This window comes from Pseudomonas sp. GW821-FHT11D10 (genome assembly GCF_058808435.1).
The window spans coordinates 1-55,677 of record NZ_JBXARR010000001.1; the positions used below are offsets into that span (position 1 = coordinate 1).

The following is a 55,677-nucleotide window of genomic DNA, read 5'->3' on the forward strand; positions in this document are numbered from 1 at the left end:
ACGGTTACCGGGATAGCGAATTCTTTTTCATGAAGATCAAGAGCGTCTTTCCCGGTAATCCGTGAAGAACCTTTTTTATGCCTGTTCTCAGGCCACGACGACCCGGTTTCGCCCACCTTCCTTGGCCTGGTACAACGCCCTGTCCGCCGCGAACAACAGCTGCTCCAGGCTGATCTCGCTCGTTGCCGTCCAGGTGCTGATGCCGATACTTACGGTCATCGGTGACTGGTCTTCATTGAAGCTTGGCAGTTGTTCCACCGCTGCGCGAATGTGCTCGGCGATCTGCTGCGCCCCGACGCTGTCGGTTTCCGCGAGGATCACCGAAAACTCCTCACCACCATAACGCGCCACCAGATCCGCCGGACGCCGCACGTTGGCGGTAATCACCCTCGCCAGCTCACGCAACGCCTGATCCCCGCCCTGATGCCCGTGCCGGTCGTTGAAGGCCTTGAAGTGGTCGGCGTCGATCATCAGCAATGACAGCGGCTTGCCCGAGCGCTGGGCGCGGAACCACTCGTGGCGTAGCGACTGATCGAGCATCCGCCGGTTGGCGACCCCGGTCAGTGCATCGGTCGCCGCCAGTTGCGCCAGTTCGCGCTCGGCCCGCTGGCGCAGGCGCAGCTCCCGGGCCAGCAGCCAGGTCAGCCACAGCAGCCCGGCACACAGCACGCCGGTGGCGCCGCTGATCAGGATCGCCGTGCGTCGCCACGCGCCGAACACTTCCTCGCTGGACAGGGCAACGATCACCGTCAGCGGCAGATTGCCGACCCGCGAATAGGTGTACAGCCGTTGCTGATAATCCATGCTCGAAATGCTGTTGAAACTGCCATTGCCGTTGTTGTCGCGCAGGATCCGCACCACATTGGGCCGGGCGGCAAAGCTCTTGCCGATCGAATCGCTCTGCAGATAAGGCTTCTGTGCCAGCAGGATGCCGTCGTTGTTGATGATGTTGAGGGTGCTGTCGATGCCGATGTCGAGACTGTTGAACAGCTGATCGAAGTAATCGAGTTTCATCGACGCCACGGCCACGCCCAGGAATTCGCCGGTTTCCGAAGAGATGCGCCGGCTGAAACTGATCCGCCACTGGTTCGCGTCATCGCAGTCGCAGCGGGGTTTGAACGGACGGCTGATGAACATGCCGGTGTCGCGCTTGAAGGCGTGGGCGAGGAAGTAGTCGCGGTCGGCGAAGTTGCCCGGCAGCGGATCGACCCGCGAGGAGTCGGCAATCACGTCGCCATACTTGTCGAGCAACAGGATGTCGCCCTTGAAACGCGCGGTGGTGGAACGATCGAACAGCGCCAGATGGCGGATCTGCGGCGACACGTCTTTCAGGTCGTCACGCTGCGCGGCGGCGATCAGCCCTTGCAGTGTCAGGTCATACAGCTCGACGGTACGCAGCACGTCGGCGTCGATCAACTGGGCGATGGTGGTGGCGCCGCGGGTGGCCGATTCCTGAGCGTTGGCGTGTTCGCGGATCAGCAGGAACGTGACGATGCACACAATCGCGATCACGCTCAGCAGGCTGCCGAGGATCAGCAGCAGCTCGGAGCGTCCGGTCGTGCCGGGAACGGTAGGGGTGCGGCTCGCGATCATGGTTCGGTTTCGGTAAGGGATTCTTGTAAGCGTAGTTGTACCCGCTTCGCTGCCACAGGCAAGAAAAAGGCCAGCGCATCAGGCTGGCCTTTTACTGTAGCGCCGATCTTAGAAGACGTTGATCGGGTAGTCGATGATCACACGGTATTCATCTGTGTCCGTATCCAGCGCGCCGTAACCGTTGCCGCCACGGTTGGTCGCCCATTGCAGGCGTACCGCCAGGTCTTTGGCCTGGCCGCTTTGCACCACGTACTTGAGGTCGATGTCGCGCTCCCAGTGCTTGGCGTTGCGGCCTTCGGCGCTGTACCACGAGGCGTAGCCCTTGCTGTCCGGATCGACCTTGGTCAGGTCCAGCGTGCCGCGCGAGTAGGACAGCGACGAGGTCAGGCCCGGCAGGCCGACGCCGGCGAAGTCGTAGGCGTACTTGAGTTTCCACGAGCGCTCGTTCGGGCCGTTGAAGTCCGAGTACTGCTGCGAGTTGTCGAGGTAAACGCTGTCACCCTGGCTGATGTAATCGAACGGCGTGTTGCCGTTGACCCGCTGATACGCGGCGGTAACGCTGTGGCTGCCGATCCCCACGGTGAAATGCAGGCTGTAGGTGTTGTTGTCGATGTTGCCCAGCAGCGCGTCGCCGGTGTCCTGCGTGTGATAGAAGTGCAGGCCCGGGTTGAGGGTCACCTGATCGTTCAGCGCCCAGGTGTAGTCGAGGTCGTAGTAGTACTGGTTCCAGATGTCTTTCAGTTCGGAGGCATAGAGACTGCTGGTCAGGCCTTCGACGCCGCTAAAGGCCACGCCGGCCCAGTTCAGGTGCTGGCTCTTGTCGCCGTCGGCGAGGGTGCCGTAAGAGGTGCCGATGCGTTTGTGGCCGCTCTGGTTGTAGGGCTTGGTGAAACTGGCCTGGCCGCCTTCGATCATCCAGCCGTCGAAGCTGTGATTGGTCAGGCTGAGGCCGCGAAAGGTCTGCGGCAGCATGCGCGTCTCGCCACCGGCGATCACCGGGTTGGCGAGGAACAGGTCGCCGGCCTTCAGCTCGGTATCGAACGCTCGCATTTTCAAGGTGCCGCCCGCCGTGGAGAACGAGCCCGGCGCTTTGCCGTTGCCGTCGCTGACCGGCAGGATGCTGGAGTTGTCGGTGCCGCCACCGCCGTCGAGTTTCAGACCGAGCATGGCGTGGGCATCAATGCCGAAACCGACCGTGCCTTCGGTGTAGCCCGACTCGAATTTGCCGAGGAAACCCTGGCCCCACTCGATGTTGTCATCCGTCTGCTGCAGACGGTTGCGGTTCATGTAGTAGTTGCGGGCGTTGAGGTTGAGGCTCGAGCCTTCGACGAATCCTTGTTGCCCGGCTTCGGCAGCGTGGGCGGCGGGGGCAATCGTTGCGGCAATTGCAATGAACAGCGGGGTGAAGCGAACTGGGTAACGCACGTGCGGTAAAGCTCCTTGGGGTCAACTGACACTTCAATGTCTTGAGGTGCGGGATGTTTCTAATTGTTAAAGACGAACCGGACAGCTTACAGACCACAACGAAAAAAGGCCGCTGAAAATCAGCGGCCTGCAAGGACGACGGTTGAACGGGAAGAGCCAAACAACCGCGTCGAGGGAAACGTTGTGCGGTGCGCGACTCAGCTGTCTTTCTCTGAAGCCTGAGTCCGGGAAGTTGCGGCCTGAGGGGCTTGCGTGGCGTCTTGAGCCTTGGCCATCACTTCTGCCTGATGCTGTTCGAATGCGTGAGCGCGAGCGGCGTTTTGCGCTACGAACGTCTGGGATTCTTCAGCCATCGCCATCGGCGACAGGATCAATGAGGACAAAACGAAAGCGCTGGCAATACCCATACTGTTGGACATCTTGAAAACCTTCTTGCTTGGCAAGTGCTGTTTGGTGCGGGCAAAGATAAGGTTGCCGGGCGTTGGGAAACAGCGTGATTTTCATAAATGACTGTTGCGGGAATGGCAATAATCCCGGTCCTCAGACCGGCAAATGAATCCCGAAGGTGTTCATTCCGCGATCACTGCGCACGAACACGTCGCCGCCGTGCATCAGCGCAATCGCCTTGACGATCGCCAGCCCCAACCCGTGATTGTTGCCGCTGTTGCTGCGCGACGCATCGACTCGGTAAAAACGCTCGAACAACCGAGGCAAATGCTCGCTGGCAATCGGCGAGCCGGGGTTGGCCACACCGATACTCACCTGATGCTCCTCAACCGCGATCTGCACTTCGATCACCTGACCGGGCGCAGTGTGTTGTACCGCGTTGCTCAGCAGATTGATCAAGGCCCGGCGCAGATGAGCGATCTCTATCTGCACCTGCGCATCGCCGCTTACCCGAACCTGGACTTGCGCATCTTCGAGGATGAAGTCGAGGTATTCGAGGGTAGTCGCCACTTCATCGGCCAACGAAGTCGAGGTCAGTTTGGTGGCCTTGCTGCCCTGATCGGCGCTGGCCAGGAACAGCATGTCGTTGATGATCGAACGCAGGCGTTCCAGTTCTTCGAGGTTGGATTGCAGCACTTCGAAATAATGCTCGGCAGAGCGCCCGCGAGTCAGTGCGACCTGGGTCTGGCCGATCAGGTTGGTCAACGGCGAGCGCAGTTCATGGGCGACGTCGGCGTTGAAGGATTCCAGCCGTGAATAGGCTTGTTCGACCCGCTCCAGTGTCGAGTTGAACGAGTCGACAAACTGCTCGAGCTCCGGCGGCAGTGGCGACAGACGCAAGCGTCCGGCCCGTAACGGCGGCGCCAGACGCTGGGCTTCGTGGGACAGTTTGATCAGCGGCTTGAGGCCGATCCGCGCCACCCAGTAACCCAAGGCCGATGCCAGCAGCACGCCGATCACCGCCAGACTCACCAGCGCGATCAGCAACTGATGCTGGGTCTGGTGAAAGGTCTCGGTATCGATGCCGATCATGAAGCGCAGCGGCGGGCGCTGATCCTTGGCCGGCAGTTCAGTCAGCAGTACTTTCAGCGGGTAAGGGTGGTTGGGCAATTGCAGGTCGCGCATGCCCAGCGGGCCTTGGGCAAACGCGCGGATCAAGGCATCCGGCTCGCCGAACTCGTAGCCCGGATTGCCGCTGACCACCCAGAAGCGGATGCGCTTGTCTTCTTCGCCGAGCAGCTTGAGCTTGGCGTTGATCTTCACCCAATGCTCCGGTGTGCCATATCGGTTGAGCGCGGATTCGAGCACGCTATAACGCGCATCCAGTTCCGCTTCCGGCAGCAGGCCGAGGCCTTTGTCCACTTGTTGATACAGCGCGCCGCCGATCAACAGGAACACCAGCAGCGCCACCAGCGTGAACATCCCGCTCAGGCGCAGGGCGATGGAATTACTGGACACCACGGCTCTCCAGCACATAACCCATGCCGCGGATGGTGTGCAGCAGTTTCTCGTCGAACGGCCCGTCGAGCTTGGCCCGCAGGCGCTTGATGGCGACCTCGACCACGTTGGCGTCGCTGTCGAAATTGATGTCCCAGACCATCTCGGCAATCGCGGTTTTCGAGAGGATTTCGCCCTGACGCCGGGCCAGCACGCTGAGCAGTGAAAACTCCTTCGCCGTCAGATCCAGCCGGGTGCCGGCGCGGGTGGCCTTGCGGCTGATCAGGTCGATCCACAGGTCGGCGATGCTCACTTGTACCGGTTCATGGCCCCCGCTGCGCCGGGTCAGCGCCTGCAGGCGCGCCACCAGTTCGAGAAAGGAAAACGGTTTGCCGAGGTAATCGTCGGCGCCATCGCGCAGGCCTCGGATCCGGTCTTCGACCCGCTCGCGGGCGGTGAGCATGATCACCGGCGTCTGCTTGCGCGCACGCAATGCGCGCAATACGCCGAAGCCGTCGAGGCCTGGCAGCATCACGTCGAGGACGATCACCGCGTAGTCGCTTTCCAGCGCCAGATGCAGGCCCTCGACGCCGTCGCGGGCCAGATCCACGGTGTAACCCTGTTCCGTCAGGCCGCGGTGCAGGTAGTCCGCGGTTTTCTCTTCGTCTTCGATAATCAGAACGCGCATGACCCGCCTCAGTCTGTCGTTGCCAGCGCCGCGATGGGCGCAGGTTTGGGCTTGTGGAATAGCCGCTCAAGCCACAAGTATATGACCGGCGTGGTGAACAGCGTCAGCATCTGGCTGACCAGCAGGCCGCCCACAACCGCTATCCCCAATGGTTGGCGCAGTTCGGCGCCGGTGCCGTAACCGAGCATCAGCGGCAGGGCGCCGAGCAGGGCGGCGAGGGTGGTCATGATGATCGGCCGGAACCGCGTGATACACGCTTCGAAAATCGCATCCTGCGGCGACAGCCCGCGATGACGCTGCGCTTCAAGGGCGAAGTCGATCATCAGGATGCCGTTCTTCTTCACGATACCGATCAGCAGTACCAGCCCGATCAGCGCCATGATCGAAAAGTCCTGGCCGCAGATCCACAGCATGATCACCGCGCCGAGACCCGCCGCCGGCAAGGTCGAAATGATCGTCAGCGGATGGACGAAGCTCTCGTAGAGCACGCCAAGGATGATGTACACCGCCACCAGCGCCGCGAGAATCAGCCACGGCTGACTTTTCAGCGAACTCTGGAACGCCTGGGCCGCGCCCTGGAAGTTTCCGCTGATCGCGGTCGGCATGCCGATCTCGGCCTTGGCCTGATTGAGCAGAATCACCGCGTCGCCCAGAGCCACACCGGGCGCCAGGTTGAACGACAGGTTGGCAGCCGGGAACATGCCGTCGTGGGCGATGGACAGCGGGCCGATGGTCGGCGCGTCGAATCGGGCCAGCGCCGACAGCGGCACCATTTCTCCGCTCAGCGGTGAGCGCAGGTAGAAATAGTTGAGGCTTTCGGCCTTGCCGCGCTGTTTGGTGTCCAGCTCCAGAATCACGTTGTACTGGTTGACCTGGGTCTGGAACTCATTGATCTGCCGCTGGCCGAAGGCGTCGTACAGCGCCTCGTCGACATCGCTCGCCGTCAGACCGAATCGCGCGGCGGCGCTGCGGTCGATGCTGATGTGGGTGATGCTGCCGCCCAGTTGCAGGTCGTTGGAAATGTCACGGAACGCCGGGATGCTGCGCAGTTTTTCGGTGAGTTTCTGGGTCCAGGTGGCGAGGGTCGGCCCGTCGTTGCTCTTGAGCACGTATTGATACTGTGCACGGCTCGGGCCGGAGCTGAGGTTGATGTCCTGGCCGGCGCGCAGGTAAAGCACGATGCCTGGGACTTTCATCAGTTGCGGACGGATGCGGTCGATGAACTGGCTGGCCGAGACATCGCGGTCACCGCGCTTTTTCAGGGCGATCCAGAAGCGGCCGTTGGCGATGGTCTGGTTGCTGCCGGACACGCCCACCGAATGGGAAAACGCCTGCACTGCCGGGTCGGCGGCAACGATTTCGGCCATTGCCAGGTGTTTTTTCACCATGTCGCTGTAGGAGATGTCCGCAGCGGCTTCGGTGGTGCCGAGGACGAAACCGGTGTCCTGCACCGGAAAGAAACCCTTGGGGATAAACACGTAGCCGCCAATCGCCAGCGCGACGGAAATGCCGAACACGCCGATCATCAGTTTCTGGTGGGCGAGAGCGCGGCGCAGGCCTTTTTCGTACCAGCCGAGCAGGCGTTCGCTGAAGCCCGGTTTGTCATGGGCGTGATGCACCGGTTTGCGCATGAACAGCGCTGCCAGCGTCGGCGCCAACGTCAGGGATACCACCACGGAAATCATGATGGTCGAGGTGGCCGTCAGGGCGAATTCCTTGAACAAACGCCCGACCACGCCGCCCATGAACAGCAGCGGAATGAACGCTGCCACCAGCGAGAAACTGATCGAGACCACGGTGAAGCCGATCTCGCCGGCACCCTTGATCGCGGCGTCGCGCATGCTGTCGCCGGCCTCCAGATGGCGGTGGATGTTTTCCACCACCACGATCGCATCGTCGACCACGAATCCCACCGCCACCACGATGGCCACCAGCGTCAGGTTGTTCAGACTGAAGCCGAGTAAATACATCAACGCGAAACTGGCGGTCAGCGATACGCCGAGCACCGCCGAGACAATCATCGTTGCCGACAGCTGGCGCAGGAACAGCGCCATCACTGCCACCACCAGCAGGATCGCGATCAGCAGGGTGATTTCCACTTCATGCAGCGAGGCGCGGATGGTCTGGGTGCGGTCGATCAGGGTTTTGACCTGTACCGAGGCCGGCAGCATGGCTTCGAGACCGGGCAGGGCGGCCTGAATCCGGTCCACGGTTTCGACGATGTTGGCGCCGGGCTGGCGGGAGATCACCAGGTTCACGCCCGGCCGATCACCGGCCCAGGCTTGCACGTAGGCATCTTCCGAACCGTTGACGACTTTGGCGACATCCTTGAGGTGAACCGGGGCGCCGTCCTTGTAGGAAACGATGAGCTGGCTGTATTCCTCGGGGTGGAACAACTGGTCGTTGGTCGACAGCGTGGAAATGCTCGAATCGCCGTACAAAGCACCCTTGGCGAGGTTGAGGCTGGTCTGCTGGATCGCCACACGAATGTCGGCGAGGGTCAGGCCGATAGCCGCCAGTTTGTCCGCCGAAGCCTGCACGCGGATTGCCGGACGTTGCTGACCGGTGATGTTGATCTGGCCTACGCCGTCGATCTGACTGATCTGACGCGCGAGCAGGGTTTCCACAAGGTCGCTGAGCTCGGTGCCGGGCATCTGCGTGGAGCTGACGCTGAGGATCAGCACCGGGCTGTCGGCCGGGTTGACCTTCTTCCAGGTCGGCAGGGTCGGCATGTCTTTCGGCAGTTTGCCGGCGGCGGTGTTGATCGCGGCCTGCACTTCCTGGGCGGCGGTGTCGATGCTCTTGTCGAGGGTGAATTGCAGGGTCAGCAGACTGGAGCCCAGCGCACTGCTGGAGGTCATCTGGGTCATGCCGGGGATGGCGCTGAATTGCACCTCCAGCGGCGTGGCCACGGACGAAGCCATGGTGTCCGGGCTGGCGCCGGGCAACTGTGCGGAAACTTGAATCGTAGGAAATTCCGCTTCCGGCAGCGGGGCAATCGGCAGGCGCGGGAAGGCAATCACCCCGACCAGCACCAGCGCGATGGTCAGCAGAATCGTCGCCACCGGGTGATCGATGCACCAGGTCGAAACGCCTTTGTGCTGCTTCATGGCTTGGGCTCCGCTTGCACCACCTGCGGCGGTTCGCTCATGACCTGCACGGTCGAACCGGGCTTGAGCCGCGACTGGCCGTCACTGACCAGTACGTCGCCGGGTTTCACGCCCTTGATGATGTCCTGACCGCTGCCCTGATAAACCATCTGCACCTGCACCGCTTCAACCTTGTCGCCGTTGACCCGGTACACGAAGTGTTGATCGAGGCCGCGTTGTACGACGGTAGGCGGGACCACCAGCGCATCTTTATCCAGTGCCGTCTGAATCTTTACCGTCACCAGCAGGCCCGGCCAGAGCTTCTGGTTGGGGTTGTCGAACTCGGCCTTGGCGCGGATGGTGCCGGTGTTGGCGTTGATCTGGTTGTCGATCAGGGTCAGGTGACCTTCGCCGAGCAGGTTGCCGGTTTCGCCGTCGGTGTCGGCGCCGATGTAGGCCTTGACCTGCGCGCGCTGCGGGTCGCTGATCAGGCCTTGCAGGGTCGGCAGCATTTGTTGGGGCAGGGAGAACTCGACGGCGATCGGGTCGATCTGGGTCACGGTGAACAGACCCTGGGTGTCGGTCATGCGCAGGAAGTTGCCTTCGTCGACCGTGCGAATCCCGACGCGGCCGGTGACCGGGGAGCGAATCTGGGTGTAGGAAAGCTGTACCTGTGCCGCGTCAATCGAAGCCTGATTGCCCTGGGCGGTGGCCTTGAGCTGGTTGACCAGTGCCTGTTGCTGGTCGTAGGTCTGCTTAGACACGCCGTCGTCGACGCTGAGCAGTTTGTAGCGTTTGAGGTTGACCAGGGCGACTTGCAGTTGTGCCTGGCTTTCGCCCAGTTGTGCCCGGGCCTGGTCGAGGCTGGCGCGGATCGAGCGGTCGTCGATGGTGGCGAGCAGGTCGCCTTGCTTCACCAGTTGGCCCTCTTTGACCAAAAGCTTGGTGAGGATGCCGTCGATTTGTGGGCGTACCACGACGCTGTGCAGTGAGAGGACCGAGCCGATGCCGCTGGTGTAGCGGGGGACGTCTTTTTCGCTGACGGCGACGACCCTGACTGGGATTGCAGTCGGGGCAGCGAGTTTGGCCGGTGCGGGTTTTATCGCATACCACAGGCCGGCGGCTGCGAGGGCGATCAGCAGGGTGGCGAGCAGGGCCTTTTTCTTCTGGGTTTGCATGCTTGTGGGGCGCCAGGGGGACGGGGTTTGGGCAGGTTGGTTCTTTATAAACTTGTTTGGGGGTCAGGAGGGTGACGGCTAGCTGACGGCGCTGTCAGTTTCGGCTTTTGACTTGGCGGCCTTTGGGCCGGCCATGCTTTGGGTGTTCTTTGTGAATATCCGTTTCTTCGGGTGTTGCCACTGGCGGTTCCGCTCTTACAGCGGCTCACTTTTCCAAACGCCGAAAAGTAAGCAAAAGGCTTGGCCCCTGCGTTCGGCGCCTCGCTGTGGCTCGGCGTTCCTTCGTTCCGGGATTCATCCGGGGGCATCGCCTACGGTTTGCTTCGCTGCACCTCCTCTCGATGCATGCGGCTGCGCCGCACGGTCGCTGCGCTCCCACCCCCGGATAAATCCCTCCACTCAGCCTTCCGATGGGGCCGGCACGTCAAAAGCGGTACTCGAGCTAACGCTCATTGTGTTGAGTGGTGAAGAGCGTGCGGTTGGCTTTTGATTTTTGTTGATCGTTCCCACGCTCCGCGTGGGAATGCCGCCCGGGACGCTCCGCGTTCCATTTTCGGATGTTTGAAAATGTGTGGGGTGTACTGTTTGTTGCTGTAGTGCTTTTGGGGTGATCGGGAGAGGTGATCCGTTAGTCGACCTGTCCCAAAAAGGCACTGGTCGTATCCTTTTTGGGACTCTTTAAACTCCGCTCACGCAGGTATACTGCGCGCCTTCGCGGCTCATCCACCGGGCCGGACTTTTTGCTTCCCGGAGCTTTCATGACTTCCCCAATCGACAACGCTGTGAGCGATGTCCCGGCAGAGCTGGCCGAGGCCGGTGAATCCAAGCCGACCATTCCTGCGTTCAAGTTTCCGTTCAAGCCAGGTGAGCTGGCGGCTGCCAAAGCGGCCAAGCAGCCGCAGTTCAAGGGCAAGGACGGTGATCGTCACGCCAAGATTCCGGGTGTGGCGCCTTCGGGTACTCGCCGTTCGATGGGCAAGCGCTGATTCATTCCCGCCTCGGCCGTCGCTGTGATTTTCGGTCACAGTGATGGCTAATTGCTCAGTTCCTGAGCCAGATCAACGTTTAACCAGTTAGTGCGCTTAGAGTCAGCAGCCCTGCCGACTCTTTCCAATAAAACGAGCGCGCTTTCCATGAAGATCAATCTCCCGGTGACCGGGCGCAATGTCGATGTTGCGCCGGATGCAAACATTCTCTCGACCACCGATCTGACCAGCGCGATCACCTACGCCAACGACGATTTCATCAAGATCAGCGGTTACAGCCGCGACGAGCTGCTGGGTGCGCCGCACAATTTGCTGCGCCATCCGGACATGCCGGCGCAGGCGTTTGCCCATATGTGGCGGACGCTCAAGCGCGGGCGGTCGTGGATGGGGCTGGTGAAGAATCGTTGCAAGAACGGTGATCACTACTGGGTCAGTGCCTATGTCACGCCGGTCACGCAGAACGGTGCGGCGGTGGAGTATCAGTCGGTGCGTACGCGGCCGGATGCGCGGCAGATTGCGGCGGCGGAGCGGGCCTATGCGCAGTTGCGCGAGGGGCGGGTGGCGCGGTGGCAGTGGCTGCCGGTGTTGGGTTTGCGGGCGCGGATCGTGGCGTTGACCAGTTCGGTGCTGGCGGTGGTGCTGGGGATTGAAGCCTGGCTGCGGCCGGAGTCCATGGGCATCGAAGCCGCTGCGCTGGTGGCCGGCAGTGGCGCCTGTGCGCTGGGCGTGAGTTGGTTACTGCGGCCGCTGGAGCGTCTGACCGAGCGTGCGCGGGCGATTGCCGACAACCCGTTGAGTCAGGGCATTTATACCGGGCGGCGGGATCAGTTCGGGCAGATCGAGTTTGCGTTGCAGATGCTCGAAGCGCAGGTCGGCGCGGTGGTGGGGCGGATCGGTGATGCCTCGCAGCGATTGGCCGGACATGCGGCGCAGCTTGTGGATCATTTGCACAGCAGTCACACCAGCACGCTGGCGCAGCAGGCGGAAACCGATCAGGTGGCGGCGGCGATTCATCAGATGGCGGCCAGTGTGGCCGAGGTCGCCAGCCATGCGCAGCAGGCGTCGGTGGCGGCCGATATGGCGGGGACGGAAACCCGTGAGGGACATCTGCTGGTCGGCGAGAGTCGCAGTGCGGTGTTGCGGCTGGCCGAGGAGTTGGGCCGGGCGACCGAGGTGATTCATCAGCTCGAAGGCCACAGCAGCGAGATTTCCGGGGTGCTCGAGGTGATTCGCAGCATTGCCGAGCAGACCAATCTGCTGGCGCTCAATGCGGCGATCGAAGCGGCGCGGGCCGGGGATGCCGGGCGCGGGTTTGCGGTGGTGGCCGATGAGGTGCGGGGGCTGGCCCAGCGCACCCAGCAGTCGACCAATGAGATTCAGCGGATGATCAGCACCCTGCAAAACGGCGCGCGGGATGCGGTGCTGGTGATGCAGCAGAGCAGCGAGCATGTGGATAACAGCGTCGAACAGGCCCAGCGTGCGGCCCGAGCGTTGGACGGGATCAGCGGGCGGGTCGAGCAGATTACCGAGATGAGTCTGCAGATTGCGGCAGCGGTTGAAGAACAGAGCGCGGTGAGCGAGGACATCAACCGCAACATCGTCAGTATTCGCACGGCGTGTGAGTTGACGGTGGATGAGGGGCGCCAGAGCCAGCTCAACTCACAGGATGTGGCGGGGCTGGCGGGGGATTTGCGTTCGCTGGCGCGGGAATTCTGGGGCCGGCGGCAGGGTGCTTAGGCCGCTCGCAACGAAATGAACGCGTAAGTCTGCGGCGGTTCGGACACCACTTGTGCCCCGGCCGCCCGTACTTGCCCGGCGATGTCGTCGCCGGAGACATGGAACAACCATTCGCTGGAAACTTCGCTCAATGGTTGCGCCGTGACCTGATCGATCACCGAGGCAAACGCACCCATGTCCGGCAGGTACGCGGTAAAGCCGTCGCCCTTGAGCGCGGTGGTGCGGATGCCGAGCAAGCCGCAAATCGCATCCTTGATCCGGATGTCATCGCGATCCGCCTGGCGCGAGCGCTGGATCAGCGTCACCAGTTCCTGATCCACCAGTTCATTACCGACGATCAGTTGCGCCCCTTGCTCCCAGGACTCCGGCGGGCAGTCCTTGGCCGCAGGGTTCAGCGGGATGTGCGGATTGATTTCGGCGGGATAGATGCGGCACACCAGCGGTCGGCGTTCGTAGATGCGGCACAGCTTGTCTTCGTCAAGATTCCGGCAGGGGCCAACATTGTAGGCGGCGAAGGTGATTGCCACATGGGCGTCGGACATTCCGCTGCGCACCACCGCCGAACGCCGCTGTGCGTGTTCACGCTGCTGTTCCGGCAGGCCCAGGCCGTTGGCGAGAAACGCCTCCACCAGCACGATCACCTGACCGCCGTCGGCCGCCCACATGCGAGCTTCGGCCAGGGTCAGGGGCACGTGGTGATCGGTGCAGCATTTGCCGCAGCCTACGCAGGAAAAGGTCGTGTTCATTGAGCAGGCAATCTTCAATCAGGGTGTGAATCGGCGACATAAAGCCGCCGTACAGGCCCGGAGTGAAGCAAGTTGTGCGCCATTCGCTCAGGGTTTGGCGGTCGGGCGGATCGAGTCCCATTCGGTGACGAACGCGGTTTTCGACTTTTTGCTGTACAGGCACAGCTCGGTGCCTTGCTGGCCCTTCATGTGTTTTTGCGGGTACTGGCCTTGCAGCAACAGCGCGGTGTAGCCGACGCGGTCATCGAATTGCGCGGCGTTGCCGACCGGTTTGGCGTTTTTCAGGCCGCTGGCCTTGGTGCAATTGGCGAGCACGGTTTTGTCGTAGGCCGCCCAGGCGTCGGGGCTGGAGGCGTGGGCCAACGGGGCGATGAGGCAAAGCACGGAGAGGGCGAGGCGTTTCATGGTTCGGGCATCCTTGGAGGGTTGATCGCCAAGGTTGGAGTATGCCGCAGGATTTTAGTTTTTCAGTCCGGCACCCATTCCCGGCGAACCACATACATTCCAGACATTTCGTACAAGCGCTGCGCTCGCCGGTTGTCTTCCAGCACCTTCAGGTCGACAAATCCTTCGCGTCGATCCTGAAACACCTTGAACGCATGAAGCAGCAACGCCCGACCCAATCCACGGCCCTGGGCGCGAGGATGCACCACCAGGTTCTTGATGTAGGAACTGGTCCAGCACTGCACCACACCAATGACGCCGTCGGCATCGCTGGCGATGAAGCACAGTGCCGGATCGTATTCCGGATCGTTCTCGAACTGCTGTTGCCAGGCGTCCAGCGCCGGCACCCGACCACCGCCTTCGCGGTAGCCGATTTGCATCAGTTCATGCACGGCGGATGCGCGTTCGGCGCTGTAGGTCGTGAGTTCGATGCCGTTCGGCCATTCGATGGCCGGCACGTCCTGGCTCAGGTCGCGCCGCATCAGGAAGCAGAACGTCTCGCTCAAGACTCAGTAACCCTGGGAGGCGACGTGTTTGGCCGCTTCGATCAGGCAGTGGGTCAGCTCCGGCGAGGAGAATTTGGTCAGCACACCGTTGGCGCCGGCGAGGCGGGCCTTTTCGCTGTTCATCGCACTGTCGAGCGAAGTGTGCAGCAGCACGTAGAGGTGGGCGAAGTCCGGGGTCTCGCGCAGGGTGCGGGTGAAGGCGTAGCCGTCCATCTCGGACATTTCGATGTCGGAGACGATCAGGTTGATCTGCTGCGCCGTGCCTTGCAGGTCCAGCAGGCAGTCGATGGCTTCCTTGGCGCTGCGGGCGGTGTGGCATTGCAGGCCGAGGTTGCGCAGGGTGTGCACCGATTGCTGCAACGCCACCTGGCTGTCGTCGACCACCAGAATCCGCGCGTTGCCCAAGACTTCGGCGTCTTCCATGCTCAGCTCGGTCGGGGCCATTTCGATCTGCGCCGGGGCGATGCCGTGGATGACTTTTTCTATATCCAGCACTTGCACTAACGTGCCGTCGACCGAGGTCACGCCGGTGATGTAGGCGCGCGAACCGCCGGAACCGAACGGCGGCGGTTTGATGTCGGTGGTCAGGCAATGCACGATCTTGCTCACCGCCTGCACATGCAGGCCCTGTTTCGAACGGCTGACGTCGGTGACGATCAGGCAGCCGCCGTTCGGGTCTTCCAGCGGCCGCTCGCCGATGGCGCGGCTCAGGTCGATCACCGACAACGAAGCACCGCGCAAAGTGGCGATGCCTTTGACGTGCGGGTGCGACTCCGGCAGCTTGGTCAGCGGCGGGCAGGGGATGATTTCACTGACCTTCAGCAGGTTGATCGCCATCAGCTTGCCGCTGCGCAAGGTAAACAGCAGAAGCGAAAGTGAATCTGCGCGGGCTTTGTTGGAAGACATAAAAACCTTCTGTGGAAAAAGGTGAGCGGCGATCACACGGATCGCCAGCAGGTATCGATGCCGGGTTATCGACTTGTAACCGGCAGGCTTTAGAGATTCTGGCGCCAATCCGACGGCGGGACTTTTATTTCATTCCCAAGCGCTTGGCCATCCGCGCCAGATTCGCCCGATCCAGTCCCAATTCACGCGCGGCACTGGCCCAGTTGTCCTGATTGCGCTCAAGCGCGGCACTGATCAACTGCCGCTGATACTGCTCGGTGGCTGTACGCAGGTCGCCGCTGATCAATGGCATCGCGGCAGTCGCTTCTGCCGGCGCCGGCGAGTTATCCACAATTTCGCGCGGCAGATCGAGGTCCATCGCGCTCAGGCTGAGAATCTTCGGCCGCACCTTGCAGTTGCCCAGCGCCTTCAGCGCACTGCGTCCGATCAAGTGTTCCAGTTCCCGCACATTGCCCGGCCAGGTGTAGGCCAGAAGCGCCTCTTGGGCGTCGCTGTTCAGGCGCAGGCTGTTGAGGCCCATGCGCGAACGGTTCTGTTCCAGGAAATACCCGCTGAGCAGCAGCACATCGCGACCCCGGTCACGCAGCGCCGGCACCCGCAACGGGTAGACGCTGAGGCGATGGTAGAAGTCGGCACGGTAACGGCCGCTGCGCACTTCTTCGGCCAGGTCGCGGTTGGTCGCGGCGATCAGGCGCACGTCGACCTGATGCTCCTTGTCCGAACCCAGACGCTGTAACTGGCCACTTTGCAAAACCCGTAACAGCTTGGCCTGGACGGTGAGCGACAACTCGCCGACTTCATCGAGAAACAGCGTGCCGCCATTGGCCAGTTCGAACTTGCCGCGCCGGTCGCTGGTGGCGCCAGTGAAGGCGCCGCGCACGTGGCCGAACAGTTCGCTTTCCACCAGCGTGTCCGGCAGGGCCGCGCAGTTGAGGCTGATGATCGGTTTGTCGGCGCGCTTGGAAGCGGCGTGAATGGCTTGGGCCACCAGTTCCTTGCCGACCCCGGTTTCGCCGGTGATCAGCACGGTGAGGTCGCTGCCGCCGACCAGATTGATCTCTTCCACCAACCGTTTATGCGCCTTGCTCTGGCCGATCATTTCGCGGTTCTGCTGGCCGCTGGCCTGACGATAGACCTCGGCGCGCTGGTGTTCGTCCTCGGCGCGGATGGCCAGGCGTTCGATGCGTTCGGCGGCATTCACAGTGGCCGATGCGAGACTGGCGAAGGCTTGCAGGGCGTCGAGCTCGATCGGTTCGAAACGCTCGGGATCGAGGGCGTCGAGGGTGATCAGGCCCCAGAGTTTTTCATCGACGAACAACGGGCAACCGAGGCAATCGTGAACTTCGAGGTGATCGTCGAGGCCGTCGACCAGCCCGTCATACGGATCGGGCAGATCGCTGTCGGCGGCGAAACGGGTTGGTCCTTCGCCGGCCAGCAGCACTTCAAATCGCGGGTGCTCGCTGACCTTGAAGCGTCGACCAAGAGTGTCGGTGCTCAAGCCATCCACCGCCAGCGGCACCAGCCACTCATCGTCTAGGCGCAGCAGTGCGGCGGCATCGCAGGGCAGCAGGGCGCGCATGGCTTCGAGCAGGCGCCGGTAGCGCTCGCCTTCAGGCAGTTCGCGGGACAGGTCGGAGACCAGTGGGAGCAGGGCGGTGAGCAATGATTTGGCGGACATAGGCTTGTAGTCAAAGAGACACGTTGTAGTCGAAGCGACTATAGAGGTGCTTGTGTCGATCTGACTACATAATTTTCAAGCTATTGATTTATATGGAAAAAATTGTTGGCATGATTACTGGAGTGGATAAGGCACTTTTAGAGAAAGCTCAGGAGTCACCCTTATGCTTAGCGTCCAGGATCGTGCCATCGTCAAATCCACTGTGCCTCTGCTGGAAAGCGGCGGTGAAGCGCTGATCACCCATTTCTACCGCATGATGCTCTCCGAGTACCCGGAGGTCCGCCCGCTGTTCAACCAGGCCCACCAGGCCAGCGGTGACCAGCCCCGCGCCCTGGCCAACGGCGTGTTGATGTACGCCCGTCACATCGATCAACTCGACCAGTTGGGCGATCTGGTGGCGAAGATCATTAACAAGCACGTGGCCCTGCAGATCCTGCCGGAACACTACCCGATCGTTGGAACCTGCCTGTTGCGCGCGATCTCCGAAGTGCTCGGCGAAGAGATCGCCACGCCGGAAGTGATGAGCGCCTGGGGCGCAGCCTACGGTCAGTTGGCCGAAATCCTGATCGGCGCCGAAACCGCCATTTATGACCAGAAAGAGCAAGCCGTCGGCGGCTGGCGCGGGGCGCGGGAGTTCATCGTCGCGGCCAAGGTCGAGGAGAGCGCGGAAATCATTTCGTTCTACTTCGAGCCGGCGGACAAGGGCCCGATCCTCGCAGCCGAGCCAGGCCAGTACATCGGCATGAAGCTGATCCTCGACGGCGAAGAAATCCGCCGCAACTACTCACTGTCAGCGCTGGCCAACAAAGGCCAGTACCGCATCAGCGTCAAACGCGAACCGGGCGGCCGCGCCTCCAATTACCTGCACGATCAACTGCACGTCGGCGCCAGCATTCAGCTGTTCCCGCCATCGGGCGAATTCACCCTGACTGCCAGCGACAAACCGCTGGTGCTGATCAGCGGCGGCGTCGGCATCACTCCGACGCTGGCGATGCTGGAAGCGGCGCTGGAAACCGAGCGTCCGGTGTACTTCATCCACAGTGCGCGCAATGGCAGCGTGCATGCGTTTCGTGACTGGATCGATGGTCTGGCCGCACGTCATCCGCAGCTCAAGCGCTTTTATTGCTACGCCGAAGATGACGGCGTGAGCCCGGCGGCGGATAAGGTCGGGTTGTTGAGTGAAGAGCAACTGGGCGAGTGGCTGCCGGCGGAGCGTGATGTGGACGCTTACTTCCTCGGGCCGAAAGGTTTCATGGGGGCGATCAAGCGTCATCTGAAGGCGTTGGGTGTGCCGGAGAAGCAGAGCCGTTATGAGTTCTTCGGGCCGGCTGCTGCTTTGGAATAAGCCTCATGAGCGACCCGATTCAATCGGGTCGCTTCTTTTTGAGCTGTTCTGATTCTTAAAAAGTGTTTAAAGGTTAATCGTTTCTTAACCGGTTTATCGTTTATTCCCCGATGCTGATGATAGGCGCTCGTTCGTTTACATGATCAGGATCGCCCCCATGTCGCACTTCGCCTCTTCCCGTCGTTTCAGTCTGGCCTCGTTGGGCCTGTCGGTTGCCTTGCTGTCCAGTCCGTTTGCCTTCGCCGAATCCGCCTTGATCGAACCCCAGACCCTGATCGTCGATCAGAGCCTGCCCAAGGCCCAGCGTGATGCGATGGAGTTGGCGGCGCGGCGTTACGGCAGTTTTTGGAACACGGGTGAAGAGGCGTTGGCCACCGCCGCCCTGTCGCCGCAGTTCGTCGACAAAACCCCGCCGGAAGGTCGGGTGCAGGGGCCGACCGGGCCGTTGCTGGCGTCGAAGTTCTTTCGCACGGCGGTGCCGGACTTGAGTTGCGAGATCGAACAAATGATCGTCGCCGGGGATCGCGTGGTGGTGCATCTGCACTTTCGCGGGCATTTCACCGGCACGTTCAAGGCTCTCAAAGGGCAGGGCCAGCGTGTAGACTTCCGGGCAACCGATATCTATCAGATCGACAACGGTCGCATCGCGGCCAATTGGCATATCGAAGACAACATCAGCCTGATGGCGCAACTGCAAGCGCAGCCGCCGGCCAGCTGAACCATGGACATGAAAGGGAAACGCGATGAGCGAGGAAACGATTCGATTGGGACGTGAGCGGCGCTATCTGGTGTTGCTGGGCATCATCTGCCTGGCGCTGATCGGCGGCGCGCTGTACATGCAGATCGTGCTGGGCGAGGCACCGTGCCCGCTGTGCATCCTGCAGCGTTATGCGTTGCTGCTGATCGCGCTGTTCGCGTTCATCGGCGCGGCCATGCGCACCCGGCGCAGCATCACGGTGTTCGAGGTGCTGGTGGTGATTTGTGCCATCGCCGGGGCCGGTGTCGCCGGGCATCACGTGTACACCCAGTTCTATCCGGCGGTGAGCTGCGGCATCGATGTGTTGCAGCCGATCGTCGATGACCTGCCGCTGGCGAAGATCTTCCCGCTGGGCTTCCAGGTCGACGGTTTCTGCTCGACGCCGTACCCGCCGATCCTCGGCCTGTCGCTGGCGCAATGGGCACTGGTGGCCTTCGTGCTGGTGGTGATCCTGGTGCCGCTGCTCACCTCGCGTAACCGAAAAGCGTTGCGCTGAATCAACTTTTCGGCGCCTGCGCCGATAAAACAAACGCCTCGATTTGCGGTGACGCAGATCGAGGCGTTTTGCATTTCAGGGTCTGTGTGAAAACACCGTGACGAACGGCAAGGAAGGGTGCGACAGGTGTGCGACATGTTGTCACACAGGCCGTGTCGCAGCGCGTTTCACCGGCCCGGATTGGAGTGCTGTTACAAAAAAGGATTGGTCTGTTTCAGCGTTTGTCGGTTTTTGCACGGGTGTACCGGATCAGGCAGTTTTAACAGACTCCGGCAGATGGCCAAAAGCCTTGGCATATCGGGCTTTGCGCGGATCGCGCCGTGGGAAAAAGCCCTCGGAGCTGTCTGAACTGAGGCCGATAGACCTACATTTTTTGGTGTTTTTGTTGAGAATCGATTTCGATAACATGCGGAACTTTTGCAAAAACGGTGATGGATTGTTGCTCAGAGCGATAAAAATTATTTCGGGATAAGACATGGTGTATAGGGCGCTACCTATCTACAATCGCCCGCACTGAATTCCCGGCACTGTTCAGCCTTTATTAAGGAGGCGAGCAGGAAGTCGGGTGTCGAGCAGTCGAGAGGCTTGCGAGACACCCAGGTGTCGGTGCCTTCCAACTTTCCGCACCAAATGGAATTGGTCTGTAACAAGGCCTTTGACCACGAATTCGAATAAGAACTGACCGCTGTCCCAGGTTTTGTCGAGCGTCTGACGCGCGACGGGCGGCCCTTATTCAATCCAAAGAAAATGCCAACCCTTGGCAGGGTGAAGTGTTGGCGATCAAAACCCAACTGCATTGCGCAAGCTGCTTTAGAGGTCGTGAGATGAGTAAAAACAGGTACCCCAGATTACTAGGCCTAGTGCCGCTGCTCGGCACGTTGTTGCTGGGAGGCTGCAACATGACCTTGCTCAATCCAACGGGCCAGGTCGGCCTGGAACAGCGCAACCTGATCATCACCGCCACGCTGCTGATGCTGTTGGTCGTTGTGCCGGTCATCGTCATGACCTTCCTGTTCGCCTGGAAGTACCGCGCCTCGAACAAGAACGCCGTCTACACCCCGAAATGGTCGCACTCGACCAAGATCGAAGTGGCAGTCTGGACCATCCCGGTCCTGATCATCATTGCCCTGGGTTACATCACCTACAAGTCGACCCACTCGCTGGATCCGTATCGTCCGATCGAATCCGACGTCAAGCCTGTGACCATCGAAGTGGTCGCGCTGGACTGGAAGTGGCTGTTCATCTACCCGGAACAAGGCATCGCTACGGTCAACAAGATCGTGTTCCCGGCGCACACGCCAGTTAACTTCCGGATCACTTCGGACGCGGTGATGAACTCGTTCTTCATCCCGGGCCTGGGCGGCCAGATCTACGCGATGGCGGGCATGACCACCAAGCTGCACCTGATCGCTGACCGCAACGCTGAAATGGACGGTATCTCCGCCAACTACAGCGGCGCTGGTTTCACCGGTATGAAATTCAAAGCGATCGCAACTTCTCAGGAAGATTTCGACGCCTGGGTAAGTGAAGTCAAAAAGGCACCTAAACAGCTTGAACCAGCTGAATACGCAGCCCTTGCCAAGCCAAGCCAGAACAATCCAGTCGAGCTCTACTCCTCGGTCACGCCGAACCTGTTCCAGACCATCGTCGACAAGTACGAAGGCATGAAACCGGGCAAGCCGCTGAAGCACGAGAAGAAAGAGAAAGAAGTGGCGGCAACGGATATGGACTCGAATTCGCATTCAGCTGCCGGGGCAGAGGAGTAAACGATGTTTGGTAAATTAAGTTGGGAAGCGATCCCTTTCCACGAGCCGATCGTGATGGTCACCATCTCGATGATCGCGCTCGGTGGTCTGGCGTTGTTCGCTGCAATCACCTACTTCAAGAAGTGGACTTACCTGTGGACCGAGTGGCTGACGTCGGTCGACCACAAGAAAATCGGCGTGATGTACATCATCGTCGCCATGGTCATGCTGCTGCGCGGTTTTGCCGACGCCATCATGATGCGTACCCAGCTGGCCATGGCCACCGAGGGTTCGCCTGGCTACCTGCCACCTGAACACTATGACCAGATCTTCACCGCTCACGGTGTGATCATGATCATCTTCATGGCGATGCCATTCTTCACCGGCCTGATGAACCTTGCAGTGCCGCTGCAGATCGGCGCGCGTGACGTTGCGTTCCCGTTCCTGAACTCCCTGAGCTTCTGGCTGCTGGTGTCCGGCGTCGTGCTGATCAACCTGTCCCTGGGCGTCGGCGAATTCGCCAAGACCGGCTGGGTTGCCTATCCACCGCTGTCGGGTCTGCAATACAGCCCTGGCGTGGGGATGGACTACTACATCTGGGCGCTACAGCTATCCGGTCTGGGTACAACGTTAACCGGGGTTAACTTCCTCGCGACCGTGCTGAAAATGCGTACCCCTGGCATGAAACTGATGGACATGCCGATCTTCACCTGGACCTGCACCTGGGCAAACGTTCTGATCGTGGCTTCGTTCCCGATCCTGACCGCTACCCTGGCACTGCTGACCCTTGACCGTTACATGGATTTCCACATTTTCACCAATGAACTTGGTGGCAATCCAATGATGTACGTCAACCTGTTCTGGGCATGGGGCCACCCTGAGGTTTACATCCTGATCCTGCCGGCATTCGGCATTTTCTCGGAAGTCATCTCGGCCTTCACCGGCAAGAAACTGTTCGGCCACCACTCGATGATCTACGCCTCGGGCGCGATCTCGGTACTGGGCTTCATGGTTTGGCTGCACCACTTCTTCACCATGGGTTCGGGTGCCAGCGTCAACGCCTTCTTCGGTCTGGCGACGATGCTGATTTCCATCCCGACGGGTGTGAAACTGTTCAACTGGCTGTTCACCATCTACCAGGGCCGTCTGCGCTTCACCAGCCAGGTTCTGTGGACCCTGGGCTTCATGGTGACCTTCGCCATCGGCGGCATGACCGGCGTACTGCTGGCCATCCCGGGTGCTGACTTCGTTCTGCACAACAGCCTGTTCGTGATCGCTCACTTCCACAACGTGATCATCGGCGGCGCGGTATTCGGCTACATCGCAGGCTTCGGCTTCTACTTCCCGAAAGCGTTCGGCTTCAAGCTGCACGAAGGCTGGGGTAAAGCAGCGTTCTGGTTCTGGATCTCGGGCTTCTTCGTTGCGTTCATGCCGCTCTACGCTCTGGGCTTCATGGGCATGACCCGTCGTCTGAACGCCACCACCAACCCTGAGTGGGTACCGTACCTGTACGTTGCCATGTTCGGTGCGGTGATGATCGCTGTGGGTATCGCCTGCCAGCTGATCCAGCTGTACGTGTCGGTGCGTGACCGCAACAAGCCGGAAAACATGTGCGAACACGGTGACCCGTGGAATGCCCATACCCTGGAATGGTCGACCTCGTCGCCACCTCCGTTCTACAACTTCGCTGTACTGCCAAAAGCAGACTGCATCGATCCGTTCACCGAGGCCAAGGAAAACGGTACCGCGTACAAGGCACCAGCCAAGTACGAACCGATCCACATGCCGAACAACACCGCCACTGGCGTGGTGATGGGCGCACTGCTGACCGTGTTCGGTTTCGCGATGATCTGGCACATCTGGTGGTTGGCGATCGCCAGCCTGGCCGGCACTGTCATCTACTTCGTGATCCACGCAGCACGTGACGATCAGGGCTACATGGTGCCGGTCGACGTGATCGAGCGCATCGAAGCCGAGCAGCACAAGCGTCTGGTAGCGGCCGGGAAGATCCCTGCTTCCGCAACCCGTGTTGAAACCAAGTTGGAACAGGCTTAAACAATGTCGAACTTAGTGACCAATGCTGGACACGCCCATGGTCATGACCATGGGCACGATGACCATCACCACGACTCGGGCGAGATGACCGTATACGGTTTCTGGCTCTACCTGATGACCGACTGCATTCTGTTTGCGTCGATCTTCGCGGTGTACGCGGTACTGGTAAACAACGTCGCCGGTGGCCCATCGGGCCACGACATCTTCGAACTGCCATACGTGCTGGGCGAAACCGCTCTGCTGTTGTTCAGTTCGATCACCTACGGCTTCGCCATGCTGGCGTTGTACAAAGGTAAAAAGCAGCAGGTTCTGGGCTGGTTGTTCATGACCTTCCTGCTCGGCGCAGGCTTCATCGCCATGGAGATCAACGAGTTCCACCTGCTGATCTCCGAGGGCTTCGGTCCTAGCCGTTCGGGCTTCCTGTCGGCGTTCTTCACGCTGGTCGGTACCCACGGTCTGCACGTGTCCGCCGGTCTGATCTGGATGGGCATCATGATGTACCAGGTCAACAAGCACGGCCTGACGGCGACCAACAAGACCCGTCTGAGCTGCCTGAGCCTGTTCTGGCACTTCCTGGACGTGGTGTGGATCTGCGTATTCACCGTTGTTTACCTGATGGGGACCCTGTAATGGCTAATGCACACTCCCATGACAGCCATGATGCTGGCCACGGCAGCGTAAAGTCGTACGCCATCGGCTTCATCCTGTCGGTAATCCTGACCGTCATCCCGTTCGGCCTGGTGATGTTCCCGACCCTGCCGAAGTCGACGACGCTGGCAATCGTCCTGCTGTTCGCCGTGATCCAGGTGATCGTTCACCTGTATTACTTCCTGCACCTGGACCGTTCCATCGCTCAACGTAACAACGTGATTGCGTTCGTCTTTACGGCCATCGTGATCGTGCTGCTGGTCGGTCTGTCGCTGTGGATCATGTTCAGCATCCACACCTACATGATGGCGAAGTGAGGTAAACCCGATGTCGCTCAAGCACTTTATCCAAATCACCAAACCGGGGATCATTTTCGGTAACGTGCTTTCTGTGGCAGGCGGGTTCTTCCTGGCCTCGAAAGGGCATGTCGATCTGGCCGTGTTTCTGGCAGCCATGATCGGCACTTCCCTGGTTGTGGCCTCCGGTTGCGTGTTCAACAACTGCATCGACCGCGACATCGACCTGAAGATGGAACGCACCAAGAACCGGGTGCTGGTCCAGGGCTTGATCTCCCTGAAACTGGCCCTGGTCTATGCGACCGTCCTGGGTGTCGCCGGCGTTGCGTTGCTGTACAAGGTGGCCAACCCGTTGGCTGCCCTGTTCGCCGTGATCGGCTTCATCATCTACGTCGGCTTCTACAGCCTGTACCTCAAGCGCAAGTCGGTTCACGGCACGCTGGTGGGCAGTCTGTCGGGCGCCATGCCGCCGGTGATCGGTTACGTGGCCGTGACCAACAGCTTCGACATGGCCGCGCTGACCCTGCTGGTGATGTTCAGCCTGTGGCAGATGCCGCATTCCTACGCCATCGCGATCTTCCGCTTCAACGATTACCTGGCCGCATCGATTCCGGTGCTGCCAGTGAAGCGCGGGATCCAGGTGGCCAAGAAGCACATCCTGATCTACATCCTGGCGTTCCTCGTGGCGACCTTGATGCTGACCTTCAGCGGTTACGCCGGCATGAGCTACCTCGCCGTCGCCGCGGCCATGGGCATGTACTGGCTGTACATGGCCTGGACCGGCTACAAGGCGGTGGATGACACGGTCTGGGCACGCAAGCTGTTCGTGTTCTCGATCTTCACCATCACCGCGTTGAGCGTCATGATGTCCCTGGACTTCAAGGTGCCGACCGAGCTGCTGCTGACGTACGCACCGTAAGGTTCGAACGTTGTACGAGAAACCCCGTTCATCGAGAGATGAGCGGGGTTTTTTGTTGCTTGTCGCCGTCAATCAGTTGTCGATGACGGCTGCATAACCGCAAATAATTAGCTAGAAATCGACAGGTTGCGGTCGATGGGCAAAAGCCCTAGATTTGGATCCAGCCATGTCGATGACCCGCCGAAATCCCGATGTCCGGCGCTCATCCTTCATGAACCTGCTGCACTTAATGCATCGATCAAGAGGCTGGGCGAAATGACTGAGAGGATGACCTGCGACGAGCGCTTCATTGCCCTGGCAAAAGAGCTGAATTACGACATCAACGGTGAGAACACGGTGGGTGGCAATTACGCGCCGTTGATCCGTCATCACGATGAGATTTACATCAGCGGCATGGTGCCGCGCACCGAGGGCAAGATTCAGTATCCGGGGCGGGTGGGGCAGGAGTTGACGCTCAAGGATGCGCAGGCCGCGGCGAGCATCAGCGCGATGCGGTGTCTGGCCTTTATCGTCGATGCGGTCGGTTCGCTGGACAAGGTCCGGTCGTTGTTGCGGGTCACGGTGTACGTGAAGTCCACGCCGGATTTCGTCGACCTCAGCGAAGTCGCCAACGGCGCGTCCGATGTATTCAGTTATGTGTTGGGGGATGTCGGGCGACACACTCGCACCACCGTCGGCGTCTATCAGTTGCCGAAGAACGCAGCCATCGAAGTCGACATGATTGCCGCCGTGCACCCATCGGCATAACTGCCGATCACCGAACAACAAAAAGCCCCGCCTGAATGTCAGAGCGGGGCTTTTTCGTCGGCGCCGGTATTACTGGGCGGCGATGCTGTAGCCATCAAACGCGGTCTGCTGTTGCAGCGCGGTGATGATGTTCTTGCGGTTGATCGCGTGCTCGGTGCCGGCGTTGTCGACGAAGGTTTCGCCTTCGATTTCTGCCTCGTCGCCTTCACCGACGAAGGTGAAACCGAGGAATTCCAGCGCCTCGCGATCCACGCTCAGGCGCGAGCGCGGTGTGCGCAGTGGCAGGGTGACGCTGATGCCGTCCTTGCTGATGCTGAACACTTCGACATCTTTCTTGGCGCGTGCGGCCTTGCTCTTGCCGCCGCTCGGGCTGCTGATCGCCTGATGGGTCTGGTTCAGAACCTTGAGGGCCAGGCCGTAGACGATTTCCTGGAACGCCGGATCGTCCTTGAAGCTCGACAGGATGCGGCTGATCGGGAATTTGCTGCTGAGGTCTTCGAGGGCGGCGATGTCGGCGGCCTCGGCGTCCTTCAGACGCTTGAGTTCGCCCATCAGCTCGTAAGCCTGGTCGTCATCGAAGCGGTCGTGGGCCTGACGGATCGCGGCGCGCAGTTCGCGGATCTGATCGCTCTCGCGGCTCGACTGGAACGCGTCCAGCACCATCTCGCTGATGATCTTCGCCTGTGGAATGTGTTGTGAAAGATTGATGGAGTTTTCGTATTCCGCTTTGGACGACAGAGTGACTACGGATTCAGCGGTGTTGAAATCGGACATTGAAATTTCACTACTTTTTTAACTTGAGATGAGACGAGAAAGCGCTGGGGGCTTTTTCAGGCCGACTAATTTAGGGGAGCGCGACGGCGTTGTCACGGAGCAAGGGGCCGGCGGTGCCGATTATTTATCCGGATGATTTGTGAAGGGCAACCAGGCACCGCGCGTGCCTTGGCTCATTCATTGGCAACAGCGTTCTCCGGTAGTCGCCGGGATGTCAGGCCACGCAGCGTCCAGTAGAGCTTCAGCGAGCGGGTGCTGATCAGGCCGCACATGAAACCCGCAATGCCGGCCTTGAGCAGCAGCATGTCCGGGGACGCGGAAAGCTCCGGATTCACGTCATTCTGGTAACCGAAGTAGTAGTTCGCGGAAAAGAACATCAGGTACATGATCAGGATTTTTACCGTACCCGGCATGATTAGCCCCTTTCCAGAGTCGTCGAGCACCACGCCCCGGCGGGAGAACACCAGCCAGGCCGAGAGACCGCCGAGCAACAGCGCGCCGAACCATGTGCTGAAAAACAAGACCGGGTTGATCGACAGGTTCAGGGAATACAGCGACCACGCCAAAAACGCCGGGGGTGTTATCAGCATCGAGGCACGGCTCTCGCGGCGGGGAGAGAACGCCTTGATGCCGAAATAAACCAGCAGCAGAAAAATCAGGTAAACCCGTATCGGAGTGTTTTGCAGAATCGTGAGCATTGCGCAGCATCCATGCTGGAAAAGGAGGAGGGTGGAGCATAGCCGGGGTCACAGTAACCGTCGGCTATTTCAGCCGCAAACGCTCCATCGCAATCACCGATGTTTCAAATCCCAGGCTGGCGAAAAACGCTTCCGCGCCTTCGCGCCCGGCACGCAGGACCCAGGTAATGTCGGTGTTATCGCCCATCACATGTTCGACCAGCGCCCGCCCGATGCCCGCGCGTCGATGTTGCCCGTCGACCACCACCATCGAAAGGTAACCGTTGGACAAGCCATCGGTGATGCCACGGGCGAAACCGACAATCTGCTGGCCGCTCAATGCCACGGCGGTGCGCTGAGAGTTCTGAACAAGCTGTGCGAAATGTTCGGCGGTACCGGTGCGATGAGCCCAGCCGTGCCGCTCCAGAAATTGCCTTGTCGCCGCGACTTCCGTGGGCAGGAGGTCGCGTATTGAAATGTCTTTGTTCATTCGTTGATCCCGTCCCTGGTGTATTTCCAACAGTAGTCATGTTGCCTACGGTCTGCCCCACATCTGCATGGCAAACTCGACGAAGCGGCGCAGTTTTGGCAGCCGATAGCGATCCGGCGCGTAGAGCAGGTGCATCGGGCGGTTCGGCGGCTGGTAGTCCGGCATCACAACCACCAGTCTGCCATCGCGCAGATCCTGTTCCACCAGCGCGTCCGGCAGCATCACGATGCCCATGCCGGTGCGCGCGGCCTGATGCAGGCCGGCGGAACTGTTTATCAGCATCGGGCCTTTGACGTCGACCATGATTTCTCCGTCCGGACCGCTGAGGCGCCACTGCTTTTCCACCGATTGCCAGTCATCGCCGGCGGGGTAGGCGAAGGACAGACAGTCGTGTTGGCGCAGTTCTTCAGGCGTGAGCGGCATGCCGCGTCGGGCCACGTATTCCGGGGAGGCGCAGACGGTCAGGGTGTAGTCGATCAGCGGGCGGGCGATCAGGTTGGACTGGTCGAAGTGGCCCAGTCGGAAGGCCACGTCGAGACCGCTTTCCAGCAGATCAGGGCGGCGGTTGGTCAGGATCACGTCGAGTTTGACCTGCGGACATTGCAGGGAAAACTCACTGAGCGCCGGGGCCAGGCGTTCGACGCCAAAGGTCAGCGGCGCGGTAACCCGCAGAATGCCGCGCGGTTCATCCAGCGTCTGCTCGGCGAGCCGTTCGGAGTCGGCGACCAGACCGAGCACCTCCAGGCAGCGCTGGTAATAAACGCTACCGAACTCGGTCAGTCGCTGGCGGCGGGTGGTGCGTTGCAGCAGTTGCACACCGAGCCGTTGCTCCAGCGCCCGCAGGTGATTGCCCACCATGGTCGTGGACATTTCGCACTGCAGCGCGGCCGCCGTCATGCTGCCGGACTCCACAACCTTGACGTACACGCTCATCGACTGGAACAAATCCATTATCAAGCCCGGCTTTTAAATGATTGAAGTTTTGCCGAGTTTATCCAGTTCAGGTGGATAACCATACTGCCAGCACCTCTCACCTCGCTGGAGTTTGCCGACATGACCGCCGCCCTGATGAACACCTATCAACCGCTGGACTTGAGCTTCATCAAAGGCCTGGGTACTCGACTCTGGGATCAGGCTGGCCGCGAATACCTGGATGCGGTGGCGGGCGTGGCGGTGACCAATGTCGGCCATTCGCACCCGCGCATCGTGTCAGCGATCAGCGAGCAGGCGGGATTGTTGCTGCACACCTCCAACCTCTACAGCATCGACTGGCAACAATCGCTGGCGCAGAAGCTGACGCGACTGGCGGGGATGGAGCGGGCGTTCTTCAACAACTCCGGTGCCGAGGCCAACGAAACCGCGCTGAAACTGGCGCGACTGTATGGCTGGCGCAAAGGCATCGAACAGCCGCTGGTGGTGGTGATGGCCAACGCGTTTCATGGCCGCACCCTCGGAACCTTGTCCGCCAGCGATGGCCCGGCGGTGCGCCTCGGCTTCAATGACTTGCCCGGGGATTTCGTCAAAGTGCCGTTCGGCGATCTTCAAGCGCTGGAGCAGGTGCAGCGCAAACATGGCCAGCGGATCGTGGCGATTCTGGTGGAGCCGATCCAGGGTGAAAGCGGCGTGCAACCTGCACCGCCCGGCTACCTCAAGGCCCTGCGTGAATTGTGCAATCGCCACGCCTGGCTGCTGATGCTCGACGAGATACAGACCGGCATCGGCCGTACCGGCCGCTGGTTTGCGTTCCAGCACGAAGGCATCGTTCCCGACGTCATGACCCTCGCCAAGGGCCTGGGCAACGGCGTGCCGATCGGCGCCTGCCTGGCACGGGGCCGGGCGGCGGATCTGTTCACCCCCGGCAGCCACGGCAGCACCTTCGGCGGTAATCCACTGGCGTGCCGGGTGGGTTGCACCGTGCTCGAGATCATCGAGGAGCAAGGCCTGCTGGAAAATGCCAGGGTCCAGGGCGAGCGCCTGCTGACCCGCTTGCGCGCAGAGCTGGCGGACAATCCGAATGTGCTGGCGATTCGTGGGCAAGGGCTGATGATCGGCATCGAACTCAAACAGCCGATCCGCGACCTGACACTGATTGCCGCGCGGGATCATGGGCTGCTGATCAACGTCACTCGCGGCAAGACGATCCGGCTGCTGCCGCCGCTGACGATTGATGAACGGGAGGTGGGGATGATTGTCAGAGGGGTTGGCCGTTCCCTGAGCCATGTCTCATCCCTCGGTCAGTAGTGAAATCTACAAGTTATGACGCAGATTTCGCCGTCTACGATTGCATAGACCAGGCGATGCTCGGCAGTTATCCGCCGTGACCAGAAGCCGCTCATGTTGTGCTTGAGCGGCTCCGGTTTACCCAAGCCTTCAAAGGGTTGATTCGTTTGAGACCGGTCTTATCGTTTTGCTGAAGCCATAAGTTGTCTTCCCAGCCCGTTGGCGTGAACTGGATTTTCATTCTTCGATCAGTTGCCTGGCTTTGGCTTTTCCAGCGCGCATTTCGCCAATCGATTTGATCAAGCGCTCGGCATTGGCCGGAGAACGCAGCAGATAGGCAGTTTCTTCCAGCGCGTTGTATTCGGCCAGAGACATCATCACTACAGGCTCGCCTTTTTGGCGGGTTACCAGAAGCGGGGCGCAGTCTTCATTCACACGATCCATGGTTTCAGCCAAATGCGCACGAGCCGTGGTGTAGTTGATAGTGTCCATGTTGTAGTCCTCGCTTGATGCAAAGAACGTACAGAAATGAGTACAGGATGACAAGGCGATACCTACCAGTGGTTTTGTCACAGACGGGCTGCCTGCGGTGTGTTGAGTATCACCGAAGTCTCATCGAGACGTTTCTGGGTCTTCTGTAAGCTGATTCCGACGAGCCTGCCATCCCTCTCACTCTCTACGTGAGATTTTTCTAATCAGGGTAGTCCGACAAATCCGGTGCCAGCATCCGGGTCTTCGGTGCGCCGTTCGCGTTGTGCTGGATGATGTCGTTCGGCTGCCCCTGTTGATTGAAAAACACCTGACCAATCCCCGCCGAATTCCACAACCGTTCACCCGCTTCGGCGTGTTCCGGCACGTACGGGACGATGCGCATGCGGCGGCGTTTGGTCAGCCAGTTGAGCGGTGAGCGCGGTGAGTAGAGCCAGCGATTGAGGCGGTCGAACCATTCCAGCAGGGTCGGCGGGAATTCGTTTTTGATGCCGCTGCTGGTGATTTGCCAGATGCGCGGGCCGGCCTTGCGGTGTCGGATCAGGACTTCGTAGACGAAGGAATAATGCACGTCGCCTGACAGCACCACGTAACTGCCCGGTGTACGCGAGTGTCGGAAAATGTTCAGGATCACCTGGGCCGCGCCGCGATGGGCCATCCAGTTTTCCGCGTCCACCAGCAGTGGATAACCGCACCAGCTGAATACTCGCTGCACGGTTTCGATCAGCTTCACGCCAAAGATCGGTGCCGGCGACACGATGATCGCCGAAGGATGGTCGAGCAGCTCCTGCTGCAGTTCGCTCAAGGCTTCCCAGTCCAGCAAACCCGACGGTTGCTTGAGCGCCATCTCGCTGCGCCAGCGCCGGGTGCGAGTGTCGAGCACCACCAGCGCCGGGCTGGTCGGCAATACGAAATGCCACTGCTGAAAGCGCAGCAGTTCGTCAATCAGTTCGTCCTGCACGGGAGCGTCGAGATAGCGGTCGTCACCGCTGGCGCTCAGGCCTCGGGTTTTCTCCAGCACTGCGCTGAATGCATCCGGATTGTTGCCCCAGCCCTGACACAACATGTAGGCGATCAGCGCGTTGCCGATGATGCGCTTGGAGAACGGGTGGCCGTAGGCTGTTTCCTCCCATTGCGCGGACAGGTTCCAGTCATCGGTGATGTCGTGGTCATCGAAAATCATCAGGCTCGGCAGATGCGCCAAGGCCCGGGCCACCTGGCCGAGGCCGGCCTTGAACCCGTCGATGCGGGTCTGTTCGAGGGCATAGCGCTTGAGGCGCTCCGGCGTCAGTGTCGGCGGCTGCGGATTGACCAGTGCCCAGGGCGTTGGCGACCACACCAGCAAATACATCGCCATGACTTCGGCAAACGTCACGAGGTGATTGTCGGCGCTGCTGCTGGTGAAAATCGGCTTGCGCGCACCCCCGAAGAAACGCTCGCGCAGTGTCTCGTTGCTTTCCAGTGCCGGCAGCAAATCCGCACGATGGTAGTAGCTGGCGGGGTGTTCGTAGAGTTTCGCGCTGTCGCTGACTACCGCGCCTTCGAGGTGCTCACCAAACAGGCCGAGGCGCTCGATCAGGGCGTGAATCGCCCGCAACATCGGGCCGGCAACGTCGTCGGCGTAAACCTGATCACCGCTCATCATTAACAGGGCGGGACGTTGCTGCGGATCGGTTTCGGCGGCCAGCAACCGGTCAACGCAGAGCAGGCCGTCGGCGGCCGGGTGATGGGGTTTGCGACAGGAACCGTGGAGCAACTGGTCGATGCGCGAACGCAAGACGAAGTTCGGGCCGGTGGCGTTGTCGTAGAGCAGGTGTGGCGCCCAGTCGGCGATGGGCTGCTGGCCATCGATCAACAGGTCGTAGTCGATACGGGTGTCGCAGGGCAGGGCGGTTTCCAGCGGAACGTCGATCAGGTGAACAAACGCCCGGATGCCCACAGGAATGACCGCGCATTTCCCGGCATCCAGTGGAATGTCTCCTACGCCTTGCAGGCGCAAGGTCAACGACAGTTCGCGGCTGCCGACCAGCCAAAGCACTAAGCGCGTCGGTTCCAGTCGGCGCAGCAGTGGCCCGGCCAGAACAGCAGGCAACGGGCTCAGGTCATCAGGTGTCGGAGGCATCGGGGGGAAAGCTCAAGGCGCACAGGCCGGCGATGATAGCGCAGCCGGCGCCTCGAACCCTTAAACCAGGCTTAAGAGCCCGCTTTTTCCAGCTTCAGTGCCAACAGGCGCCATTCGGCAGGTGTCGCGTCGACTCTTGGCTGTTCCTGTACGGAGCAGTCGAAGCGGTACGTCACATCGTCGCCATTCATGTTCCGCGCGGTGACGGTGTTGCTGAAGGTGTAAACCTGATCCTTGAAGCGTTGCGGTGTCAGGCTTTTGCTGTCGGCAAAACGGGCAGATGCGGGGAAGCGCAAGGTGCTGGTCACGAACGGGCTGCACATGACATACGCGAGCATCGACTTGTCGGCCTGGGCGTCGGCGCGCAATTTTTTGCTCAGCGCCGTCAGGGCCTTGCGACCCTCATTGTCACTCTGGTCGATCACGGTTTGCACCGACATCGTCTTCGGCGCGCGACTGGCGTAATTCGGCAGCAACGCGGAATCCGCTGGAGAGGGCTTGCTGTCCGGCTCGATAGCGGCAAACACCGGCGCATCTTTCAGCGCAGCAGGGCTTGCAATGGCCTCGGCTTCTGGCAGCAATGAGGTCGGCTCGGCTTCCTGCTGTGCCACGACGTTTTCAGTCTGCGCGGCGTCGTAGCGATGCGCCGACGGGAACAGTGAAAAAGTGATCGCCAACACCACCATCGAAACAATGAAACCGCCTGCTACACCGACCAGGTTGGCGTAAAACAAATGCCAGCTGCCGCGGTTTTTCACCACCCAGCGCCACATGAAACCCCAGGCCGCGACAAATGCCAGAAAACGCAGAAACTCCATTTGATCCTTTCCTTAAACCTGCTGAAGCCGGATATCAGTGCCATTCCGATGACGCGCACTGAAAGATGGGCGGCAAGATATCAAAATAGATTTCTGGTGCCACAAGAACCTTCACACGTCGTGTCGATACAGATCACTTGAGCGCAAAAAACGCCAGAGCGGTAATGCCGGCCACTGTGCCGCAAAGGCCTGCCAGCAGCTGCCGCGCAATCAGGGGCTCGACTTGCGAGCGTCGGGCGACCAGCATCCATACGCCGACCAGCGCCGCGGCGGTCGTCATCATTTCCAGCAATGTGGTCGTCAGACCGGTTACGTGCGGTCGGCTCGACCCGAACAGACCGATGTAGAACTCCGAGACCACCAGACCTACCAGCATGCCGCTGGCAGCGCCCAGCAGGTTGGCGAGGAACAGGTTCCAGGTGCCACGATGTTTGACCACCCACACCCACATGGCCACCCAGGCTAAAAGACAAAACGCTGCATCCATCGCACCCCTCCTTTTGAATCAGTTTCGTCAGGCCCGTGGCTCCCGGGCCGACAGTGGACGGCAAGATAGCAAAATAGTAGCTTCGCGCCACTTTCCTGATTCCTGTAATGGACTACTCATGTCAAAAGTCGCCCCTGCTGTGCGCTTGCTGTGTGCAATCACTTTCGCCAGCGCCATGACCCCGGCATTCGCCGCCTGGAAAGAGCACCCGGAAAACAGCTGGAAGTATTACCTCGCCAACTGTCAGCGAATGCAGGAAAAAATGGCCGACGTCCAGAGCGGTCGCGTATCCGGCGCCTTTGAAGTGATGGGCGATCTGGAGAACAGCCAGGGGAGCATGAATGAACGCCGCACGAACCTGCCGCCCCAATACCTCGCCTCCCGGGAATTCGCTCAATGCGAAAACGTGGCGGCCGAGGCCGATGCGATGATTGCCCGTGGCAAAGCCGAGTTCGCCGACAGAATGAACCAGGCCGCCGAGCAAGGCCGGATCGCCCACCAGAACTCCCCCGAATACCAACGTGCCCGTTCACTCGGCTACAGCGATGTCGGCGAAATCTCCTTCCTCAAACTCCACGAAGACATGGACGGCGAAGCACGCCTGAAAACCATGATGATTACCGTCGATGAAGTCTGCGGCCAATACTTTCGCGCCACGCAATATGTGAAGCCGTATGTGATCTACACCGTTCGGCCGTCAGATGGCGGGTGTGGTGAGGAGAAGCGCGTGGCGATTGTCGGCGGCAGGTCGGTGGAGAAGGGCGATTACATCGATGAGCGGGGCGAGTTTCAGTATGTGGGCTGGAAGAAGATTGTCGGTGCGGACGGGTTTGCGTCGGATATTCGGGTGTTGAAGGCTCGGCGCTGACTGCAAAACAGTCACGCCGTCCAGTCACGTGTGGGGGAAGTAATTCACCGCCAGAAACAGCAGGGTCGCCATGCCGGCGACCAAGCCACACACCGCCCCGAGCAACTGACGTGCAACCGGATGTTCGGGTTGGCGGCGATTGGCAATCCAAAGCCATACCCCCGCCAGAACGCCCGCGCTAGTGATGAACACCACCAGACTGCGATTCAGGTTGGGTGTCGCCATCGACGTACCAATGACTGCGTCGTAAATCAGCGTGAACACAATGCCGGTAACCACGCCGCTGCCGGCGCCGGCAAGGTTGGCAAGCAACAGGTTCCACTCACCCCGTTGCTTCACTACCCACAGCCAGGTTCCAGCCATCACCAGCAAGCACAACACAGCATCCATTTTGGTTTATTCCCGAGTGCGCGATAACAGAGGCGGTTGACAGGCCTCTAGCGAGTGGACGGCAAGATATCAAAATAGAAGCCTCGCGCCACTTTCTTCATCTGCGTAGCTTAAAGAATGTCCTTCAAATAACCCTTGAGCGCGAGGAGCGGCTGATCCAGCTGCTCCAGCGACTGCGCCTGACTGAAGTCGGTCGACAACCTGTGCAGTTCCCGCCCCAACGGTTTCTCGACGCCACCCAACGCATCCATCGCCAGCGCCAGGCATTCGTTCATCTTGAACTGGATCGTCTCGACATCACCCCGGCGCACCAGCAGTTCGAACACGTCTTTCTGATAGTCGCCCATGACCATGTCATCGCGCAGAATCGGGCTCAGGCCTTCTTCCTCATACGCGATTTTGAGGGAGAACAGGGCGACGGTTTCCAGTGACGTTTCCATGCGGTGAACCTGTGTGAGATCTCGCCGGAGAGCCGGCGGCACTTTCCGACAGACGAAAAAAAAGGCCTTGCTAAGCAAGACCTTTCTTGATTTTGGTGCCCCGAGGGAGACTCGAACTCCCACTCCTTTCGAAAACGGATTTTGAATCCGCCGCGTCTACCAATTCCGCCATCAGGGCTCAATGGCGGCGAAGTATAGAGAGGTGCCTACCGTTGGTCAATCACGTTTCATGGTCAATTTTCGATATTTCCGCTAGACTTTCCGGCCCTGCTAGACGAACCCCATCATGCGCGTTGCTGACTTTACCTTCGAGCTTCCTGATTCGCTGATTGCCCGCCATCCTTTGGCCGAGCGTCGCGGTAGTCGCCTGTTGACCCTGGATGGGGTCAGCGGCGCCCTGGCACACCGTCAATTCACTGATCTGCTGGAGCATTTGCGCCCCGGCGATCTGATGGTGTTCAACAATACCCGGGTGATTCCGGCGCGCTTGTTCGGGCAGAAGGAGTCCGGCGGCAAGCTGGAAATCCTCATCGAACGCGTGCTCGATACTCACCGCGTGCTGGCCCATGTGCGTTCCAGCAAGTCGCCGAAGCCGGGTTCGAAGATCCTGATCGACGGCGGCGGCGAAGCCGAGATGCTGGCGCGTCACGATGCGCTGTTCGAGCTGGGGTTTGCCGAAGAAGTGCTGCCGCTGCTCGATCGCGTCGGGCACATGCCGTTGCCTCCTTATATAGACCGCCCGGACGAAGGTTCGGATCGCGAGCGCTATCAGACCGTGTATGCCGAGAAACTCGGCGCGGTGGCGGCACCGACCGCCGGGCTGCATTTCGATCAGACGCTGATGGAAGCGATCGCCGCCAAGGGCGTCGAGACTGCGTTCGTCACGCTTCACGTCGGCGCCGGCACGTTCCAGCCGGTGCGTGTTGAGAAGATCGAAGATCACCACATGCACAGCGAGTGGCTGGAAGTCGGTCAGGACGTGGTCGATGCAGTCGCCGCTTGCCGTGAGCGCGGGGGTCGAGTGATTGCTGTCGGTACCACCAGCGTGCGCTCACTGGAAAGCGCCGCCCGCGATGGCGTGCTCAAGCCGTTCAGCGGCGACACCGACATCTTCATCTTCCCGGGCCGGCCGTTCCATGTGGTCGACGCGCTGGTCACCAATTTCCATTTGCCCGAATCCACGCTGTTGATGCTGGTTTCGGCATTCGCCGGTTATCCGGAAACCATGGCTGCCTACAAAGCCGCGGTCGATAACGGATACCGCTTTTTCAGCTACGGTGATGCGATGTTCATCACCCGTAATCCCGCTCCCCGCGGCCCAGAGGAATCCGTATGAGTCGCACCTGTCGTATGTCTTTCGAGTTGCTTGCCACCGATGGCAAGGCTCGTCGTGGTCGTCTGACCTTCCCTCGTGGCACCGTCGAGACCCCGGCCTTCATGCCGGTGGGCACCTACGGCACGGTCAAGGGCATGTTGCCGCGTGACATCGTCGCCACCGGCGCGGAGATCATTCTGGGCAACACTTTCCACCTGTGGCTGCGCCCGGGTACCGAAGTGATCAAGGAACACGGCGACCTGCACGATTTCATGCAGTGGAAAGGCCCGATCCTGACCGACTCCGGCGGTTTCCAGGTGTTCAGCCTCGGCGCCATGCGCAAGATCAAGGAGGAGGGCGTGACCTTCGCCTCCCCGGTCGACGGCTCGAAAGTGTTCATGGGCCCGGAAGAATCGATGCAGGTCCAGCGTGATCTGGGCTCCGACATCGTGATGATCTTCGACGAATGCACCCCGTACCCGGCTGACGAAGACGTCGCCCGTGTGTCCATGGAGCTGTCGCTGCGCTGGGCCCAGCGTTCGAAGAATGCCCATGGCGACAACACGGCGGCGCTGTTCGGCATCGTTCAGGGCGGCATGCACCAGGACCTGCGCATGCGCTCGCTGGAAGGCCTGGACAAGATCGGTTTCGACGGCCTGGCCATCGGCGGTCTGTCGGTGGGCGAGCCCAAGCACGAAATGATCAAGGTGCTGGACTACCTGCCGGGCATGATGCCGGCTGACAAACCTCGTTACCTTATGGGCGTTGGCAAACCGGAAGATCTGGTTGAGGGTGTGCGCCGCGGTGTGGACATGTTCGATTGCGTGATGCCAACCCGTAATGCCCGCAACGGGCATCTGTTCATTGATACAGGCGTGCTGAAGATCCGTAACGCGTTCCATCGCCATGATGATTCGCCTCTGGATCCGACCTGCGATTGCTATACCTGCCAGAACTTCTCCCGCGCTTATCTGCATCATCTGGACAAGTGCGGCGAAATGCTCGGCAGCATGCTCAATACCATCCACAATTTGCGCCATTATCAGGTGCTGATGGCTGGTTTGCGCGAGGCTATTCAACAGGGTACATTGGCCGCCTTTGTCGATGCCTTCTACGCCAAACGCGGGCTTCCCGTTCCGCCTTTGGACTGAGTTTTCTGACCCCAAGATTCAACATTTGCAACTGGAGTGCTAAATGAGCTTTTTTATCTCTAATGCCATGGCTGACGCGGCTGCACCGGCTGCAGCGCCTATGGGCGGCGGCTTCGAGTGGATTTTCCTGGTCGGCTTCCTGGTCATCTTCTACCTGATGATCTGGCGTCCACAGGCCAAGCGCGCCAAAGAGCAGAAGAACCTGCTGAGCAGCCTGCAGAAGGGCGACGAAGTGGTCACCACCGGCGGCATCGCCGGCAAGATCACCAAAGTGGCCGATGACTTCGTGGTTCTGGAAGTTTCCGACACCGTGGAAATGAAGTTCCAGAAGGGCGCCATCGCCGCCACGCTGCCAAAAGGCACGCTGAAAGCGATCTAAGGTTCCAACTTCTACTCAATCGACGGGGCGCGCAAGGCGCCCCGCGTTCATAACGGGCGGCGTGATGCTGAACAAATATCCTCTGTGGAAATACATTCTGATCCTGGCGGTGCTGGCGATCGGTCTGATTTATTCCGCTCCGAATCTATACCCCGATGACCCGGCCATTCAGATCAGCGGCGCCAGCACGGCCCTGCAGGTCAATCAGGCCGATCTGGATCGCGTAAGCACCGCGCTCAAGGAATCCGGGATCAACGTCAAGGCTTCGAGCCTGGCTGCGAACGGCAAGGGCGGTCTGATCCGTCTGACCAAGGCTGAAGACCAGCTGCCGGCCAAGGACGTTGTCCGCAAGGCATTGGGTGATGACTACGTCGTCGCGCTGAACCTGGCACAAACCACCCCGCAATGGCTGCGCAGCGTGGCCGCGCACCCGATGAAGCTGGGTCTGGACTTGTCCGGTGGTGTGCACTTCCTGCTGGAAGTGGACATGGACAAAGCCCTCGACGCCCGCCTGAAAGTCTACGAAGGCGACGTCAAGAGCCTGTTGCGCAAAGAGAAACTGCGTTATCGCAGCCTGCCGCAACTCAATGGCGCCATTCAGCTGGGCTTCAGCGATGCTGATTCCCGCGAACAGGCCCGTGCGCTGATCCGCAAGAATTTCAACGATTTCGACATTGTTCCGGCCGACCTCAACGGTCAACCGGTGCTGCGTCTGGCGATGACCCCGGCCAAGCTGGCGGAAATCCGTGAATACTCCATCAAGCAGAACCTGACCACGGTACGTAACCGCGTCAACGAGCTGGGTGTTGCCGAACCGATCGTCCAGCGTCAGGGCGCCAACCGTATCGTGGTTGAGCTGCCGGGCGTGCAGGACACTGCTGAAGCCAAGCGTATCCTCGGCAAGACGGCCAACCTGGAGTTCCGTCTGGCTGCAGAGCCGGGCGCTTCGAAAGCCACTTCCGAGACCTTCGAGTTCCGTGAAGGCAAACGTCCTCCTGCCCAGATCGAACGTGGCCTGATCATCACCGGTGACCAGGTAACTGACGCCAAGGCCGGTTTCGGCGAGCACGGCACCCCTGAAGTGAACATCCGTCTGGATGGCCACGGTGGCGAGCTGATGAGCCGCGCGACCCGCAGCAACGTCGGTCGCAGCATGGCGGTGATCTTCATCGAGCAGCGTCCTGTCACCACTTACACCAAGCAAGTGGTCGATGGCGTCGAGAAAGACGTCGCGGTGCAGACCTTCAAGGAAGAGAAGAAGATCATCAGCCTGGCGACCATTCAGTCGCCGCTGGGTGCTCAGTTCCGTATCACCGGCCTGAACGGCCAGGGCGAGTCGTCCGAACTGGCGCTGCTGCTGCGTGCCGGTGGTCTGGCTGCGCCGATGTACTTCGCTGAAGAACGCACCATCGGCCCGAGCCTGGGTGCGGACAACATCACCAAGGGTATCGATGCATCGCTGTGGGGCATGCTGTTCGTCTCGCTGTTCATCATCGCCATCTACCGTTTCTTCGGCCTGATCGCCACCGTTGCTCTGGCGGTGAACATGGTGCTGCTGCTGGCGCTGATGTCGCTGCTGGGTGCCACGCTGACCCTGCCGGGTATCGCCGGTATCGTGTTGACCATGGGTATGGCGGTCGACGCCAACGTACTGATCTTCTCGCGGATTCGTGAAGAGATCGCCGCCGGCATGACCGTGCAGCGTGCAATCAACGAAGGCTTCGGTCGGGCATTCACTGCGATTCTCGACGCCAACCTGACCACCTTGCTGGTCGGCGGCATCCTTTTCGCCATGGGCACCGGCCCGGTGAAGGGCTTTGCAGTAACCATGTCCCTCGGGGTTCTGACTTCGATGTTCACGGCCATCATGGTCACCCGCGCGATGGTCAACCTGATCTTCGGCGGTCGTGACTTCAAGAAGTTGTGGATTTAAGGGGCTGCCATGTTACGTACAATCAACTTCATGGGCGTCCGCAACTTTGCGTTCGGCGTCACTGTATTCCTGACCTTGCTGGCAATCTTCAGTGTGTTCCACAAGGGCATGAACTGGGGTCTGGACTTCACCGGCGGTACGCTCATCGAGCTGACCTACGAGCGTCCGGCCGATGTCACCAAGGTGCGCGAGCAACTGGTTTCTTCCGGTTATCACGAAGCCGTCGTGCAGAACTTCGGCGCAACCACCGATCTGCTGGTGCGTATGCCGGGTGAAGACCCGCAGCTGGGCCATCAGGTGGCGGAAGCGCTGCAGAAGGTCGGCGGCGACAACCCGGCGACCGTCAAGCGCGTCGAGTTCGTCGGCCCGCAGGTCGGTGAAGAGCTGCGCGACCAGGGCGGCATGGGCATGCTGCTGGCGCTCGGCGGCATCCTGATCTATTTGGCTTTCCGCTTTCAGTGGAAGTTTGCGGTCGGCGCCATCGTGTCGCTGATTCACGACGTGATCGTGACCGTGGGTATCCTGTCGTTCTTCCAGATCACCTTCGACCTGACGGTGCTGGCGGCGGTACTGGCGATCATCGGTTACTCGCTCAACGACACCATCGTCGTGTTCGACCGGGTGCGTGAGAACTTCCGCGTACTGCGCAAGGCTACGCTGATCGAGAACATCAACATCTCGACCACGCAGACCCTGCTGCGGACCATCGCGACCTCGGTTTCGACCTTGCTGGCGATCGCGGCACTGCTGTTCTTCGGCGGTGACAATCTGTACGGCTTCTCCCTGGCGCTGCTGGTGGGTGTTCTGGCGGGTACCTACTCGTCGATCTACATCGCCAACGTGGTGCTGATCTGGCTGAACTTGTCGACCGAGGACCTGATTCCGCCGGTCAACACCGAGAAGGAAGTCGACGACCGTCCATAACGGCCATCGTTTTCCCGGTTGTCAGTCAAAAAAGACGCGAGTTGAACTCGCGTCTTTTTTTTTGCTCCAAGGCTGGGAGAAGCGCGGGCGCGTCCCGCATGTGATGGTCAGGAGGTTCATGTGAACAAGTCGTTGCTGGTTGGTGCGGTATTGGGTGCTGTCGGTGTGACTGCCGGGGGTGCTGTTGCCACCTACAGCCTGGTTAAAAGCGGCCCTGAGTATGCGCAAGTGCTGGCCGTAGAACCGGTCAAAACACAGATCAAGACTCCACGTGAAGTGTGCAAGGATGTGACGGTGACCCGGCAGGCGCCGGTGAAAGATCAACACCAGATCGCCGGCACCGTGGTTGGTGCGCTGGCGGGTGGTCTGCTGGGTAACCAGATCGGCGGCGGCACCGGCAAGAAGATTGCCACGGTGGCCGGTGCGGTCGGTGGTGGTTACGCCGGTAACAAGGTTCAGGAGGGTATGCAGGAACGTGATACCTACACCACGACTCAGACTCGCTGTAACACGGTGAATGACATCAGCGACAAGGTTGTGGGCTATGACGTCCGGTATTCGCTGGACGGCAAGGAAGGCAAAGTGCGGATGGATCGTGATCCGGGCAACCAGATCCCGGTCGACAAGGAAGGCAAGCTGATCCTGTCGCAGAACGAGCCAGGCCAGTGACTGGTTGACGGCTTATAAGAAAAGCACCCTTCGGGGTGCTTTTTCATGCCCATAAAAAAACACCCCGAAGGGTGTTTTTTTTGGTTTCGCGAAACGCTTAGCGCTTCAGCGAGGCCGGCAGGTGCGGCTGGATCGCCGTCAGAACTGCCTTGAAGCATTTGGTGTTGCCGGCAACGACGTGGCCTTTTTCAAGGAAGTCGTGACCGCCGGTGAAGTCGCTCACCAGGCCGCCTGCTTCTTGAATCAGCAGGGCGCCAGCAGCCATGTCCCACTCGGACAGGCCCGACTCCCAGAACGCGTCGAAACGGCCGGCGGCCACGTAAGCCAGGTCCAGGCTTGCCGAGCCGGCGCGGCGGATGCCGGCAGTCTGGCCAACCAGGGCGCGGAACATGCCCAGGTAGTTGTCGAGGTTGTCCATCTGGTCGTCACGGAACGGGAAACCGGTACCGAGCAGAGCGCCGTCCAGGCTGGTGCGACCGCTGACACGCAGGCGACGACCGTTCAGTTGAGCGCCGCGACCGCGGCTGGCGGTGAATTCTTCCTGGCGAACCGGATCCAGTACAACGGCGTGTTCCAGGCGACCACGGTATTTGCAGGCAATGCTGACAGCGAAGTGAGGAATGCCGCGCAGGAAGTTGGTGGTGCCGTCCAGCGGATCGATGATCCACAGGTATTCTTCGCCTTCGATGCCGGTGCCGGCGTGCAGGCCGGTCTCTTCACCCATGATCGAGTGATTCGGGTAAGCCTTGCGCAGGGCGTCGATGATTTTCTGTTCGGCGGCGCGATCGACCTCGGATACGTAATCCTTGGCGTCTTTTTCGTCGACCTTGATGGTATCCAGGCGCTCGATGGAGCGGAAGATCAGTTCACTGGCGCTGCGGGCGGCGCGCAGCGCGATATTCAGCATGGGCTGCATGGATGTGTCACCTAAGGTTGTTAAAGAAAGCCGCGCATTCTATCAGAACTTTTCTTCAGGTGAAGGTCGCTGTTCGCTTTCATAGCTTAACGGTAGGCTGTTCTGTAAGATTTGCACCCCTTTGCCGAGTCCGAGAGCGCCCGCCGTGCTGCAAAATATTCGTGTCGTCCTGGTCAATACCAGCCATCCGGGAAACATCGGCGGGACCGCGCGCGCCATGAAAAACATGGGCCTGTCGCGGCTGGTGCTGGTCGATCCGCGCGTCTTTCCGCATCACGAAGCCGATGCCCGTGCTTCCGGTGCCGGTGACATCCTTGAAAACGCGCAAGTCGTCGCCACCTTGGAAGACGCCCTGGTCGGTTGCAACCTGGTGCTTGGCACCAGTGCCCGTGATCGGCGCATTCCCTGGCCATTGCTGGACCCGCGCGAGTGCGGGACCAAAGTGGTCGAGGAGGCCGGGCAGGGCGCGGAAATCGCGCTGGTGTTCGGCCGTGAAGACTCCGGCCTGACCAACGACGAGCTGCAGCGATGTCACTATCACGTGCACATCCCCTCCGATCCTGAGTTCAGCTCGCTGAACCTCGGGGCGGCGGTGCAGGTGTTGAGTTATGAAGTGCGCATGGCGTGGCTGGCTGCACAAGGTCAGCCGACCAAGATCGAGAAGGAAGAAGTGGCTTCCGTGAAAAGCGCCGAACTGGCGACCATGGATGAGCTGGAGCGGTTCTATGAACACCTGGAGCAGACTCTGGTGGCCATCGAATTCCTCGATCCGGAAAAGCCGCGGCACTTGATGGCGCGCCTGCGCCGGTTGTACGGACGCAGCTCGGTCAGCCGGGCGGAAATGAATATTTTGCGTGGCATCCTCACGGAAACCCAGAAAGCGGCCCGTGGCGAGCTCCTTAAGCGGAAGGATTAATGATGTTCGAGCGTTTGCGTGAAGATATCCAGAGCGTATTCCACCGAGACCCGGCGGCGCGTAACGCTTTTGAAGTCCTGACCTGCTACCCCGGCATGCATGCAATCTGGATTCATCGACTGGCCGGCATGCTCTGGCGCAATGATCTGAAATGGCTGGCGCGGCTGGTGTCGAACTTCGGTCGTTGGCTGACCGGGATCGAGATCCATCCGGGTGCCAAGGTCGGTCGACGCTTCTTTATCGACCACGGCATGGGCATTGTGATCGGCGAAACCGCTGAAATCGGCGATGACGTGACGATCTATCAGGGCGTGACCCTGGGTGGTACCAGCTGGAACAAGGGCAAGCGTCACCCGACGCTCGGCGATGGCGTTGTAGTGGGGGCGGGCGCGAAGGTGCTCGGTCCGTTCACTGTGGGGGCCGGCGCCAAGGTCGGTTCCAATGCTGTCGTCACCAAAGAAGTGCCTCCGGGCGCCACCGTGGTGGGGATTCCGGGCCGGATCATCGTCAAGTCCGATGATGAGGCCGACGCCAAGCGCAAGGCGATGGCCGAGAAGATCGGCTTCGATGCCTACGGCGTCAGCGAAGACATGCCCGATCCGGTGGCGCGCGCCATCGGCCAGTTGCTCGATCACCTGCAAGCGGTGGACGGGCGTCTGGAGGGAATGTGCGGCGCGCTGAAGGATCTGGGCAGTAATTACTGTGCGAAAGATCTGCCCGAGCTGCGTGAAGAAGACTTCGCCTGCGTCAAGGGCAAGGACGAATCCAAGCTCCACTGACGCACTTGCAGGGCTGCTGCCGACCGGTGTGCCATTAGGCCGCAGACCCTGCTATCATTCGCGCGCTCTTTTGCGGGTAAACCCGACTAAAGCACTAGGTCTTATAGTTGACTTAAATGCTCGGGAATTGCATACTCCCGCCCATTCCGAACTCCGTGGTAATTGTCCATGCGACTGACTACAAAAGGCCGATACGCCGTGACCGCCATGCTTGACCTGGCGTTGCACGCGCAACACGGGCCGGTGTCCCTGGCCGATATCTCCGAGCGCCAAGGCATCTCCCTGTCCTATCTCGAACAGCTTTTCGCCAAGCTGCGCCGCAGCAACCTGGTTTCCAGTGTTCGCGGTCCGGGCGGTGGCTACCAGTTGTCCCGCGACATGCAGGGCATCCAGGTGGCTCAGGTGATCGATGCGGTGAACGAATCGGTCGATGCAACAAAATGCCAGGGCCAGGGCGACTGCCACTCCGGTGACACCTGCCTGACCCATCACCTGTGGTGCGACCTGAGCCTGCAGATTCACGAATTTCTCAGCGGTATCAGCTTGGCCGACCTCGTAACTCGCCGTGAGGTGCAGGAAGTGGCCCAGCGTCAGGATCAGCGTCGTTGCAATGGCAAGGCGCCGCGCCTGGACAAGATTGAAGCGTCCGCCGTCGAATGACAGCCAGAGAGCTAGCGGCACGCCAGCCAGCCTGATTTAGGAGATAGTCCATGAAATTGCCGATTTACCTTGATTACTCTGCGACCACCCCGGTCGATCCGCGCGTTGCGCAAAAAATGAGTGAATGCCTGCTGGTCGACGGAAACTTCGGTAACCCGGCGTCCCGTTCCCACGTGTTCGGCTGGAAAGCCGAAGAGTCCGTCGAAAACGCCCGTCGTCAGGTGGCCGATCTGGTCAATGCCGACCCGCGTGAAATCGTCTGGACCTCCGGTGCCACCGAGTCCGACAACCTGGCAATCAAGGGTGCGGCACATTTCTACGCCTCCAAGGGCAAGCACCTGATCACCTCCAAGATCGAACACAAGGCTGTCCTCGACACCATGCGCCAACTGGAGCGTGAAGGTTTCGAAGTCACCTACCTCGATCCGACAGAAGATGGCCTGATCACCCCGGCCATGATCGAAGCCGCGCTGCGCGAAGACACCATCCTGGTGTCGGTGATGCACGTGAACAACGAAATCGGCACCGTCAACGACATCGCCGCCATCGGCGAGCTGCTTCGTTCCAAGGGCATCCTGTTCCACGTCGACGCCGCTCAGTCCACCGGCAAGGTCGAAATCGACCTGCAGAAACTGAAAGTCGACATGATGTCGTTCTCCGCCCACAAAACCTACGGCCCTAAAGGCATCGGCGCGTTGTACGTCAGCCGCAAGCCGCGTGTGCGCATCGAAGCGACCATGCACGGCGGCGGTCACGAGCGCGGCATGCGTTCCGGCACCCTGGCGACTCACCAGATCGTCGGCATGGGCGAAGCGTTCCGTGTGGCCAAGGAAGACATGGCTGCCGAAAACGTCCGCATCAAGGCCTTGAGCGACCGCTTCTACAAGCAGGTCGAGCACCTGGAAGAGCTGTACGTCAACGGCAGCCTGACCGCCCGCGTTCCGCACAACCTGAACCTGAGCTTCAACTACGTTGAAGGCGAGTCGCTGATCATGGCGCTCAAGGATCTGGCGGTTTCGTCCGGTTCGGCCTGCACCTCGGCGTCGCTTGAGCCTTCGTACGTACTGCGCGCCCTGGGCCGCAACGACGAACTGGCACACAGCTCGATCCGTTTCACCTTCGGCCGTTTCACCACCGAAGAAGAAATCGACTACGCCGCGCAGAAAGTCTGCGAGGCCGTTACCAAGCTGCGCGCTCTGTCGCCGCTGTGGGACATGTACAAAGACGGCGTCGATATCTCGAAGATCGAGTGGGCGGCACACTAAATATAGAAGCCGCCGGATACAGATCCTGTAGCGACGCGGCGGTTTACGCAGCGCAGTTGCAGGGTCTCAAGAGCGGCCCTGATGAGTGAGGATTGAGAATCATGGCTTACAGCGAAAAGGTCATCGACCACTACGAAAACCCGCGCAACGTCGGCAAGATGAACGCGGAAGATCCTGATGTCGGCACCGGCATGGTCGGCGCCCCGGCGTGCGGCGACGTGATGCGTCTGCAAATCAAGGTCAACGATCAGGGCGTTATCGAAGACGCCAAGTTCAAGACCTACGGCTGCGGTTCGGCTATCGCCTCCAGTTCCCTCGCCACCGAGTGGATGAAGGGCAAGACCCTGGACGAAGCTGAAACCATCAAGAACACTCAGCTGGCCGAAGAACTGGCCCTGCCGCCAGTGAAAATCCACTGCTCGGTTCTCGCTGAAGACGCCATCAAGGCCGCCGTTCGCGATTACAAGCAGAAGAAAGGCTTGATCTGACTTTCAAGATTTGGCGACGAGTAAGGAGTCAACGATGGCTATCAGCATGACAGAAGCGGCTGCTCGACACGTGCGGCGCTCCCTCGACGGGCGCGGCAAGGGTGAAGGGATTCGTCTGGGTGTTCGCACCACGGGCTGTTCCGGCCTTGCCTACGTGCTGGAGTTTGTCGACGAGGTGGTTGCAGAAGATCAGGTGTTCGAAAGTCACGGCGAGAAAGTGATCATCGACCCGAAAAGCCTGGCCTACCTCGACGGCACCGAGCTCGACTTCGTCAAGGAAGGGTTGAACGAAGGCTTCAAGTTCAACAACCCCAACGTACGCGGTGAATGTGGCTGCGGCGAAAGCTTCAACATCTGAGGCTTGTCGTGGGTATTCCTTGTCATTTCGCTTTATTCGAGCTGCAACCGGGCTTTCGTCTGGATCTCGAGCAGTTGGCCACGCGCTATCGCGAGCTGGCGCGCGGCGTTCATCCTGACCGCTTTGCCGATGCTTCCGAGCGCGAGCAGCGGTCGGCGCTCGAGCAGTCTGCGCGGCTCAACGATGCCTACCAGACGCTCAAGAGTCCGGCCCAGCGTGCACGCTACCTGCTGACCATCAGCGGGCATGAAGTGCCGATGGAAGTCACCGTCCACGATCCCGAGTTTCTTTTGCAGCAGATGCAATGGCGCGAAGAGCTCGAAGATCTGCAGGACAGTGCCGATCTGGACGGTGTCGCGACGTTCAAGCGTCGCCTGAAAACCGCCCAGGAAGAGCTCAACGAAAGCTTCGCAGCCTGTTGGGATGATGCAGCGCAACGCGAACAGGCCGAGCGCCTGATGCGGCGCATGCAGTTCCTCGACAAGCTCACCTACGAAGTGCGCCAGTTAGAAGAGCGCCTCGACGATTAACCCAGTGCCGCTCCGGTCGCACGCCTGATATACAGATAAGTCCTGATCACGATGGCCCTACTGCAGATCGCCGAACCCGGCCAAAGTCCTCAACCGCACCAGCGTCGTCTGGCTGTGGGGATCGACTTGGGTACTACCAATTCGCTGGTCGCTGCATTGCGCAGTGGTCTTTCCGAGCCGTTGGCCGACGCCGAAGGGCGGGTCATCCTGCCTTCCGCCGTGCGTTATCACGCCGATCGCGTCGAAGTCGGCGAGTCAGCCAAACTGGCTGCGTCCTCCGATCCCCTGAACACCGTGCTGTCGGTCAAGCGCCTGATGGGTCGTGGTCTGTCCGACGTCAAGCAATTGGGCGATCAGCTGCCGTACCGCTTTGTCGGCGGCGAATCGCACATGCCGTTCATCGACACCGTGCAGGGCCCGAAAAGCCCGGTCGAAGTCTCCGCCGATATCCTGAAAGTATTGCGCCAGCGCGCTGAAGCCACCCTTGGTGGTGAGCTGGTGGGCGCGGTGATCACCGTGCCGGCGTATTTCGACGATGCTCAGCGCCAGGCTACCAAGGATGCGGCGAAACTTGCCGGCCTGAACGTGTTGCGTCTGCTAAACGAGCCGACCGCAGCAGCGGTGGCATACGGTCTGGATCAACATGCCGAAGGCCTGGTCGCGATTTACGACCTGGGCGGCGGCACCTTCGATATTTCGATTCTGCGCCTCACTGGCGGCGTCTTCGAAGTCCTGGCTACTGGCGGCGACAGCGCGCTGGGTGGCGATGATTTCGATCACGCAATTGCCGGCTGGATCATCGAGAGCGCCGGTTTGTCCGCCGACCTCGATCCGGGCGCACAACGCAGCCTGCTGCAAGCCGCCTGCGCAGCCAAAGAAGCCCTGACGGCTGCCGACAGTGTTGAAGTTGCCTACGGCGACTGGAAAGCACAACTGACCCGCGAAGTCTTTGATGCGCTGATCGAGCCAATGGTCGCCCGCAGCCTGAAAGCCTGCCGTCGCGCCGTGCGCGATTCCGGCGTCGAGCTGGAAGACGTGCACGCCGTGGTCATGGTTGGCGGTTCGACTCGCGTTCCGCGTGTTCGCGAAGCCGTCGCCGAAGCCTTCGGTCGTCAGCCGCTGACCGAAATCGATCCGGATCAAGTGGTGGCCATCGGTGCCGCGATCCAGGCCGATACGCTGGCCGGCAACAAGCGCGATGGCGGCGAACTGCTGCTGCTCGACGTGATCCCGCTGTCACTGGGGCTGGAAACCATGGGCGGCCTGATGGAGAAGGTGATTCCACGTAACACCACCATTCCCGTCGCTCGCGCTCAAGACTTCACCACTTATAAAGACGGCCAGTCGGCCATGGCGATCCATGTGTTGCAGGGCGAGCGTGAGCTGATCAGCGATTGCCGCTCTCTGGCTCGCTTCGAATTGCGCGGCATCCCGGCGATGGTGGCCGGTGCGGCGAAAATTCGCGTGACCTTCCAGGTCGATGCCGACGGTCTGCTCAGCGTCTCTGCCCGTGAACTGGGTTCGGGCGTTGAAGCGAGCATCCAGGTCAAGCCGTCCTATGGCCTGACCGACGGCGAAATCGCCAAGATGCTGAAAGATTCGTTCCAGCACGCCAATGACGACAAAGTCGCCCGCGTTCTTCGCGAGCAGCAAGTCGATGCCCAACGCCTGATCGAAGCGGTGCAGGGTGCTCTTGAGGCGGATGGCGAGCGTTTGCTCGACGCCGAAGAGCGCATGGTCATCGATCTGCAGGTGCAGGAACTGACCGAACTGATGAAAGGCACCGATGGTTATGCCATCGAGCAGCAGACCAAGCGTCTGTCGCAAGTGACCGATGCTTTTGCAGCCCGTCGTATGGATCAGACGGTGAAAGCCGCTCTGTCGGGGCGCAATCTGAATGAAATCGAGGATATCTGATGCCGCAGGTCATTTTTCTGCCCCACGAGAAGTTCTGCCCTGAAGGCATGGTCGTTGACGCTGCGCCTGGCACGTCGATCCTCGAACTGGCTCACGAACACCACATCGAGATGGAAAGCGCCTGCGGCGGCGTCTGCGCCTGCACCACTTGTCACTGCATCATTCGCGAGGGTTTCGACTCGCTGGAAGAAGCCGACGAGTTGGAGGAAGATTTCCTTGATCGTGCCTGGGGTCTGGAAGCCCAGTCGCGCCTGGCTTGTCAGGCGATCGTCGGTGAAGAAGACATCACCGTAGAAATTCCGAAATATTCGCTTAACCATGCGGCCGAAGCGCCGCACTGACTGGTAAGACTGTCATGAGCTACGGTTGGAATGATGTTCAACGTATTGCAGAAGAGCTGGCGGAAGCCAAGCCGGGTGTAGATCCGTTTTCTGTCAATTTCGTCGACCTGCAGCGATGGATCATGGAGCTGCCTGACTTCGACAACAACTCTGGCCGGGTCGGCGAGAAGGTGTTGGAAGCGGTTCAGCAGCTCTGGAATGATGAAATAGACTGATCGTCCTCGCAGGTTAGGCAATACCCAAGAACCCGCGTATAATTCGCGGGTTTAATTTTTCGCAAATTACCGTTTCTGGAGTTACACCATGGCTGTTCAACGTACTTTCTCCATAATCAAGCCTGACGCCGTTGCTAAAAACGTGATCGGCGAGATCACCACTCGTTTCGAAAAAGCCGGCCTGCGCGTTGTAGCTTCGAAACTGAAGCAACTGTCCAAAGCCGAAGCCGAAGGCTTCTACGCTGAGCACAGCGCTCGTGGCTTCTTCGGCGACCTGGTTGCCTTCATGATCTCCGGTCCTGTTGTTGTTCAGGTTCTGGAAGGCGAAAACGCTATCGCTCTGAACCGTGAGCTGATGGGCGCTACCAACCCTAAAGAAGCTGCTGCCGGCACCATCCGTGCTGACTTCGCTGATTCCATCGACGCCAACGCTGTACACGGTTCGGACTCCGAAGCCGCTGCTGCTCGTGAAATCTCGTACTTCTTCGCAGCTACTGAAGTAACCACTCGCTAAGCATTGGCTTAAAGAGTGAAGGTGAATCCATGACTACATCGACTGTTAAAACCAACCTGCTGGGTCTGACCCAGCCGGAAATGGAAAAATTCTTCGACTCAATCGGGGAGAAGCGTTTCCGTGCCGGTCAGGTAATGAAATGGATTCACCACTTTGGCGTCGATGATTTCGACGCCATGACGAACGTCAGCAAGGCCTTGCGCGAAAAGCTCAAGGCTGTTGCTGAGGTCCGTGGTCCCGAAGTGGTCAGCGAGGACATTTCCAGCGACGGCACCCGCAAGTGGGTGGTGCGCGTGGCGTCCGGCAGCTGCGTCGAGACCGTTTACATTCCCCAGGGCAAACGCGGCACTCTGTGCGTTTCGTCCCAGGCAGGCTGTGCCCTGGACTGCAGTTTCTGCTCCACCGGCAAGCAAGGCTTCAACAGCAACCTCACCGCCGCCGAAGTCATCGGTCAGGTGTGGATTGCCAACAAATCCTTCGGCAGTGTTCCGGCTACCATCGACCGCGCCATCACCAACGTGGTGATGATGGGCATGGGCGAACCGCTGCTGAACTTCGACAACGTCGTGGCCGCCATGCATCTGATGATGGATGACCTGGGCTACGGGATCTCCAAGCGCCGCGTGACCCTGTCCACGTCGGGTGTGGTGCCGATGATCGATGAGCTGGCCAAGCACATCGACGTATCCCTGGCGTTGTCCCTGCACGCACCGAATGACGCATTGCGTAACCAATTGGTGCCGATCAACAAGAAATATCCGCTTAAGATGCTGCTCGAGTCGTGCCAGCGCTACATGTCCGAACTGGGCGAGAAGCGCGTGCTGACCATCGAGTACACCTTGCTCAAGGACGTCAACGACAAGCTTGAGCACGCCGTGGAAATGATCGAGCTGCTGAAGAACATTCCGTGCAAGATCAACCTGATCCCGTTCAACCCGTTCCCGCATTCCGGGTACGAGCGGCCGAGCAACAACGCCATCCGCCGGTTCCAGGATCAGCTTCACCAGGCCGGTTTCAACGTCACTGTGCGCACCACTCGTGGTGAAGACATCGACGCGGCTTGTGGTCAATTGGTAGGGCAGGTGCTGGATCGCACCCGTCGCAGCGAACGTTACATCGCCGTGCGCGAATTGAGCGCCGACAGCGATCTGGCACAGAACGCCGCGAACACTAACTAAGAGAGGATCTCTATGTCCCTGCGCTTTGCGCTGCTGTTGCTGTTGGCCAGCCTGTGTGCTGGTTGTGTCCTGTCGGGCGATTACAACCCGATGAAGACCAGCAAGGGCCGTGACGAAGCGCGGGCTGCCTACGTGCAGCTGGGGCTGGGATACTTGCAGCAGGGCATGACCGAGCGGGCCAAGGTTCCACTGAAGAAGGCCCTGGAGCTGGACGGTTCGGATCCCGACGCCAATGCCGCGCTGGGGCTGGTATTCCAGGCCGAAATGGAACCAAAACTGGCTGACGAACACTTCCGCAAAGCCTTGTCCTCCCGTCCCGCCGATGCGCGCATCCTCAACAACTACGGCAGTTTTCTCTACGAAGAACAGCGTTACAAGGAAGCCTACGAGCGTTTTGAACAGGCGGCCGCCGATACCCTGTATCCTGAGCGTTCGCGAGTGTTCGAGAACCTCGGCATGACGGCGGCGAAGCTCGGGCAGCGTGATCTGGCGCAGCAGCAGCTGGAAAAGGCGCTGCGTTTGAACCGTCAGCAGCCACGCGCATTGCTGGAAATGGCTGAGTTGTCATTCGAAGACAGGCATTATGTGCCCGCGCGTGACTATTACGACCGTTTCAGCCAGCTCTCCGAGCAAAATGCACGTAGTCTGTTGCTCGCCGTTCGGTTGGCAAAAGTATTTGAAGATCGCGACAAGGCCGCCAGTGCGGGCCTGCAATTAAAACGACTCTATCCCGGTACGCCGGAATATCAGCAATACCTGTCGGAGCAATGATGAAAGCGGCGCATCCCGAAGTTGTAGCAGCGAATCGCGTTAACCCCGGTGAGACCCTGCGCCAGGCCCGCGAAAGCAATGGCTGGTCGCTGGCCGAAGTGGCCCTCAAGCTCAACCTCACCGTGACTTCCCTGAGCAATCTTGAAGCCGGCGCATTCGACAAGTTGCCCGGGCATACCTTCGCTCGCGGTTACATTCGCGCCTACGCCAAATTGCTCGGCATGGATCAGACCGTTCTGGTCCAGCAATTCGACCAGTCCACCGGCACCGACTCCCAGGGCAGCAACGTTCACGCCCTGGGTCGTATCGAAGAGCCGGTACGGGTTTCCCACACCATTTTGCGTATCGTCAGCCTGTTGCTGCTGATCGCGGTCATCGGCGGCGGTTTCGTCTGGTGGCAGGATCAGACCTCGCTGCGTACCAAGGACCTGATCGGCCTGGCGCCGGAGCACGTCGAAGTCGAAGGCGCCGACGGCACCACCCAGATTCATCCGCTGGACGAGCCGGAAGACCAGGCCGTTGCGGAAGGCGAGGCCGAGGGCTCGACCGCTCTGGCGCTGCCTCAATCGGAAACCACGGCTGAATCGACCGGTGCCGAGACCGAATCTGCAGCTCCAGCCACCGCACCGGTTGCTCCGGCACCTGCTGCGCCAGCCGCGACTCCGGCTGCACCGGCTCATACGCCAGCGCCTCTGGTGGCTGCTCCGGCAACTCCAGCACCTGCCGCTCCGGCCACGCCTGCACCGACCGTCACTGCACCGGCAGCCCCGGTCGTCGCTGCACCCGTGCCGACAGCTCCGGTTACTCCGGCTGCAGGTCAGGGCCAGGTTCAGGTGCAGTTCATCGCCGATTGCTGGACTCAAGTGACCGATGGCAGCGGCAAAGTGCTGTACAGCGGCCTCAAGCGCAAGGGCGACAGCCTGTCTGTCGTCGGCAAGCCTCCGTTTGCCGTGCGTCTGGGCGTTGCCCGTGGCGCGCAGGTCAGCTACAACGGCCAGCCGGTCGATGTCGCTCCGTTCACCAGTGGCGAGACCGCTCGCCTGAAGTTGGGTCAATAAGTCATGCACGGCGAATCTCCAATCAAACGTCGCGAATCGCGCAAGATCTGGGTCGGTAACGTGCCCGTGGGCGGCGATGCCCCTATCGCTGTGCAGAGCATGACCAACAGCGACACCAATGACGTCGCTGCCACCGTCGCACAGATCAACCGTCTGGAAGCCGCCGGCGTCGACATCGTCCGCGTTTCGGTACCGGACATGGACGCCGCCGAGGCGTTCGGCAAGATCAAGCAACTGGTCAAGGTGCCGTTGGTTGCCGACATCCATTTCGACTACAAGATCGCTCTGCGCGTGGCCGAACTGGGTGTGGACTGCCTGCGAATCAACCCGGGCAACATCGGTCGCGAAGACCGCGTGCGTGCGGTGGTCGATGCCGCCCGTGACCGCGGGATCCCGATCCGCATCGGCGTCAACGCCGGCTCGCTGGAAAAAGACCTGCAAAAGAAATACGGCGAGCCGACGCCGGCCGCGCTGGTCGAGTCCGCCCTGCGTCACGTCGAACACCTCGAACGCCTGAATTTCCAGGACTTCAAGGTCAGCGTGAAGGCTTCCGACGTGTTCATGGCCGTTGAAGCCTACCGTCTGCTGGCCAAGGAAATCGTCCAGCCGCTGCACCTGGGCATCACCGAAGCCGGTGGATTGCGCTCCGGTACAGTGAAATCCGCCGTGGGCCTAGGTATGCTGCTCGCCGAGGGGATTGGCGATACTATCCGCATCTCGCTGGCGGCCGACCCGGTCGAGGAAGTGAAGGTCGGTTACGACATTCTCAAGTCTTTGCATCTGCGTTCCCGTGGCATCAACTTCATCGCCTGCCCGAGCTGCTCGCGGCAGAACTTCGATGTGGTCAAGACCATGAACGAGCTGGAAGGGCGCCTTGAAGACCTGCTGGTGCCGCTGGATGTCGCGGTGATCGGTTGCGTGGTCAACGGCCCCGGCGAAGCCAAGGAAGCCCATATCGGCTTGACCGGCGGCACGCCAAACCTGATTTACATCGACGGCAAGCCGTCGCAGAAACTGACGAATGACAATCTGGTGGACGAGCTGGAAAAGCTGATCCGCGAGAAAGCGGCCGAGAAGGTCGAAGCTGACGCAGCGGTTATCGCGCGCGGCTGATCGAACGAATTAAGGAATTTCTGTGAGCAAGTCTCTGCAAGCCATTCGTGGCATGAACGACATCCTGCCGGAACAGACGCCGGTATGGCGTTATTTCGAAGGCACCGTTTCGCGTCTGCTGGATAACTACGGTTACAAGCAGATCCGCATGCCGATCGTCGAGTTCACCGAGCTGTTCAAGCGCTCGATCGGTGAAGTGACTGACATCGTCGAAAAAGAGATGTACACCTTCGAAGACCGCAACGGCGACTCCCTGACCCTGCGTCCGGAAGGCACGGCCGCGTGCGTGCGTGCAGTGCTCGAGCACGGCATCACCGGCGGTGGCCAGGTGCAGAAGCTCTGGTACATCGGCCCGATGTTCCGTCACGAGCGTCCACAGAAAGGCCGTTATCGCCAGTTCCACCAGATCGGTCTGGAGGTGTTCAACCTCGACGGTCCGGACATCGACGCCGAACTGATCGTGCTGACCTGGCGCCTGTGGGGCGAGCTGGGCATCCGCGATGCGGTCAAGCTCGAACTCAACAGCCTCGGTACCAGCGAGTCCCGCGGCCGTTATCGTGAAGCGCTGGTCGAGTACCTCTCGGCGCACCACGACAAACTGGACGAAGACAGCCAGCGTCGCCTGAAAACCAATCCGCTGCGCG

At 60.2% G+C, this 55,677-nt stretch carries 58 protein-coding genes, 1 tRNA gene and 2 pseudogenes (1 of these 61 only partly in view); 36 read left to right on the plus strand and 25 right to left on the minus strand.

The window, feature by feature from the left end; genetic code table 11:
* Positions 1-87: 87 nt before the first annotated feature.
* The 7 genes from AC1RT4_RS00005 to AC1RT4_RS00035 all read right to left on the minus strand — a co-directional run bounded on the left by AC1RT4_RS00005 (position 88) and on the right by AC1RT4_RS00035 (position 9,857).
* Positions 88-1,593, minus strand: coding sequence for a sensor domain-containing diguanylate cyclase (locus AC1RT4_RS00005; protein ID WP_493082723.1), 1,506 nt, complete (start codon positions 1,591-1,593; stop codon positions 88-90).
* A gap of 108 nt (positions 1,594-1,701) precedes the next feature.
* Complete coding sequence (locus AC1RT4_RS00010; RefSeq protein WP_493082725.1) at positions 1,702-3,018, minus strand: OprD family porin; 1,317 nt, start codon at positions 3,016-3,018, stop codon at positions 1,702-1,704.
* A gap of 197 nt (positions 3,019-3,215) precedes the next feature.
* On the minus strand, positions 3,216-3,437 hold the full coding sequence (locus tag AC1RT4_RS00015) for a hypothetical protein (protein ID WP_493082727.1): 222 nt from the start codon (positions 3,435-3,437) through the stop codon (positions 3,216-3,218).
* Between the two features lie 121 nt (positions 3,438-3,558).
* Positions 3,559-4,923 carry a heavy metal sensor histidine kinase gene (locus tag AC1RT4_RS00020; protein ID WP_493082729.1) on the minus strand — a complete coding sequence of 455 codons (1,365 nt, stop codon included), beginning with the start codon at positions 4,921-4,923 and terminating at the stop codon, positions 3,559-3,561.
* The gene (locus AC1RT4_RS00025) at positions 4,913-5,590 is read right to left on the minus strand and encodes a heavy metal response regulator transcription factor (RefSeq protein ID WP_003228008.1); all 678 of its coding nucleotides are present in this window, start codon (positions 5,588-5,590) and stop codon (positions 4,913-4,915) included. Before AC1RT4_RS00025 ends, AC1RT4_RS00020 begins: the two co-directional genes overlap by 11 nt.
* Before the next feature lie 8 nt (positions 5,591-5,598).
* On the minus strand, positions 5,599-8,700 hold the full coding sequence (locus tag AC1RT4_RS00030) for a multidrug efflux RND transporter permease subunit (RefSeq protein ID WP_085606911.1): 3,102 nt from the start codon (positions 8,698-8,700) through the stop codon (positions 5,599-5,601).
* A complete protein-coding gene (locus tag AC1RT4_RS00035; protein ID WP_493082732.1) occupies positions 8,697-9,857 on the minus strand; it encodes an efflux RND transporter periplasmic adaptor subunit in 1,161 nt (386 codons plus the stop codon). The genes AC1RT4_RS00030 and AC1RT4_RS00035 overlap by 4 nt, the downstream gene beginning before the upstream one ends.
* Before the next feature lie 758 nt (positions 9,858-10,615).
* Between AC1RT4_RS00035 and AC1RT4_RS00040 the strand changes: the two genes are divergently transcribed.
* The 3 genes and pseudogenes from AC1RT4_RS00040 to AC1RT4_RS00050 all read left to right on the plus strand — a co-directional run bounded on the left by AC1RT4_RS00040 (position 10,616) and on the right by AC1RT4_RS00050 (position 12,580).
* Positions 10,616-10,843: a hypothetical protein gene (locus AC1RT4_RS00040; RefSeq protein WP_039765632.1), complete on the plus strand. Its 228-nt coding sequence runs from the start codon at positions 10,616-10,618 to the stop codon at positions 10,841-10,843.
* A gap of 147 nt (positions 10,844-10,990) precedes the next feature.
* A pseudogene (locus AC1RT4_RS00045) lies at positions 10,991-11,272 on the plus strand (PAS domain-containing protein); the annotation flags it as partial.
* Positions 11,273-11,515: 243 nt separating this feature from the next.
* Positions 11,516-12,580, plus strand: coding sequence for a methyl-accepting chemotaxis protein (locus tag AC1RT4_RS00050; protein WP_493084390.1), 1,065 nt, complete (start codon positions 11,516-11,518; stop codon positions 12,578-12,580).
* Here the strand turns inward: AC1RT4_RS00050 and AC1RT4_RS00055 are convergent.
* From AC1RT4_RS00055 to norR, 5 genes are all read right to left on the minus strand, one after another.
* Positions 12,577-13,326 (minus strand): YkgJ family cysteine cluster protein, encoded by a 750-nt coding sequence (locus AC1RT4_RS00055; RefSeq protein ID WP_493082735.1) that lies wholly within the window; start codon positions 13,324-13,326, stop codon positions 12,577-12,579. The genes AC1RT4_RS00050 and AC1RT4_RS00055 overlap by 4 nt on opposite strands.
* Before the next feature lie 87 nt (positions 13,327-13,413).
* Entirely contained in the window at positions 13,414-13,731 is a 318-nt protein-coding gene (locus AC1RT4_RS00060) for a hypothetical protein (protein WP_493082737.1), read from the minus strand.
* Positions 13,732-13,793: 62 nt separating this feature from the next.
* Positions 13,794-14,252, minus strand: coding sequence for a GNAT family N-acetyltransferase (locus AC1RT4_RS00065; RefSeq protein WP_493084392.1), 459 nt, complete (start codon positions 14,250-14,252; stop codon positions 13,794-13,796).
* Positions 14,253-14,279: 27 nt separating this feature from the next.
* A complete protein-coding gene (locus AC1RT4_RS00070) occupies positions 14,280-15,182 on the minus strand; it encodes a chemotaxis protein CheV (protein ID WP_179693799.1) in 903 nt (300 codons plus the stop codon).
* A gap of 124 nt (positions 15,183-15,306) precedes the next feature.
* The gene (gene norR, locus AC1RT4_RS00075) at positions 15,307-16,860 is read right to left on the minus strand and encodes a nitric oxide reductase transcriptional regulator NorR (RefSeq protein WP_493082739.1); all 1,554 of its coding nucleotides are present in this window, start codon (positions 16,858-16,860) and stop codon (positions 15,307-15,309) included.
* A gap of 163 nt (positions 16,861-17,023) precedes the next feature.
* Between norR and hmpA the strand changes: the two genes are divergently transcribed.
* The 9 genes from hmpA (at position 17,024) to AC1RT4_RS00120 (ending at position 25,868) form a co-directional block, all read left to right on the plus strand.
* Positions 17,024-18,205, plus strand: coding sequence for an NO-inducible flavohemoprotein (gene hmpA / locus AC1RT4_RS00080; protein WP_007956728.1), 1,182 nt, complete (start codon positions 17,024-17,026; stop codon positions 18,203-18,205).
* Between the two features lie 157 nt (positions 18,206-18,362).
* Complete coding sequence (locus AC1RT4_RS00085; protein WP_493082742.1) at positions 18,363-18,923, plus strand: ester cyclase; 561 nt, start codon at positions 18,363-18,365, stop codon at positions 18,921-18,923.
* Between the two features lie 25 nt (positions 18,924-18,948).
* Positions 18,949-19,458 carry a disulfide bond formation protein B gene (locus AC1RT4_RS00090; RefSeq protein WP_007956723.1) on the plus strand — a complete coding sequence of 170 codons (510 nt, stop codon included), beginning with the start codon at positions 18,949-18,951 and terminating at the stop codon, positions 19,456-19,458.
* Between the two features lie 824 nt (positions 19,459-20,282).
* Positions 20,283-21,224, plus strand: coding sequence for a ubiquinol oxidase subunit II (gene cyoA, locus AC1RT4_RS00095; protein WP_085606895.1), 942 nt, complete (start codon positions 20,283-20,285; stop codon positions 21,222-21,224).
* A gap of 3 nt (positions 21,225-21,227) precedes the next feature.
* Entirely contained in the window at positions 21,228-23,258 is a 2,031-nt protein-coding gene (cyoB, locus tag AC1RT4_RS00100; RefSeq protein WP_127799800.1) for a cytochrome o ubiquinol oxidase subunit I, read from the plus strand.
* Between the two features lie 3 nt (positions 23,259-23,261).
* On the plus strand, positions 23,262-23,888 hold the full coding sequence (locus AC1RT4_RS00105; RefSeq protein ID WP_007956720.1) for a cytochrome o ubiquinol oxidase subunit III: 627 nt from the start codon (positions 23,262-23,264) through the stop codon (positions 23,886-23,888).
* A complete protein-coding gene (gene cyoD / locus AC1RT4_RS00110) occupies positions 23,888-24,223 on the plus strand; it encodes a cytochrome o ubiquinol oxidase subunit IV (RefSeq protein WP_007956718.1) in 336 nt (111 codons plus the stop codon). The genes AC1RT4_RS00105 and cyoD overlap by 1 nt, the downstream gene beginning before the upstream one ends.
* A gap of 10 nt (positions 24,224-24,233) precedes the next feature.
* On the plus strand, positions 24,234-25,121 hold the full coding sequence (cyoE, locus tag AC1RT4_RS00115; protein WP_007956716.1) for a heme o synthase: 888 nt from the start codon (positions 24,234-24,236) through the stop codon (positions 25,119-25,121).
* Between the two features lie 255 nt (positions 25,122-25,376).
* Positions 25,377-25,868, plus strand: coding sequence for a RidA family protein (locus tag AC1RT4_RS00120; RefSeq protein ID WP_007956714.1), 492 nt, complete (start codon positions 25,377-25,379; stop codon positions 25,866-25,868).
* A 69-nt stretch (positions 25,869-25,937) separates the two neighbouring features.
* Here the strand turns inward: AC1RT4_RS00120 and AC1RT4_RS00125 are convergent, their stop codons facing one another.
* From AC1RT4_RS00125 to AC1RT4_RS00140, 4 genes are all read right to left on the minus strand, one after another.
* On the minus strand, positions 25,938-26,642 hold the full coding sequence (locus AC1RT4_RS00125) for a hypothetical protein (protein ID WP_192562337.1): 705 nt from the start codon (positions 26,640-26,642) through the stop codon (positions 25,938-25,940).
* Positions 26,643-26,815: 173 nt separating this feature from the next.
* Positions 26,816-27,340, minus strand: a complete 525-nt coding sequence (locus AC1RT4_RS00130) for a DUF6622 family protein (RefSeq protein WP_493082746.1) — start codon at positions 27,338-27,340, stop codon at positions 26,816-26,818.
* A 64-nt stretch (positions 27,341-27,404) separates the two neighbouring features.
* Positions 27,405-27,809 (minus strand): GNAT family N-acetyltransferase, encoded by a 405-nt coding sequence (locus AC1RT4_RS00135; RefSeq protein ID WP_493082749.1) that lies wholly within the window; start codon positions 27,807-27,809, stop codon positions 27,405-27,407.
* 45 nt (positions 27,810-27,854) lie between these two features.
* Positions 27,855-28,760, minus strand: a complete 906-nt coding sequence (locus tag AC1RT4_RS00140) for a LysR family transcriptional regulator (protein ID WP_007956710.1) — start codon at positions 28,758-28,760, stop codon at positions 27,855-27,857.
* A 102-nt stretch (positions 28,761-28,862) separates the two neighbouring features.
* On the opposite strand from AC1RT4_RS00140, the gene AC1RT4_RS00145 reads away from it, so the two are divergent.
* Positions 28,863-30,050, plus strand: coding sequence for an aspartate aminotransferase family protein (locus AC1RT4_RS00145; protein WP_493082751.1), 1,188 nt, complete (start codon positions 28,863-28,865; stop codon positions 30,048-30,050).
* Here the strand turns inward: AC1RT4_RS00145 and AC1RT4_RS00150 are convergent.
* The 5 genes and pseudogenes from AC1RT4_RS00150 to AC1RT4_RS00170 all read right to left on the minus strand — a co-directional run bounded on the left by AC1RT4_RS00150 (position 30,044) and on the right by AC1RT4_RS00170 (position 33,945).
* A pseudogene (locus tag AC1RT4_RS00150) lies at positions 30,044-30,270 on the minus strand (Txe/YoeB family addiction module toxin). The gene AC1RT4_RS00145 and the pseudogene AC1RT4_RS00150 sit on opposite strands and share 7 nt — an antisense overlap.
* Positions 30,267-30,521 (minus strand): type II toxin-antitoxin system Phd/YefM family antitoxin, encoded by a 255-nt coding sequence (locus AC1RT4_RS00155; RefSeq protein WP_493082753.1) that lies wholly within the window; start codon positions 30,519-30,521, stop codon positions 30,267-30,269. The pseudogene AC1RT4_RS00150 and the gene AC1RT4_RS00155 overlap by 4 nt, the downstream one beginning before the upstream one ends.
* Before the next feature lie 199 nt (positions 30,522-30,720).
* The gene (locus tag AC1RT4_RS00160) at positions 30,721-32,640 is read right to left on the minus strand and encodes an alkaline phosphatase D family protein (RefSeq protein ID WP_493082755.1); all 1,920 of its coding nucleotides are present in this window, start codon (positions 32,638-32,640) and stop codon (positions 30,721-30,723) included.
* 71 nt (positions 32,641-32,711) lie between these two features.
* Positions 32,712-33,458 carry a hypothetical protein gene (locus tag AC1RT4_RS00165; RefSeq protein WP_493082757.1) on the minus strand — a complete coding sequence of 249 codons (747 nt, stop codon included), beginning with the start codon at positions 33,456-33,458 and terminating at the stop codon, positions 32,712-32,714.
* Positions 33,459-33,591: 133 nt separating this feature from the next.
* Positions 33,592-33,945, minus strand: a complete 354-nt coding sequence (locus AC1RT4_RS00170) for a hypothetical protein (protein WP_064383933.1) — start codon at positions 33,943-33,945, stop codon at positions 33,592-33,594.
* A gap of 118 nt (positions 33,946-34,063) precedes the next feature.
* Between AC1RT4_RS00170 and AC1RT4_RS00175 the strand changes: the two genes are divergently transcribed.
* Positions 34,064-34,813: a hypothetical protein gene (locus AC1RT4_RS00175; protein WP_493082759.1), complete on the plus strand. Its 750-nt coding sequence runs from the start codon at positions 34,064-34,066 to the stop codon at positions 34,811-34,813.
* 24 nt (positions 34,814-34,837) lie between these two features.
* Here AC1RT4_RS00175 and AC1RT4_RS00180 read toward each other — a convergent pair whose 3' ends face one another.
* From AC1RT4_RS00180 to AC1RT4_RS00190, 3 genes are all read right to left on the minus strand, one after another.
* Positions 34,838-35,203, minus strand: a complete 366-nt coding sequence (locus tag AC1RT4_RS00180; RefSeq protein ID WP_493082761.1) for a hypothetical protein — start codon at positions 35,201-35,203, stop codon at positions 34,838-34,840.
* 110 nt (positions 35,204-35,313) lie between these two features.
* Complete coding sequence (locus AC1RT4_RS00185) at positions 35,314-35,643, minus strand: hypothetical protein (RefSeq protein WP_493082763.1); 330 nt, start codon at positions 35,641-35,643, stop codon at positions 35,314-35,316.
* Positions 35,644-35,736: 93 nt separating this feature from the next.
* A tRNA-Leu gene (locus AC1RT4_RS00190) sits at positions 35,737-35,821 on the minus strand.
* Between the two features lie 108 nt (positions 35,822-35,929).
* On the opposite strand from AC1RT4_RS00190, the gene queA reads away from it, so the two are divergent.
* The 6 genes from queA to AC1RT4_RS00220 all read left to right on the plus strand — a co-directional run bounded on the left by queA (position 35,930) and on the right by AC1RT4_RS00220 (position 42,014).
* Positions 35,930-36,979: a tRNA preQ1(34) S-adenosylmethionine ribosyltransferase-isomerase QueA gene (gene queA, locus AC1RT4_RS00195; RefSeq protein WP_007956699.1), complete on the plus strand. Its 1,050-nt coding sequence runs from the start codon at positions 35,930-35,932 to the stop codon at positions 36,977-36,979.
* A gap of 14 nt (positions 36,980-36,993) precedes the next feature.
* Entirely contained in the window at positions 36,994-38,109 is a 1,116-nt protein-coding gene (tgt, locus tag AC1RT4_RS00200; protein WP_161794909.1) for a tRNA guanosine(34) transglycosylase Tgt, read from the plus strand.
* A gap of 43 nt (positions 38,110-38,152) precedes the next feature.
* Entirely contained in the window at positions 38,153-38,488 is a 336-nt protein-coding gene (yajC, locus tag AC1RT4_RS00205; protein ID WP_007956696.1) for a preprotein translocase subunit YajC, read from the plus strand.
* Between the two features lie 64 nt (positions 38,489-38,552).
* A complete protein-coding gene (secD, locus tag AC1RT4_RS00210; protein ID WP_007956695.1) occupies positions 38,553-40,421 on the plus strand; it encodes a protein translocase subunit SecD in 1,869 nt (622 codons plus the stop codon).
* Positions 40,422-40,430: 9 nt separating this feature from the next.
* Positions 40,431-41,345 carry a protein translocase subunit SecF gene (secF, locus tag AC1RT4_RS00215; RefSeq protein ID WP_007956694.1) on the plus strand — a complete coding sequence of 305 codons (915 nt, stop codon included), beginning with the start codon at positions 40,431-40,433 and terminating at the stop codon, positions 41,343-41,345.
* A 120-nt stretch (positions 41,346-41,465) separates the two neighbouring features.
* Positions 41,466-42,014 carry a glycine zipper 2TM domain-containing protein gene (locus tag AC1RT4_RS00220; protein WP_007956693.1) on the plus strand — a complete coding sequence of 183 codons (549 nt, stop codon included), beginning with the start codon at positions 41,466-41,468 and terminating at the stop codon, positions 42,012-42,014.
* A 97-nt stretch (positions 42,015-42,111) separates the two neighbouring features.
* On the opposite strand, the gene suhB is transcribed toward AC1RT4_RS00220, so the two are convergent.
* Entirely contained in the window at positions 42,112-42,930 is an 819-nt protein-coding gene (suhB, locus tag AC1RT4_RS00225; protein ID WP_007941397.1) for a type III secretion system regulator SuhB, read from the minus strand.
* A gap of 145 nt (positions 42,931-43,075) precedes the next feature.
* Here suhB and trmJ point away from each other — a divergent pair, with 145 nt between their 5' ends.
* From trmJ to hisS, 16 genes are all read left to right on the plus strand, one after another.
* Entirely contained in the window at positions 43,076-43,846 is a 771-nt protein-coding gene (gene trmJ, locus AC1RT4_RS00230; RefSeq protein WP_007956692.1) for a tRNA (cytosine(32)/uridine(32)-2'-O)-methyltransferase TrmJ, read from the plus strand.
* 2 nt (positions 43,847-43,848) lie between these two features.
* Entirely contained in the window at positions 43,849-44,625 is a 777-nt protein-coding gene (gene cysE, locus AC1RT4_RS00235) for a serine O-acetyltransferase (RefSeq protein ID WP_007956691.1), read from the plus strand.
* Between the two features lie 168 nt (positions 44,626-44,793).
* A complete protein-coding gene (iscR, locus tag AC1RT4_RS00240) occupies positions 44,794-45,285 on the plus strand; it encodes a Fe-S cluster assembly transcriptional regulator IscR (protein ID WP_007956690.1) in 492 nt (163 codons plus the stop codon).
* 50 nt (positions 45,286-45,335) lie between these two features.
* A complete protein-coding gene (locus tag AC1RT4_RS00245) occupies positions 45,336-46,550 on the plus strand; it encodes an IscS subfamily cysteine desulfurase (RefSeq protein ID WP_007956689.1) in 1,215 nt (404 codons plus the stop codon).
* Between the two features lie 101 nt (positions 46,551-46,651).
* Entirely contained in the window at positions 46,652-47,038 is a 387-nt protein-coding gene (gene iscU / locus AC1RT4_RS00250; protein WP_003227907.1) for a Fe-S cluster assembly scaffold IscU, read from the plus strand.
* A 34-nt stretch (positions 47,039-47,072) separates the two neighbouring features.
* Entirely contained in the window at positions 47,073-47,396 is a 324-nt protein-coding gene (gene iscA, locus AC1RT4_RS00255) for an iron-sulfur cluster assembly protein IscA (RefSeq protein WP_003227904.1), read from the plus strand.
* 8 nt (positions 47,397-47,404) lie between these two features.
* A complete protein-coding gene (gene hscB / locus AC1RT4_RS00260) occupies positions 47,405-47,926 on the plus strand; it encodes a co-chaperone HscB (RefSeq protein ID WP_493082768.1) in 522 nt (173 codons plus the stop codon).
* A 51-nt stretch (positions 47,927-47,977) separates the two neighbouring features.
* Entirely contained in the window at positions 47,978-49,843 is a 1,866-nt protein-coding gene (hscA, locus tag AC1RT4_RS00265) for a Fe-S protein assembly chaperone HscA (protein WP_493082770.1), read from the plus strand.
* A complete protein-coding gene (gene fdx / locus AC1RT4_RS00270) occupies positions 49,843-50,184 on the plus strand; it encodes an ISC system 2Fe-2S type ferredoxin (protein WP_007956685.1) in 342 nt (113 codons plus the stop codon). Before hscA ends, fdx begins: the two co-directional genes overlap by 1 nt.
* Before the next feature lie 14 nt (positions 50,185-50,198).
* The gene (gene iscX, locus AC1RT4_RS00275) at positions 50,199-50,399 is read left to right on the plus strand and encodes a Fe-S cluster assembly protein IscX (protein WP_085684618.1); all 201 of its coding nucleotides are present in this window, start codon (positions 50,199-50,201) and stop codon (positions 50,397-50,399) included.
* Positions 50,400-50,487: 88 nt separating this feature from the next.
* Complete coding sequence (gene ndk / locus AC1RT4_RS00280; RefSeq protein WP_007916882.1) at positions 50,488-50,913, plus strand: nucleoside-diphosphate kinase; 426 nt, start codon at positions 50,488-50,490, stop codon at positions 50,911-50,913.
* Between the two features lie 29 nt (positions 50,914-50,942).
* Positions 50,943-52,091, plus strand: a complete 1,149-nt coding sequence (rlmN, locus tag AC1RT4_RS00285; protein WP_007956683.1) for a dual-specificity RNA methyltransferase RlmN — start codon at positions 50,943-50,945, stop codon at positions 52,089-52,091.
* Positions 52,092-52,103: 12 nt separating this feature from the next.
* Positions 52,104-52,862 (plus strand): type IV pilus biogenesis/stability protein PilW, encoded by a 759-nt coding sequence (gene pilW / locus AC1RT4_RS00290; RefSeq protein WP_179693821.1) that lies wholly within the window; start codon positions 52,104-52,106, stop codon positions 52,860-52,862.
* Complete coding sequence (locus AC1RT4_RS00295; protein ID WP_493082774.1) at positions 52,862-53,920, plus strand: RodZ domain-containing protein; 1,059 nt, start codon at positions 52,862-52,864, stop codon at positions 53,918-53,920. Before pilW ends, AC1RT4_RS00295 begins: the two co-directional genes overlap by 1 nt.
* 3 nt (positions 53,921-53,923) lie before the next feature.
* On the plus strand, positions 53,924-55,033 hold the full coding sequence (ispG, locus tag AC1RT4_RS00300) for a flavodoxin-dependent (E)-4-hydroxy-3-methylbut-2-enyl-diphosphate synthase (RefSeq protein WP_007956680.1): 1,110 nt from the start codon (positions 53,924-53,926) through the stop codon (positions 55,031-55,033).
* Between the two features lie 22 nt (positions 55,034-55,055).
* On the plus strand, positions 55,056-55,677 hold the 5' portion of the coding sequence (hisS, locus tag AC1RT4_RS00305; RefSeq protein WP_085606838.1) for a histidine--tRNA ligase. The gene runs 668 nt beyond the window's last position; only the first 622 of its 1,290 coding nucleotides appear in the window; its start codon is at positions 55,056-55,058; its stop codon lies off the right edge, out of view.

Coding starts and splice junctions, on each gene's coding strand:
- AC1RT4_RS00005 (WP_493082723.1), bottom strand. CDS start 1,593: ATGATCGCGAGCCGCACCCCTACCGTTCCCGGCACGACCGGACGCTCC.
- AC1RT4_RS00015 (WP_493082727.1), bottom strand. CDS start 3,437: ATGTCCAACAGTATGGGTATTGCCAGCGCTTTCGTTTTGTCCTCATTG.
- AC1RT4_RS00025 (WP_003228008.1), bottom strand. CDS start 5,590: ATGCGCGTTCTGATTATCGAAGACGAAGAGAAAACCGCGGACTACCTG.
- AC1RT4_RS00030 (WP_085606911.1), bottom strand. CDS start 8,700: ATGAAGCAGCACAAAGGCGTTTCGACCTGGTGCATCGATCACCCGGTG.
- AC1RT4_RS00035 (WP_493082732.1), bottom strand. CDS start 9,857: ATGCAAACCCAGAAGAAAAAGGCCCTGCTCGCCACCCTGCTGATCGCC.
- AC1RT4_RS00040 (WP_039765632.1), top strand. CDS start 10,616: ATGACTTCCCCAATCGACAACGCTGTGAGCGATGTCCCGGCAGAGCTG.
- AC1RT4_RS00050 (WP_493084390.1), top strand. CDS start 11,516: ATGGGCATCGAAGCCGCTGCGCTGGTGGCCGGCAGTGGCGCCTGTGCG.
- AC1RT4_RS00055 (WP_493082735.1), bottom strand. CDS start 13,326: ATGAACACGACCTTTTCCTGCGTAGGCTGCGGCAAATGCTGCACCGAT.
- AC1RT4_RS00060 (WP_493082737.1), bottom strand. CDS start 13,731: ATGAAACGCCTCGCCCTCTCCGTGCTTTGCCTCATCGCCCCGTTGGCC.
- AC1RT4_RS00065 (WP_493084392.1), bottom strand. CDS start 14,252: ATGCGGCGCGACCTGAGCCAGGACGTGCCGGCCATCGAATGGCCGAAC.
- AC1RT4_RS00070 (WP_179693799.1), bottom strand. CDS start 15,182: ATGTCTTCCAACAAAGCCCGCGCAGATTCACTTTCGCTTCTGCTGTTT.
- norR (WP_493082739.1), bottom strand. CDS start 16,860: ATGTCCGCCAAATCATTGCTCACCGCCCTGCTCCCACTGGTCTCCGAC.
- hmpA (WP_007956728.1), top strand. CDS start 17,024: ATGCTTAGCGTCCAGGATCGTGCCATCGTCAAATCCACTGTGCCTCTG.
- AC1RT4_RS00085 (WP_493082742.1), top strand. CDS start 18,363: ATGTCGCACTTCGCCTCTTCCCGTCGTTTCAGTCTGGCCTCGTTGGGC.
- AC1RT4_RS00090 (WP_007956723.1), top strand. CDS start 18,949: ATGAGCGAGGAAACGATTCGATTGGGACGTGAGCGGCGCTATCTGGTG.
- cyoA (WP_085606895.1), top strand. CDS start 20,283: ATGAGTAAAAACAGGTACCCCAGATTACTAGGCCTAGTGCCGCTGCTC.
- cyoB (WP_127799800.1), top strand. CDS start 21,228: ATGTTTGGTAAATTAAGTTGGGAAGCGATCCCTTTCCACGAGCCGATC.
- AC1RT4_RS00105 (WP_007956720.1), top strand. CDS start 23,262: ATGTCGAACTTAGTGACCAATGCTGGACACGCCCATGGTCATGACCAT.
- cyoD (WP_007956718.1), top strand. CDS start 23,888: ATGGCTAATGCACACTCCCATGACAGCCATGATGCTGGCCACGGCAGC.
- cyoE (WP_007956716.1), top strand. CDS start 24,234: ATGTCGCTCAAGCACTTTATCCAAATCACCAAACCGGGGATCATTTTC.
- AC1RT4_RS00120 (WP_007956714.1), top strand. CDS start 25,377: ATGACTGAGAGGATGACCTGCGACGAGCGCTTCATTGCCCTGGCAAAA.
- AC1RT4_RS00125 (WP_192562337.1), bottom strand. CDS start 26,642: ATGTCCGATTTCAACACCGCTGAATCCGTAGTCACTCTGTCGTCCAAA.
- AC1RT4_RS00130 (WP_493082746.1), bottom strand. CDS start 27,340: ATGCTCACGATTCTGCAAAACACTCCGATACGGGTTTACCTGATTTTT.
- AC1RT4_RS00135 (WP_493082749.1), bottom strand. CDS start 27,809: ATGAACAAAGACATTTCAATACGCGACCTCCTGCCCACGGAAGTCGCG.
- AC1RT4_RS00140 (WP_007956710.1), bottom strand. CDS start 28,760: ATGGATTTGTTCCAGTCGATGAGCGTGTACGTCAAGGTTGTGGAGTCC.
- AC1RT4_RS00145 (WP_493082751.1), top strand. CDS start 28,863: ATGACCGCCGCCCTGATGAACACCTATCAACCGCTGGACTTGAGCTTC.
- AC1RT4_RS00155 (WP_493082753.1), bottom strand. CDS start 30,521: ATGGACACTATCAACTACACCACGGCTCGTGCGCATTTGGCTGAAACC.
- AC1RT4_RS00160 (WP_493082755.1), bottom strand. CDS start 32,640: ATGCCTCCGACACCTGATGACCTGAGCCCGTTGCCTGCTGTTCTGGCC.
- AC1RT4_RS00165 (WP_493082757.1), bottom strand. CDS start 33,458: ATGGAGTTTCTGCGTTTTCTGGCATTTGTCGCGGCCTGGGGTTTCATG.
- AC1RT4_RS00170 (WP_064383933.1), bottom strand. CDS start 33,945: ATGGATGCAGCGTTTTGTCTTTTAGCCTGGGTGGCCATGTGGGTGTGG.
- AC1RT4_RS00175 (WP_493082759.1), top strand. CDS start 34,064: ATGTCAAAAGTCGCCCCTGCTGTGCGCTTGCTGTGTGCAATCACTTTC.
- AC1RT4_RS00180 (WP_493082761.1), bottom strand. CDS start 35,203: ATGGATGCTGTGTTGTGCTTGCTGGTGATGGCTGGAACCTGGCTGTGG.
- AC1RT4_RS00185 (WP_493082763.1), bottom strand. CDS start 35,643: ATGGAAACGTCACTGGAAACCGTCGCCCTGTTCTCCCTCAAAATCGCG.
- queA (WP_007956699.1), top strand. CDS start 35,930: ATGCGCGTTGCTGACTTTACCTTCGAGCTTCCTGATTCGCTGATTGCC.
- tgt (WP_161794909.1), top strand. CDS start 36,994: ATGTCTTTCGAGTTGCTTGCCACCGATGGCAAGGCTCGTCGTGGTCGT.
- yajC (WP_007956696.1), top strand. CDS start 38,153: ATGAGCTTTTTTATCTCTAATGCCATGGCTGACGCGGCTGCACCGGCT.
- secD (WP_007956695.1), top strand. CDS start 38,553: ATGCTGAACAAATATCCTCTGTGGAAATACATTCTGATCCTGGCGGTG.
- secF (WP_007956694.1), top strand. CDS start 40,431: ATGTTACGTACAATCAACTTCATGGGCGTCCGCAACTTTGCGTTCGGC.
- suhB (WP_007941397.1), bottom strand. CDS start 42,930: ATGCAGCCCATGCTGAATATCGCGCTGCGCGCCGCCCGCAGCGCCAGT.
- cysE (WP_007956691.1), top strand. CDS start 43,849: ATGTTCGAGCGTTTGCGTGAAGATATCCAGAGCGTATTCCACCGAGAC.
- iscR (WP_007956690.1), top strand. CDS start 44,794: ATGCGACTGACTACAAAAGGCCGATACGCCGTGACCGCCATGCTTGAC.
- AC1RT4_RS00245 (WP_007956689.1), top strand. CDS start 45,336: ATGAAATTGCCGATTTACCTTGATTACTCTGCGACCACCCCGGTCGAT.
- iscU (WP_003227907.1), top strand. CDS start 46,652: ATGGCTTACAGCGAAAAGGTCATCGACCACTACGAAAACCCGCGCAAC.
- iscA (WP_003227904.1), top strand. CDS start 47,073: ATGGCTATCAGCATGACAGAAGCGGCTGCTCGACACGTGCGGCGCTCC.
- hscA (WP_493082770.1), top strand. CDS start 47,978: ATGGCCCTACTGCAGATCGCCGAACCCGGCCAAAGTCCTCAACCGCAC.
- fdx (WP_007956685.1), top strand. CDS start 49,843: ATGCCGCAGGTCATTTTTCTGCCCCACGAGAAGTTCTGCCCTGAAGGC.
- iscX (WP_085684618.1), top strand. CDS start 50,199: ATGAGCTACGGTTGGAATGATGTTCAACGTATTGCAGAAGAGCTGGCG.
- ndk (WP_007916882.1), top strand. CDS start 50,488: ATGGCTGTTCAACGTACTTTCTCCATAATCAAGCCTGACGCCGTTGCT.
- rlmN (WP_007956683.1), top strand. CDS start 50,943: ATGACTACATCGACTGTTAAAACCAACCTGCTGGGTCTGACCCAGCCG.
- pilW (WP_179693821.1), top strand. CDS start 52,104: ATGTCCCTGCGCTTTGCGCTGCTGTTGCTGTTGGCCAGCCTGTGTGCT.
- AC1RT4_RS00295 (WP_493082774.1), top strand. CDS start 52,862: ATGAAAGCGGCGCATCCCGAAGTTGTAGCAGCGAATCGCGTTAACCCC.
- ispG (WP_007956680.1), top strand. CDS start 53,924: ATGCACGGCGAATCTCCAATCAAACGTCGCGAATCGCGCAAGATCTGG.